Origin of the sequence: Micromonospora sp. CCTCC AA 2012012, assembly GCF_040499845.1 — a bacterium.
GTDB classification, from domain to species: domain Bacteria; phylum Actinomycetota; class Actinomycetes; order Mycobacteriales; family Micromonosporaceae; genus Micromonospora; species Micromonospora mangrovi.
On record NZ_CP159342.1, the window covers coordinates 1 to 57447 of the forward strand.

General features: G+C 72.0%; 46 protein-coding genes and 3 rRNA genes (1 of these 49 only partly in view). 34 read left to right on the forward strand and 15 right to left on the reverse strand.

The genetic code is table 11. The features are described from left to right. Positions 1-186: 186 nt before the first annotated feature. From ABUL08_RS00005 to rrf, 3 genes are all read left to right on the forward strand, one after another. Positions 187-1700 (forward strand): 16S ribosomal RNA (locus ABUL08_RS00005). A gap of 378 nt (positions 1701-2078) precedes the next feature. After that, a 23S ribosomal RNA gene (locus ABUL08_RS00010) occupies positions 2079-5189 on the forward strand. Between the two features lie 82 nt (positions 5190-5271). Next, positions 5272-5388 (forward strand): 5S ribosomal RNA (gene rrf, locus ABUL08_RS00015). The 16S, 23S and 5S rRNA genes sit together here, the layout of an rRNA operon. Positions 5389-5483: 95 nt before the next feature. Here the strand turns inward: rrf and ABUL08_RS00020 are convergent. Next, positions 5484-6161: a hypothetical protein gene (locus tag ABUL08_RS00020; protein WP_350933532.1), complete on the reverse strand. Its 678-nt coding sequence runs from the start codon at positions 6159-6161 to the stop codon at positions 5484-5486. 69 nt (positions 6162-6230) lie between these two features. Between ABUL08_RS00020 and ABUL08_RS00025 the strand changes: the two genes are divergently transcribed. The 3 genes from ABUL08_RS00025 to ABUL08_RS00035 all read left to right on the forward strand — a co-directional run bounded on the left by ABUL08_RS00025 (position 6231) and on the right by ABUL08_RS00035 (position 10824). Then, positions 6231-8849: a valine--tRNA ligase gene (locus tag ABUL08_RS00025; RefSeq protein WP_350933533.1), complete on the forward strand. Its 2619-nt coding sequence runs from the start codon at positions 6231-6233 to the stop codon at positions 8847-8849. Between the two features lie 182 nt (positions 8850-9031). Beyond that, positions 9032-10366 carry a bifunctional folylpolyglutamate synthase/dihydrofolate synthase gene (locus ABUL08_RS00030; protein WP_350933534.1) on the forward strand — a complete coding sequence of 445 codons (1335 nt, stop codon included), beginning with the start codon at positions 9032-9034 and terminating at the stop codon, positions 10364-10366. Further along, positions 10363-10824: a DUF4233 domain-containing protein gene (locus ABUL08_RS00035; protein WP_377521733.1), complete on the forward strand. Its 462-nt coding sequence runs from the start codon at positions 10363-10365 to the stop codon at positions 10822-10824. Before ABUL08_RS00030 ends, ABUL08_RS00035 begins: the two co-directional genes overlap by 4 nt. Before the next feature lie 57 nt (positions 10825-10881). Here ABUL08_RS00035 and ABUL08_RS00040 read toward each other — a convergent pair whose 3' ends face one another. Beyond that, the gene (locus tag ABUL08_RS00040; RefSeq protein ID WP_350933536.1) at positions 10882-12126 is read right to left on the reverse strand and encodes a VOC family protein; all 1245 of its coding nucleotides are present in this window, start codon (positions 12124-12126) and stop codon (positions 10882-10884) included. A 143-nt stretch (positions 12127-12269) separates the two neighbouring features. Between ABUL08_RS00040 and ndk the strand changes: the two genes are divergently transcribed. Next, positions 12270-12695 (forward strand): nucleoside-diphosphate kinase, encoded by a 426-nt coding sequence (gene ndk / locus ABUL08_RS00045; RefSeq protein WP_350933537.1) that lies wholly within the window; start codon positions 12270-12272, stop codon positions 12693-12695. 56 nt (positions 12696-12751) lie between these two features. Here the strand turns inward: ndk and sigJ are convergent, their stop codons facing one another. Together sigJ and ABUL08_RS00055 are read right to left on the reverse strand one after the other, a co-directional pair. Continuing rightward, the gene (gene sigJ, locus ABUL08_RS00050; protein WP_350933538.1) at positions 12752-13636 is read right to left on the reverse strand and encodes an RNA polymerase sigma factor SigJ; all 885 of its coding nucleotides are present in this window, start codon (positions 13634-13636) and stop codon (positions 12752-12754) included. After that, positions 13633-14073, reverse strand: coding sequence for a carboxymuconolactone decarboxylase family protein (locus ABUL08_RS00055; protein ID WP_350933539.1), 441 nt, complete (start codon positions 14071-14073; stop codon positions 13633-13635). The genes sigJ and ABUL08_RS00055 overlap by 4 nt, the downstream gene beginning before the upstream one ends. A gap of 652 nt (positions 14074-14725) precedes the next feature. On the opposite strand from ABUL08_RS00055, the gene ileS reads away from it, so the two are divergent. Next, positions 14726-17872: an isoleucine--tRNA ligase gene (ileS, locus tag ABUL08_RS00060; RefSeq protein WP_350933540.1), complete on the forward strand. Its 3147-nt coding sequence runs from the start codon at positions 14726-14728 to the stop codon at positions 17870-17872. Between the two features lie 161 nt (positions 17873-18033). Next, on the forward strand, positions 18034-18726 hold the full coding sequence (locus ABUL08_RS00065; RefSeq protein ID WP_350933541.1) for a lysophospholipid acyltransferase family protein: 693 nt from the start codon (positions 18034-18036) through the stop codon (positions 18724-18726). A gap of 4 nt (positions 18727-18730) precedes the next feature. On the opposite strand, the gene ABUL08_RS00070 is transcribed toward ABUL08_RS00065, so the two are convergent. Together ABUL08_RS00070 and ABUL08_RS00075 are read right to left on the reverse strand one after the other, a co-directional pair. Continuing rightward, the gene (locus ABUL08_RS00070; RefSeq protein WP_350933542.1) at positions 18731-20200 is read right to left on the reverse strand and encodes a cryptochrome/photolyase family protein; all 1470 of its coding nucleotides are present in this window, start codon (positions 20198-20200) and stop codon (positions 18731-18733) included. A gap of 50 nt (positions 20201-20250) precedes the next feature. After that, entirely contained in the window at positions 20251-21360 is a 1110-nt protein-coding gene (locus ABUL08_RS00075; protein WP_350933543.1) for a hypothetical protein, read from the reverse strand. A gap of 426 nt (positions 21361-21786) precedes the next feature. Here ABUL08_RS00075 and ABUL08_RS00080 point away from each other — a divergent pair, with 426 nt between their 5' ends. From ABUL08_RS00080 to ABUL08_RS00110, 7 genes are all read left to right on the forward strand, one after another. Next, on the forward strand, positions 21787-23772 hold the full coding sequence (locus ABUL08_RS00080) for a TIGR03960 family B12-binding radical SAM protein (protein WP_350933544.1): 1986 nt from the start codon (positions 21787-21789) through the stop codon (positions 23770-23772). A gap of 197 nt (positions 23773-23969) precedes the next feature. After that, positions 23970-24689 (forward strand): TIGR03936 family radical SAM-associated protein, encoded by a 720-nt coding sequence (locus ABUL08_RS00085; protein WP_350938409.1) that lies wholly within the window; start codon positions 23970-23972, stop codon positions 24687-24689. A 131-nt stretch (positions 24690-24820) separates the two neighbouring features. Then, positions 24821-27871 (forward strand): Rne/Rng family ribonuclease, encoded by a 3051-nt coding sequence (locus ABUL08_RS00090; protein WP_350933545.1) that lies wholly within the window; start codon positions 24821-24823, stop codon positions 27869-27871. A gap of 365 nt (positions 27872-28236) precedes the next feature. Continuing rightward, positions 28237-28551: a 50S ribosomal protein L21 gene (rplU, locus tag ABUL08_RS00095; RefSeq protein ID WP_067312477.1), complete on the forward strand. Its 315-nt coding sequence runs from the start codon at positions 28237-28239 to the stop codon at positions 28549-28551. An 11-nt stretch (positions 28552-28562) separates the two neighbouring features. Beyond that, positions 28563-28817: a 50S ribosomal protein L27 gene (gene rpmA / locus ABUL08_RS00100; RefSeq protein ID WP_088960747.1), complete on the forward strand. Its 255-nt coding sequence runs from the start codon at positions 28563-28565 to the stop codon at positions 28815-28817. An 89-nt stretch (positions 28818-28906) separates the two neighbouring features. Beyond that, on the forward strand, positions 28907-30382 hold the full coding sequence (gene obgE, locus ABUL08_RS00105) for a GTPase ObgE (RefSeq protein WP_350933546.1): 1476 nt from the start codon (positions 28907-28909) through the stop codon (positions 30380-30382). A gap of 70 nt (positions 30383-30452) precedes the next feature. Continuing rightward, positions 30453-30902 carry a GNAT family N-acetyltransferase gene (locus ABUL08_RS00110; RefSeq protein WP_350933547.1) on the forward strand — a complete coding sequence of 150 codons (450 nt, stop codon included), beginning with the start codon at positions 30453-30455 and terminating at the stop codon, positions 30900-30902. A gap of 22 nt (positions 30903-30924) precedes the next feature. Here ABUL08_RS00110 and ABUL08_RS00115 read toward each other — a convergent pair whose 3' ends face one another. Both ABUL08_RS00115 and ABUL08_RS00120 read right to left on the reverse strand, forming a co-directional pair. Further along, on the reverse strand, positions 30925-31584 hold the full coding sequence (locus ABUL08_RS00115) for a DUF6766 family protein (protein WP_350933548.1): 660 nt from the start codon (positions 31582-31584) through the stop codon (positions 30925-30927). A gap of 121 nt (positions 31585-31705) precedes the next feature. Continuing rightward, entirely contained in the window at positions 31706-32188 is a 483-nt protein-coding gene (locus ABUL08_RS00120; protein WP_350933550.1) for a DUF4383 domain-containing protein, read from the reverse strand. A gap of 198 nt (positions 32189-32386) precedes the next feature. Here ABUL08_RS00120 and ABUL08_RS00125 point away from each other — a divergent pair, with 198 nt between their 5' ends. From ABUL08_RS00125 to ABUL08_RS00135, 3 genes are read left to right on the forward strand one after another with little or no spacing between them, the layout of a single operon-like run. Beyond that, positions 32387-33196, forward strand: a complete 810-nt coding sequence (locus ABUL08_RS00125; protein ID WP_350933551.1) for a hypothetical protein — start codon at positions 32387-32389, stop codon at positions 33194-33196. A gap of 31 nt (positions 33197-33227) precedes the next feature. Beyond that, a complete protein-coding gene (locus ABUL08_RS00130) occupies positions 33228-33731 on the forward strand; it encodes a phage holin family protein (protein ID WP_350933552.1) in 504 nt (167 codons plus the stop codon). Then, on the forward strand, positions 33728-34411 hold the full coding sequence (locus ABUL08_RS00135; RefSeq protein ID WP_350933553.1) for a DUF3618 domain-containing protein: 684 nt from the start codon (positions 33728-33730) through the stop codon (positions 34409-34411). The genes ABUL08_RS00130 and ABUL08_RS00135 overlap by 4 nt, the downstream gene beginning before the upstream one ends. Before the next feature lie 61 nt (positions 34412-34472). Here the strand turns inward: ABUL08_RS00135 and ABUL08_RS00140 are convergent, their stop codons facing one another. Further along, positions 34473-35606, reverse strand: coding sequence for a glycosyltransferase family 2 protein (locus ABUL08_RS00140; protein WP_350933554.1), 1134 nt, complete (start codon positions 35604-35606; stop codon positions 34473-34475). 244 nt (positions 35607-35850) lie between these two features. Here ABUL08_RS00140 and ABUL08_RS00145 point away from each other — a divergent pair, with 244 nt between their 5' ends. Genes ABUL08_RS00145 through ABUL08_RS00165 form a run of 5 tightly spaced genes read left to right on the forward strand, consistent with a single transcriptional unit; the run spans position 35851 to position 41162 of the window. After that, positions 35851-36489 (forward strand): SRPBCC family protein, encoded by a 639-nt coding sequence (locus ABUL08_RS00145; protein WP_350933555.1) that lies wholly within the window; start codon positions 35851-35853, stop codon positions 36487-36489. After that, on the forward strand, positions 36486-37664 hold the full coding sequence (locus ABUL08_RS00150; RefSeq protein WP_350933557.1) for a zinc-dependent alcohol dehydrogenase: 1179 nt from the start codon (positions 36486-36488) through the stop codon (positions 37662-37664). The genes ABUL08_RS00145 and ABUL08_RS00150 overlap by 4 nt, the downstream gene beginning before the upstream one ends. A 58-nt stretch (positions 37665-37722) precedes the next feature. Further along, a complete protein-coding gene (locus ABUL08_RS00155) occupies positions 37723-38250 on the forward strand; it encodes an HPP family protein (protein WP_350933558.1) in 528 nt (175 codons plus the stop codon). A gap of 4 nt (positions 38251-38254) precedes the next feature. Beyond that, on the forward strand, positions 38255-40702 hold the full coding sequence (locus ABUL08_RS00160) for a molybdopterin oxidoreductase family protein (RefSeq protein ID WP_350933559.1): 2448 nt from the start codon (positions 38255-38257) through the stop codon (positions 40700-40702). Between the two features lies 1 nt (position 40703). Then, positions 40704-41162 (forward strand): hypothetical protein, encoded by a 459-nt coding sequence (locus tag ABUL08_RS00165; protein ID WP_350933560.1) that lies wholly within the window; start codon positions 40704-40706, stop codon positions 41160-41162. A gap of 11 nt (positions 41163-41173) precedes the next feature. Here the strand turns inward: ABUL08_RS00165 and ABUL08_RS00170 are convergent, their stop codons facing one another. Continuing rightward, positions 41174-42421, reverse strand: coding sequence for a cytochrome P450 (locus ABUL08_RS00170; RefSeq protein WP_350933561.1), 1248 nt, complete (start codon positions 42419-42421; stop codon positions 41174-41176). 258 nt (positions 42422-42679) lie between these two features. On the opposite strand from ABUL08_RS00170, the gene ABUL08_RS00175 reads away from it, so the two are divergent. Beyond that, positions 42680-43087 carry a hypothetical protein gene (locus ABUL08_RS00175; RefSeq protein ID WP_350933562.1) on the forward strand — a complete coding sequence of 136 codons (408 nt, stop codon included), beginning with the start codon at positions 42680-42682 and terminating at the stop codon, positions 43085-43087. 14 nt (positions 43088-43101) lie between these two features. Here ABUL08_RS00175 and ABUL08_RS00180 read toward each other — a convergent pair whose 3' ends face one another. Next, a complete protein-coding gene (locus ABUL08_RS00180; protein WP_242793706.1) occupies positions 43102-43320 on the reverse strand; it encodes a DUF397 domain-containing protein in 219 nt (72 codons plus the stop codon). A 66-nt stretch (positions 43321-43386) separates the two neighbouring features. Here ABUL08_RS00180 and pepN point away from each other — a divergent pair, with 66 nt between their 5' ends. Beyond that, on the forward strand, positions 43387-45903 hold the full coding sequence (pepN, locus tag ABUL08_RS00185; RefSeq protein ID WP_350933563.1) for an aminopeptidase N: 2517 nt from the start codon (positions 43387-43389) through the stop codon (positions 45901-45903). Between the two features lie 133 nt (positions 45904-46036). Here the strand turns inward: pepN and ABUL08_RS00190 are convergent, their stop codons facing one another. Together ABUL08_RS00190 and ABUL08_RS00195 are read right to left on the reverse strand one after the other, a co-directional pair. Next, on the reverse strand, positions 46037-47242 hold the full coding sequence (locus tag ABUL08_RS00190; protein WP_350933564.1) for an FAD-dependent oxidoreductase: 1206 nt from the start codon (positions 47240-47242) through the stop codon (positions 46037-46039). Positions 47243-47400: 158 nt separating this feature from the next. Further along, positions 47401-48060 (reverse strand): PadR family transcriptional regulator, encoded by a 660-nt coding sequence (locus ABUL08_RS00195; RefSeq protein WP_350933565.1) that lies wholly within the window; start codon positions 48058-48060, stop codon positions 47401-47403. A 119-nt stretch (positions 48061-48179) separates the two neighbouring features. On the opposite strand from ABUL08_RS00195, the gene nadD reads away from it, so the two are divergent. From nadD to ABUL08_RS00235, 8 genes are all read left to right on the forward strand, one after another. Continuing rightward, positions 48180-48776, forward strand: coding sequence for a nicotinate-nucleotide adenylyltransferase (gene nadD, locus ABUL08_RS00200; protein WP_350933566.1), 597 nt, complete (start codon positions 48180-48182; stop codon positions 48774-48776). A 110-nt stretch (positions 48777-48886) separates the two neighbouring features. Continuing rightward, positions 48887-49294 (forward strand): ribosome silencing factor, encoded by a 408-nt coding sequence (gene rsfS / locus ABUL08_RS00205; protein ID WP_350933567.1) that lies wholly within the window; start codon positions 48887-48889, stop codon positions 49292-49294. Further along, entirely contained in the window at positions 49291-49920 is a 630-nt protein-coding gene (locus ABUL08_RS00210; protein WP_350933568.1) for a histidine phosphatase family protein, read from the forward strand. Before rsfS ends, ABUL08_RS00210 begins: the two co-directional genes overlap by 4 nt. Positions 49921-49967: 47 nt before the next feature. After that, a complete protein-coding gene (locus ABUL08_RS00215; protein ID WP_350933570.1) occupies positions 49968-50819 on the forward strand; it encodes a DegV family protein in 852 nt (283 codons plus the stop codon). Between the two features lie 127 nt (positions 50820-50946). Then, positions 50947-51801 carry a ComEA family DNA-binding protein gene (locus ABUL08_RS00220; protein ID WP_350933571.1) on the forward strand — a complete coding sequence of 285 codons (855 nt, stop codon included), beginning with the start codon at positions 50947-50949 and terminating at the stop codon, positions 51799-51801. A 176-nt stretch (positions 51802-51977) separates the two neighbouring features. Then, positions 51978-54359, forward strand: coding sequence for a ComEC/Rec2 family competence protein (locus ABUL08_RS00225; protein ID WP_350933572.1), 2382 nt, complete (start codon positions 51978-51980; stop codon positions 54357-54359). Between the two features lie 122 nt (positions 54360-54481). Further along, entirely contained in the window at positions 54482-55462 is a 981-nt protein-coding gene (gene holA, locus ABUL08_RS00230) for a DNA polymerase III subunit delta (protein WP_350933573.1), read from the forward strand. Then, positions 55459-55911 carry a hypothetical protein gene (locus tag ABUL08_RS00235; protein ID WP_350933574.1) on the forward strand — a complete coding sequence of 151 codons (453 nt, stop codon included), beginning with the start codon at positions 55459-55461 and terminating at the stop codon, positions 55909-55911. The genes holA and ABUL08_RS00235 overlap by 4 nt, the downstream gene beginning before the upstream one ends. 275 nt (positions 55912-56186) lie before the next feature. Here ABUL08_RS00235 and rpsT read toward each other — a convergent pair whose 3' ends face one another. Together rpsT and ABUL08_RS00245 are read right to left on the reverse strand one after the other, a co-directional pair. Beyond that, complete coding sequence (gene rpsT, locus ABUL08_RS00240) at positions 56187-56453, reverse strand: 30S ribosomal protein S20 (RefSeq protein WP_350933575.1); 267 nt, start codon at positions 56451-56453, stop codon at positions 56187-56189. A gap of 135 nt (positions 56454-56588) precedes the next feature. Further along, on the reverse strand, positions 56589-57447 hold the 3' portion of the coding sequence (locus ABUL08_RS00245; protein ID WP_350933576.1) for a phosphotransferase. Its footprint extends 128 nt past the window's final position; only the last 859 of its 987 coding nucleotides appear in the window; its start codon lies off the right edge, out of view — the gene reads right to left on this strand; the stop codon is at positions 56589-56591.

Here is a 57447-nt window from a genome sequence, read left to right on the forward strand (position 1 = left end):
TTGCCCCGGACGGGGTTCCGCGAATGTGGAGCTTCCGGCGGTGTGTGGTTGTTCTTTGAGAACTCAACAGGGTGCTTGATAAGCCAGTGCCAATTGTTTTATACCCCGCACTGGTCAGGCTTTTGTCTGGCTGGTGGGGATTCCTTTGGCAACATTTTGTTGCCGGGACAGTTTTTCAACAAGTTTTTGTTGGAGAGTTTGATCCTGGCTCAGGACGAACGCTGGCGGCGTGCTTAACACATGCAAGTCGAGCGGAAAGGCCCTTCGGGGTACTCGAGCGGCGAACGGGTGAGTAACACGTGAGTAACCTGCCCCAGGCTTTGGGATAACCCTCGGAAACGGGGGCTAATACCGGATATGACCTTATGCCGCATGGCGTTTGGTGGAAAGTTTTTCGGCCTGGGATGGGCTCGCGGCCTATCAGCTTGTTGGTGGGGTGATGGCCTACCAAGGCGACGACGGGTAGCCGGCCTGAGAGGGCGACCGGCCACACTGGGACTGAGACACGGCCCAGACTCCTACGGGAGGCAGCAGTGGGGAATATTGCACAATGGGCGGAAGCCTGATGCAGCGACGCCGCGTGAGGGATGACGGCCTTCGGGTTGTAAACCTCTTTCAGCAGGGACGAAGCGTAAGTGACGGTACCTGCAGAAGAAGCGCCGGCCAACTACGTGCCAGCAGCCGCGGTAAGACGTAGGGCGCGAGCGTTGTCCGGATTTATTGGGCGTAAAGAGCTCGTAGGCGGCTTGTCGCGTCGACCGTGAAAACTTGGGGCTCAACCCCAAGCCTGCGGTCGATACGGGCAGGCTAGAGTTCGGTAGGGGAGACTGGAATTCCTGGTGTAGCGGTGAAATGCGCAGATATCAGGAGGAACACCGGTGGCGAAGGCGGGTCTCTGGGCCGATACTGACGCTGAGGAGCGAAAGCGTGGGGAGCGAACAGGATTAGATACCCTGGTAGTCCACGCTGTAAACGTTGGGCGCTAGGTGTGGGGGCCTCTCCGGTTCCCTGTGCCGCAGCTAACGCATTAAGCGCCCCGCCTGGGGAGTACGGCCGCAAGGCTAAAACTCAAAGGAATTGACGGGGGCCCGCACAAGCGGCGGAGCATGCGGATTAATTCGATGCAACGCGAAGAACCTTACCTGGGTTTGACATGGCCGCAAAACCTCCAGAGATGGGGGGTCCTTCGGGGGCGGTCACAGGTGGTGCATGGCTGTCGTCAGCTCGTGTCGTGAGATGTTGGGTTAAGTCCCGCAACGAGCGCAACCCTCGTTCGATGTTGCCAGCGCGTTATGGCGGGGACTCATCGAAGACTGCCGGGGTCAACTCGGAGGAAGGTGGGGATGACGTCAAGTCATCATGCCCCTTATGTCCAGGGCTTCACGCATGCTACAATGGCCGGTACAATGGGCTGCGATACCGTGAGGTGGAGCGAATCCCAAAAAGCCGGTCTCAGTTCGGATCGGGGTCTGCAACTCGACCCCGTGAAGTCGGAGTCGCTAGTAATCGCAGATCAGCAACGCTGCGGTGAATACGTTCCCGGGCCTTGTACACACCGCCCGTCACGTCACGAAAGTCGGCAACACCCGAAGCCGGTGGCCCAACCCTTGTGGAGGGAGCCGTCGAAGGTGGGGCTGGCGATTGGGACGAAGTCGTAACAAGGTAGCCGTACCGGAAGGTGCGGCTGGATCACCTCCTTTCTAAGGAGCACCATCCGTCGAAAGACGGCATGGAGCCCGCGGCCCGCGAATGTCGGGTCGGGGTGCTCGAATGGCGGAGACACTGGCCAGTTTGTTCTCGGCAACGGTCGGGGGCGCCTAGTACAGCCACTTCGGTGGTGGGAACGGATGTCCTGGATGCGGCTGAGGAAAGGCGTAAAGCACCCTGTTGGGTCCTGAAAGAACAACCGAAGGTTGTCTTTCAGAGACTGCTGCGGAGCCCCTTTGCGGGTTTCGGGAGTCTGCCAGGCATGACCTGGTGTGGCATACCGCCGGCGGTTGTCGGGTCTGGTGTTGCACGGTGAGGGTTGTGGGTTGGTCGTTTGTTGAGAATTGCACAGTGGACGCGAGCATCTTTGTGGTCAAGTTGTCAAGGGCGAACGGTGGATGCCTTGGCACCAGGAGCCGATGAAGGACGTGGGAGGCCGCGATAGGCCTGGGGGAGCTGTCAACCAAGCTGTGATCCCAGGGTGTCCGAATGGGGGAACCCGGCACCAGTCATGTGGTGTCACCTGCACCTGAACACATAGGGTGTATGGGGGGAACGCGGGGAAGTGAAACATCTCAGTACCCGTAGGAAGAGAAAACAAATTTAGTGATTCCGTGAGTAGTGGCGAGCGAAAGCGGATTGAGGCTAAACCGGCTGCGTGTGATACCTGTCAGGGGTTGCGTGGTCGGGGTTGTGGGACCCCGCTGAGTGTACTGACATGCGCTCGAGGAGTTACAAAGTCAGTGGCTAGCCGAATGGTGTGGAAAAGCCAACCGTAGACGGTGATAGTCCGGCGTGAAAGTTGCTGACCTTCTGTGGGTGTTCCCGAGTAGCGGCGGACCCCTGAAATCTGCCGTGAATCTGCCAGGACCACCTGGTAAGCCTAAATACTTCCTGGTGACCGATAGCGGACGAGTACCGTGAGGGAATGGTGAAAAGTACCCCGGGAGGGGAGTGAAATAGTACCTGAAACCGTTCGCCTACAATCCGTCGGAGCCTTGCGGGGTGACGGCGTGCCTTTTGAAGAATGAGCCTGCGAGTTAGTGGCATGTGGCGAGGTTAACCCGTGTGGGGGAGCCGTAGCGAAAGCGAGTCTGAATAGGGCGTATTCAGTCGCATGCTCTAGACCCGAAGCGGAGTGATCTAGCCATGGGCAGGCTGAAGCGCGGGTAAGACCGCGTGGAGGGCCGAACCCACCAACGTTGAAAAGTTGGGGGATGACCTGTGGTTAGGGGTGAAAGGCCAATCAAACTCCGTGATAGCTGGTTCTCCCCGAAATGCATTTAGGTGCAGCGTCGCGTGTTTCTTGCCGGAGGTAGAGCACTGGATGGTCTAGGGGGCCCACAAGCTTACCGAAATCAGCCAAACTCCGAATGCCGGTAAGTGAGAGCGCGGCAGTGAGACTGCGGGGGATAAGCTTCGTAGTCGAGAGGGAAACAGCCCAGATCACCAGCTAAGGCCCCTAAGCGTGTGCTAAGTGGAAAAGGATGTGGGGTCGCATAGACAACCAGGAGGTTGGCTTAGAAGCAGCCACCCTTTAAAGAGTGCGTAATAGCTCACTGGTCAAGTGGTTCCGCGCCGACAATGTAGCGGGGCTCAAGCACACCGCCGAAGCTGTGGCATTCACATTTCAACCTCGCTTGGACTTGATTCCTTGTGCAGGTGTGTGGATGGGTAGGGGAGCGTCGTGCCGGGGGTGAAGCAACGGGGTGACCTAGTTGTGGACGCGGCACGAGTGAGAATGCAGGCATGAGTAGCGAAAGAAGGGTGAGAAACCCTTCCGCCGGATGACCAAGGGTTCCAGGGCCAGGCTAATCCGCCCTGGGTGAGTCGGGACCTAAGGCGAGGCCGAGAGGCGTAGTCGATGGACAACGGGTTGATATTCCCGTACCCGCGAAAGAGCGACCCTGACGAACCTCGTTGTGCTAACCACCCAAACCAGCGGCGACCTTCGGGTCAAGGTTGGGGAGCGTGGGAACCTGGCGGGTAGTAGTCAAGCGATGGGGTGACGCAGGAAGGTAGCTGAGCCCGGCCGGTGGTTGTGCCGGGGTAAGCGTGTAGGCCGTACCGTAGGCAAATCCGCGGTGCATGGAGGCTGAGACGTGATGCCGAGCCGATTCAGGTGAAGTCAGTGATCCTATGCTGCCGAGAAAAGCCTCTAGCGAGTTCTTAGCGGCCCGTACCCCAAACCGACACAGGTGGTCAGGTAGAGAATACCGAGGCGATCGGGCGAACTGTGGTTAAGGAACTCGGCAAATTGCCCCCGTAACTTAGGGAGAAGGGGGGCCGGAGACGTGAAGCCCCGCGCGGGTGGAGCGTTGTATGGCCGCAGAGAGCAGGGGGAAGCGACTGTTTACTAAAAACACAGGTCCATGCGAAGAAGTAATTCGATGTATATGGACTGACGCCTGCCCGGTGCTGGAACGTTAAGGGGACCTGTTAGCTCTTCGGGGCGAAGCGGAGAACTTAAGCGCCAGTAAACGGCGGTGGTAACTATAACCATCCTAAGGTAGCGAAATTCCTTGTCGGGTAAGTTCCGACCTGCACGAATGGCGTAACGACTTCCCCACTGTCTCAACCACAGGCCCGGCGAAATTGCATTACGAGTAAAGATGCTCGTTACGCGCGGCAGGACGGAAAGACCCCGGGACCTTTACTATAGCTTGACATTGGTATCCGAATTAGCTTGTGTAGGATAGGTGGGAGCCGGTGAAGTCCATACGCCAGTATGGGTGGAGGCAATCTTGAAATACCACTCTGGTTGATTTGGGTATCTAACTTCGGACCGTTATCCGGTTCAGGGACAGTGTCTGGTGGGTAGTTTAACTGGGGCGGTTGCCTCCTAAAGGGTAACGGAGGCGCCCAAAGGTTCCCTCAGCCTGGTTGGCAATCAGGTGTTGAGTGCAAGTACACAAGGGAGCTTGACTGTGAGACTGACAGGTCGAGCAGGGACGAAAGTCGGGACTAGTGATCCGGCACTTGCGAGTGGAAGCGGTGTCGCTCAACGGATAAAAGGTACCCCGGGGATAACAGGCTGATCTTCCCCAAGAGTCCATATCGACGGGATGGTTTGGCACCTCGATGTCGGCTCGTCGCATCCTGGGGCTGTAGCAGGTCCCAAGGGTTGGGCTGTTCGCCCATTAAAGCGGTACGCGAGCTGGGTTTAGAACGTCGTGAGACAGTTCGGTCCCTATCCGCCGTGCGCGTAGGATACTTGAGAAGGGCTGTCCCTAGTACGAGAGGACCGGGACGGACGAACCTCTGGTGTGCCAGTTGTCCCGCCAGGGGCACGGCTGGTTAGCTACGTTCGGAAGGGATAACCGCTGAAAGCATCTAAGCGGGAAGCTCGCTTCAAGATGAGGTATCCCACCCACCTTTGGTGGGGTAAGGCCCCCAGCTAGACGACTGGGTTGATAGGCCGGAAATGTAAGCCCGGTAACGGGTTCAGTTGACCGGTACTAATAGGCCGAGGACTTGACTACGAAGCTGCTACGCGTCCACTGTGCAACTCTGAACAAGCGAACACCCGTGTGTGTGCCGGTGTGTTTGACATGTTCATAGAGTTACGGCGGTCATGGCGGAGGGGAAACGCCCGGTAACATTCCGAACCCGGAAGCTAAGCCCTCCAGCGCCGATGGTACTGCACTCGGGAGGGTGTGGGAGAGTAGGACACCGCCGGACAAACATTCCAGTTGAGGCCACCCTTCGGGGTGGCCTCAACTGCGTTTCCGGGAACTTCAGAAGCCCGTTCGGTGGCACGCCATCGTCGCGCCGCGTCAGCGGGTCTGCATGCCCTCGCGGAGCCGGCGGAGCAGGACGGCGGAATCGCCGACGGAGCGGCCGGGGAACATCGCCATCACCACACTGCCGTGGTCGGCCCACCCGCAGACCGCGAAGTCGCCGCCGTCGCCCCCGGTGACTCCGCACTTCATCACGCCGTCCAACCGACCGGCGGCCACCTCACGCAGCCCGGTCACCTTCCCGGTCTCGTCGGTCATCAGGCCGAAGAGACTGTCCAGGTCCCGCTCGGGCTGCCAGAGCAGGGTGGTGCCACCGAAGATCAGGACCGACCGCTTCGGGTCCGCCGGGTCGCTGTAGACCGTACCGAAGCTGCGGTCGAGGTCGATGTCGGCGGCGAAGCCGTCCCGCAGGTAGTCGGCGGTGCTCCGGGCCCGGTCGCTGTCGTCCCGGGTCAGCCCGGCGAGCTGTGGCGGGGTGCTGAGCGTGGTGTCCTTCTGTTGGAGCATCCGCCAACCACCGGCGGCCAGGGCCCCGGCGCCGGCGAGCCCCGCGACGAGAGCGAAGGCCAGGACGATCCGTCCGCGGCGGGACCGCGGCTTCGACTCCGGGTCATGGTCGGGCCCCCGCCGGCTCAGCCGGATCGGCTCGTCGGTCAGCTCGACCGGCTCGGGCGTCTCCCCGACCGGGCGCTCGGTGAGGTGCGCGTCGGACATGTCCGCCACCGTACGCGAACTACCGGTGGCGCACGTCAGGTCCGCGGAAGCGCTCCGTAGACTTTCAGGGTGACCGAGAGACTGGATGCCCGACGCCCCGACGCCCCGACCCTTGCCGGCCAGTACCATCCCGGCGAGGTAGAGCAGCGACGGTACGAGCAGTGGGTAGCCGCCGGCCACTTCCGGGCGTCGGCGGAGAGCGACAAGCCCCCCTTCACCATCGTCATCCCGCCCCCGAACGTGACCGGCTCGCTGCACATGGGGCACGCGTTCGAGCACACGCTGATGGACGCCCTCAACCGGCGTAAGCGGATGCAGGGCTTCGAGGCGCTCTGGCTGCCCGGCATGGACCACGCCGGCATCGCCACCCAGAACCTGGTCGAGCGGCAGCTCGCCACCCAGGGCCTGTCCCGGCACGATCTGGGCCGGGAGAAGTTCGTCGAGCGGGTCTGGCAGTGGAAGGCAGAGTCCGGTGGCGCGATCCTCGGCCAGATGCGCCGGCTCGGCGACGCGGTCGACTGGGACCGTGAGCGCTTCACCATGGACGAGGGCCTCTCCCGGGCCGTGCAGACCATGTTCAAGAAGCTCTTCGACGACGGGCTGATCTACCGGGCCAACCGGATCATCAACTGGTGCCCGCGCTGCCTGACGGCGCTGTCGGACATCGAGGTGGAGCACACCGAGGACGACGGCGAACTCGTCTCGATCCGCTACAGCGACGACGTCGTGGTGGCCACCACCCGGGCGGAGACGATGCTCGGCGACACGGCGGTGGCCGTGCACCCGGACGACGAGCGGTACCGGCACCTGATCGGCACCGAGGTGGCCGTCCCGCTCACCGACCGGCGGATCCCGATCGTGGCCGACGAGCACGTCGACCCGAGCTTCGGCACCGGCATGGTCAAGGTGACCCCGGCGCACGACCCGAACGACTTCGAGATCGGCCAGCGGCACGACCTGCCCTCCCTCACGATCATGGACGAGCGGGGCGTCATCACCGCCCACGGCCCGTTCCAGGGCCTGGACCGCTACGAGGCCCGCCCGGCGATCGTCGCCGCGCTGCGCGAGCAGGGCCGGATCGTGGCCGAGAAGCGGCCGTACAAGCACTCGGTCGGGCACTGCTCGCGGTGCAAGACCACCGTCGAGCCGCGGTTGTCGTTGCAGTGGTTCGTCAACACCGCCCCGCTGGCGAAGGCCGCCGGTGACGCCGTGCGCGACGGCCGGGTGACGATCGAGCCGGCCGAGCTGGCCAAGCGGTACTTCGCCTGGGTCGACAACATGCACGACTGGTGCATCTCCCGGCAGCTCTGGTGGGGCCACCGCATCCCGGTCTGGTACGGCCCGGACGGCGAGATCGTCTGCGTCGGCCCCGACGAGCAGCCGCCGACCGGCGAGGGCTGGCGGCAGGACGAGGACGTGCTGGACACCTGGTTCTCCAGCGGACTGTGGCCGTTCTCCACCCTCGGCTGGCCGGAGCGCACCCCCGACCTGGCGAAGTTCTATCCGACCAGCGTGCTGGTCACCGGCTACGACATCCTCTTCTTCTGGGTCGCCCGGATGATGATGTTCGGCCTGTACGCGATGGACGGCGTCCAGCCGTTCGACGTGGTGGCCCTGCACGGCATGGTCCGCGACGAGCACGGCAAGAAGATGTCGAAGTCGTTCGGCAACGTGGTCGACCCGCTGGACTGGATCGACCGCTTCGGCGCCGACGCCACCCGGTTCACCCTCGCCCGGGGCGCCAACCCCGGCCAGGACGTGCCGGTCAGCGAGGAGTGGTGCCAGGGCTCCCGGAACTTCTGCAACAAGCTCTGGAACGCCACCCGGTTCGCGCTGATGAACGGCGCCCACACCGGGGGCCAGCTGCCGGCGGCCGACACCCTGTCGACCGTGGACCGGTGGATCCTGTCCCGGCTGGCGCATGTCACCGCCGAGGTGGACGAGCAGTTCGAGGCGTACGAGTTCGCGAAGGTCTGCGACCTGCTGTACCACTTCGCCTGGGACGACGTCTGCGACTGGTACGTGGAGCTGAGCAAGCCGGTGCTCGCCGAGGGCGGACCGGCCGCCGACGCCACCCGCCGGGTGCTCGGGCACGTGCTGGACCAGCTGCTGCGGCTGCTGCACCCGGTGATCCCGTTCGTCACCGACGAGCTGTGGACGGCGCTGACCGGCGGCGAGAGCGTGATGACGGCCGACTGGCCGGTGGCCGACCGTACCCTGGTCGACGACGCCGCGGAGGGCGAGGTCGGCACCCTCCAGCGGGTGGTGACCGAGATCCGGCGGTTCCGGTCGGACCAGGGGCTGCGCCCCACCCAGCGGGTCGCGGCCCGGCTCGACGGGCTGGCCCCGGCGGGCATCGCGGCGCACGAGCCGCTGATCCGCTCGCTGGTCCGCCTCGACGCCCCCGCGGACGACTTCCAGGCGAGCGCCACCCTCGCCATGCCGGGGGAGGTCAGCGTCGCGCTGGACACCCGCGGCTCGATCGACGTGGCGGCCGAGCGGGCCCGGCTCACCAAGGACCGGGCGGCGGCCGAGAAGGAGGTCGCGCAGGCCCGGGGCAAGCTCGACAACCCGGCGTTCGTCGGCAAGGCACCGGAGCCGGTGGTCGCCAAGATCCGGGATCGGCTCGCGGTGGCCGAGGCGGACCTGGTCCGCATCGACGCCGCGCTGGAGGCGCTTTCCTCGTGAGCGCGAGGAGTGAGCCGGGGTTGCGAGCCCCGCAGTCGCGAACGAAAGTTGGCTCCTCGTGAGCGCGAGGAGTGAGCCGGGGTTGCGAGCCCCGCAGTCGCGAACGAAAGTTGGCTCCTCGTGAGCGCGAGGAGTGAGCCGGGGTTGCGAGCCCCGCAGTCGCGAACGAAAGTTGGCTCCGCATGACCGACCGTACCGAGTTCGCTGCCGTCGACGCCGCCCTGGGGGCGCGCGGCTTCACCCGGGTGCACTTCGAGCTGGAGCGGATCGAGACGCTGCTCGACCTGCTCGGCAGCCCGCAGCGGGCGTACCCGTCGATCCACCTCACCGGGACCAACGGCAAGACCTCGACCGCCCGGATGATCGACTCGCTGCTGCGGGCCTTCGGGCTGCACACCGGCCGCTACACCAGCCCGCACCTGGAGACCGTCCGGGAGCGGATCAGCCTGGACGGTGAGCCGGTCGGCGAGGAGCGCTTCGTAACCCTGTACCGGGAGGTGGAGCCGCTGGCCGCGCTGGTCGACGAGCGTTCCGCCGAGCCGCTGACGTACTTCGAGATGACCACCGCGCTCGCGTTCGCCACCTTCGCCGACGCGCCGGTCGACGTCGCCGTGGTCGAGGTCGGGCTGGGCGGCGCGGAGGACGCCACCAACGTGCTCCAGGCCGGGGTGGCCGTGCTGACCCCGATCGGGCTGGACCACACCGAGTGGCTCGGCGACACGATCGAGGACATCGCGCTGCACAAGGCCGGCATCATCCACCCGGGCGCCACGGTCGTCTGCGCCGCCCAGGAGGAGGAGGCCGCCCGGCCGATCCTGGAACGCTGCGCCGAGGTCGGTGCGACGATCGCCCGGGAGGGTACCGAGTTCGGGGTGCTGCGCCGGGAGATCGCCGTCGGCGGTCAGGTGCTCAGCATCCAGGGGCTCGGCGGGGTGTACGACGAGCTGTTCATCCCGCTGCACGGCGCGCACCAGGCGCAGAACGCGGCCGTGGCGCTCGCCGCGGTCGAGGCGTTCCTCGGTGCCGGCGCGAAGCGGCAGCTCGACATCGAGGCGGTCCGGGAGGGCTTCGCCGCGACCAGCTCACCGGGGCGGTTGGAGAAGGTCCGCACCGCCCCGACGGTGCTGCTGGACGGCGCCCACAACCCGCACGGGATGACCGCCACGGTGACCGCGCTCCAGGAGGAGTTCGCGTTCAGCAAGCTGGTCGGCGTGCTCGCCGTGCTGGGTGACAAGGACGCCGCCGGCCTGCTGGAGCTGCTGGAGCCGGTGCTCGACTCGCTGGTGGTCACCCGTAACAGCTCGCCGCGGGCGATGCCGGCCGACGAGCTGGCCGAGCTGGCCCGGGAGGTCTTCGGGCCGGAACGGGTGCAGGTCGCCGAGGAGATGCCGGACGCCATCGAGGTGGCGATCGCCGAGGCCGAGTACGACGTGCCGGGCGAGCTGGCCGGGGTGGGCGTGCTGATCACCGGTTCGGTGGTGACCGTGGCCGACGCCCGCCGGCTGCTGAAGCGATGACCGGGCCGGTGTCAGAGCGCCCGGGCGGCGGTGACCCGCAGGGCCCGGAGGCCGGGACCCCGGACGCCGGGAACTCGCCGGCGGGGAACTCGGAGGCCGGTGGACCGGCGTCGGGACAGCGGCGGTCCGGGCTGCGGAACCCGGAGAAGGCGGTTCGCGGTCTCGGGGCCGGCACGCTCGCCCTGGAGGCGTTGGTGCTGCTGCTGGCCATCCAGCCGATCCGGGTCGTCGGCGGCCACCTGAGCGGTGCGGCGATCGGCGCGATCGTGGCGTTGGCCGTCGCCTGCGTGGTGCTCGCCGGGCTGATGGGCCGGGCCTGGGCGTGGCACGCGGGCACCGTGCTCCAGGGGCTGCTGCTGCTCTCCGGCCTGCTGCACTGGTCGCTCTTCGTGCTGGGGGTCATCTTCGCGCTGGTCTGGGCCTACGCCGTGCACGTCCGGCGGGTCATCCTCGGCTGAGCCGGTCACCGCGCGACGAAGGGGCCCTGCCATGCCGGCAGGGCCCCTTCGCGCAGCTCAGGCGTCGGTGAGGGTGCGCCACTGGGTGAGGGCGATGCCGTGGCCGTCCGGGTCGCGGAAGGCCGCCGCCCACACCTCCAGCTTGCTGCCCCGGTTCACCACCCGGGGGGCGTACGTGAAGCGGACGCCGGTGCCACGCAGTCGCTCGTACGCGGCCTGGATGTCGTCGACCTCCAGGTTGACGTGCACCAGGCGGCGGCTGATCGGGGCGGCACCGGTCACCTCCCGCAGCACCAGCCGGGTCGCGCCGGAGGCGAGGACGGCGTTGCCGGAGCCCCGGTCCACCTCGTCGAAGCCCAGGTCCCGATAGAAGTCGAGGGACCGGTCCAGGTCGGTCACCAGCAGGGTGATGCCGACGCCGCTGATCGGGCTGGCCACCTCGACGGGCTCGTCGCCGGCGTACCCGAAGATGGCCTCGTCCAGCTCCTCCGGGGTGGGGGGCGCCTCCGCGGCCGGCTCGTCCAGCGGCACGTCGATCGGGTCGACCGGTACGGTGTCGAACCGCTCCTCGACGGGCGGCCGGGGGGACGGCGCGGCGCGGCGCGGCAGTGGACCGGGGACCTGCTGCTCGACGAGCTGACCCTCCAGCACCACCCGGCCGCCGGGGCTCTGGTGCAGCACCACCGGCTCCCGCTCCTCCGTCAGGACGGTGACCTCCTCGGCCAGCGGGTCGCCGAGGGGTGGGTAGTCGTCGCGGAGGTCGTCCTCCGGCCGGTCCGCCCACGGCGGGGCCTCCTGCGCGATGAGCACCTCCTCGACCGGATCGGGGCCACCGAACTCCGGCGGGAGGTCGGCCATGGCGGCGGCCGTCTCGGCGTGCGTGGGCACCTCCTCCCAGAGGACCCGGACGTGCCGCTGGTCGTCGAGGGCGACCCGGATCGGCAGGGTCTGGCCGAGCGACGGCCACTTGGCGACCGGCACCCGCGGCTCGATGATCTTCTTGGAGCGGGGCGGCAGCCCGGGCGCGTCGATCACCAGTTGCAGCTCGCAGCGGCCGAAGGCGTACTGGGTGGGCGGCTCGGAGGCGCTGTGCACGTGCCCCACCCCGACCACCCAGGTGCGTCCGCCGCCGCGCACGGTGGCCAGGGCCACCGCCAGCACCAGCAGCGCGACGCCGAGCGCCACGATCGCCCAGCTCGTCATCCCCAGCCCGAACAGCACGACGAAGGTCGCCACGGTGCCGAGCACCGCGGCGACCAGCTTGCGTACCGGCGCGATGGGGCGGTTCCCGCCATTCGCCACAGTGGACCTCCCAGGGGTCAAGGGCCAGGCTAGGCCGGATCAGCGACCCAGGGAAAGAGCAGCCGCCGCGCCGACGCCGGGACCGGGTCGCTAGGCTGACCGTACCCAGCCCGACCGCCATGTGCGCACAGGAGGAACCCAGCGTGTCCAGCAGCAGCCCGGACGAGCGCTCGCTCGTACTGATCAAGCCCGACGCGGTCCGCCGTGGCCTGGTCGGCGAGATCCTCGCCCGCTTCGAGCGGAAGGGGCTGCGGATCGACGCGCTGGTGACCCGGACCATGGACGGCGACTTCGCCGACCAGCACTACGCCGAGCACGTGGACAAGCCGTTCTATCCGCCGCTGAAGGCCTTCATGACCGGCGGCCCGCTGGTCGCCCTGGTGCTCTCCGGCGACCAGGTGATCGAGGTGGTCCGGGGCATGATCGGCAGCACCGACGGTCGGAAGGCCGCCGCCGGCACCATCCGCGGCGACTTCTCCCTGTCGAACCGGGAGAACCTGGTGCACGCCTCCGACTCGACTGACAGCGCCAAGCGCGAGATCGCCCTCTGGTTCCCCGAGCTGGGCTGAACCTCCTCGTCGGCCGACGGCCCCGACCCCCCGTGGGTCGGGGCCGTCCTGCGTCGTCACTCCGCCAGCCCGGTCAGCTTCTCCGGGTTGCCGACCAGCCAGAGGCCGGTGATCCGGCCCCGTGCGGCGGCGACGGTGAGGGTGTGGCGGGGGCCGTCGGGCCAGCTCAGCAGGAGCGCGGGAGCGCCGTTGAGCTCCAGCGGGGTGGCGCGCACGCCGGGTCGGCGGTGGCCGTACACCCCGGCGAAGAAGCGGGCGATCCGGTCCGCGCCGGAGACCGGGTTGCGCGCCGCGCGGACCCGGCCGCCGCCGTCGGACCAGGCGGTCGCGTCGGCCGCGAGCAGGCCGGTCAGCCGCACCAGGTCGCCGTCGCGCGCCGCGGCCACGAAGGCGTCGAGCAGCCGCCGCTGCTCGTCCGGCCCGGCCGTGAAGCGCCGCCGGTCCTCGGCGATCCGGGCCGCCGCCCGGTGGTGCAGTTGGCGGCAGTCGGGCGCGGACCGGTCGAGCAGGTCGGCGATCTCGGCGTACGGCAGGGCGAAGGCGGTGTGCAGCACCCAGACCGCCCGCTCCGGCGGGGTGAGCCGTTCCAGCAGGTGCAGCAGCGCGGTGGAGACCGTCTCGCGCAGCTCGACGGTGTCCAGCGGACCGAACGGCGACGACCCGGTGGGCACCGGCTCGGGCAGCCACGGGCCGACGTACGTCTCCCGGGCCGCCTGCCGGGCGCGCAGCCGGTCCAGGGCCAGCCGGGTCACCACCCGGGACAGGTAGCGGCGCGGCTCGGCGACCGCGTCCCGGTCGACGTCGAGCCAGCGCAGGTACGCCTCCTGGAGCACGTCCTCGGCGTCGTGCCGGCTCCCCAGCAGCCGGTACGCCAACCCGAGCAGCATTGGCCGGTGCGCGGTGAGCGCACCGGCCGCCTGCATCGCCCCGGCCCGGCTCACGCCTCGGTCGGCGGCTCGGTCCGGCTGGTGATCGCGATCCGGTTCCACACGTTGATTGTCGCGATGGCGACGACCAGGTCGGCGAGTTCCTTCTCCGACCAGACCTTCGCCGCGGCGTCCCACACCTCGTCGGGCACGCCGTGCTCGCCGAGCCGGGTCACCGCGTCGGTGAGCGCCAGCGCGGCGCGTTCCCGCTCGTCGAAGAAGGGCGCCTCCCGCCAGGCGGCGACCGCGAAGAGCCGTCGGCTCGACTCGCCGGCCGTCAGCGCGTCCCGACTGTGCATGTCCACGCAGAACGCGCACCCGTTGAGCATCGACGCGCGCAGCTTCACCAGTTCCAGCACGGTGTGGTCCAGGTTCGCCCGGACGTACCGTTCCAGCCCCAGCACCGCCTGGTACGCCTGCGGCGCGACCGCCGCCATGTCGATCCGACTCATCGCCGTCTCCTTCGTGTCGTTGGTTCGTGGACACGACGGATCGGGTCGGCCGGGCGTGACAGTCGACGGTGTGACGGTCGTCATGGCGACCCGCCCGGTACGGGTCGGGAGCGGGCCGGCAGCTCCCCGTGTCGACCCGGTCGACGCTGCGGACCGCTCCCGCCCCGGGCACCGGGCGGCTGACCCGGCCGACCACCGGCCGGGCGGTGCCACGCGGAGACCGTGCTCGCGGCGGGCCCGAGGGCACCGGTCAGGCCGGCGGTGGTGGCCGGGCGGACCGGTGCCCGCAGTCCGGCAGGTCCGCCCCGGCGTCGAGACGGACCCGGATCGGCGCCGAGGCCGGCCGCCCCGACCAGCCGCGCCGGACGATACTCGGCGGCGGCGCGGCCGCCGGGTCGAGTACGCTTGACCGCACAGGCGACGACCCGGCCATCACCGGTGAGCCTCCGGAAGAACAGCCGGGTGACCGGCCCAGTAGAACCGGACGGGACGGCCCGTCACAGCCGACCAACGAGCGGGCGGTCGCACCTCGACCGCCAAGCGGGGTGGTACCGCGGGCCTGGCCCCGGGAACGCCGGAGACGGCGTACCGGAAAAGGGCTCGTCCTCGCAGACCACGACACGAGTGAGCTGCGCGAGGAGAGCGACCCCCGATGGCCTATCCGTTGCACGACCCGACCGCCGCCGGTGTCCCGGCGAGCCCGGACCTGCCCGCGGTCGAGCGCCGGGTGCTGGAGCACTGGACGGCCGACAAGACCTTCGAGGCGTCCGTCGAGGCCCGCCCGGCCGGCGACGACGGCAAGAACGAGTACGTCTTCTACGACGGCCCGCCCTTCGCCAACGGCCTGCCGCACTACGGCCACCTCTTCACCGGTTACGTGAAGGACGTCGTCCCCCGCTACCAGACGATGCGCGGCCGGCACGTCGAGCGGCGCTTCGGCTGGGACTGCCACGGCCTGCCCGCCGAGGTGGTGGCCGAGAAGCAGCTCGGCATCACCAGCAAGGCGGAGATCCTCGACCTCGGCGTGGCCCGGTTCAACGACGCCTGCCGCGCCTCGGTGCTGGAGTTCACCCAGGACTGGGAGCGGTACGTCACCCGGCAGGCGCGCTGGGTCGACTTCACCAACGACTACAAGACCCTCGACCTGGACTACATGGAAAGCGTCATGTGGGCCTTCCGGACCCTGCACGACAAGGGCCTGGTCTATGAGGGCTTCCGGGTGCTGGCGTACTGCTGGCGGTGCGAGACGCCGCTGTCGAACACCGAGACCCGGATGGACGACGTCTACCGGGACCGGCACGACCCCACCCTGTCGGTGTGGTTCGGGCTGACCGCCGACGAGAGCGCCCCGGAGCTGGTGCGCGGGCCGGTGAGGCTGGGCGTCTGGACCACCACCCCGTGGACCCTGCCGTCCAACCTGGCGCTCGCCGTCGGCCCCGACATCGAGTACGCGGTGCTGGAGCGCGACGGCGACCGCTACGTGGTCGGCGCGGCGCGGCTGGCCGCGTACGCCAAGGAGCTGGAGGGGTACGAGCAGGTCGGCAGCGTGTACGGCCGGGACCTGGTCGGGCGCCGCTACACCCCGCTCTACGACTTCCTGGTGGAGCAGGCCGGCGAGAACGCCTACCAGGTGCTCGGCGCGGACTTCGTGACCACCGAGGACGGCACCGGGATCGTGCACCTGGCTCCCGCCTTCGGCGAGGACGACCAGAACGTCTGCAACGCCGCCGGCATCCCCACCATCGTGACCGTGGACGACCACACCCGGTTCACCGCGCTGGTCCCGCCCTATCAGGGCGAGCAGGTCTTCGACGTCAACAAGCCGGTGATCCGGGAGCTCAAGGAGCGGGGGGTGGTGCTCAAGCAGGACACCTACACCCACTCGTACCCGCACTGCTGGCGCTGCGACACCCCGCTGGTCTACAAGGCGGTGTCGTCGTGGTTCGTCGCGGTGACGAAGTTCCGGGACCGGATGGTCGAGCTGAACCAGCAGATCAACTGGACGCCGGGGCACATCAAGGACGGCTCGTTCGGCAAGTGGCTGGCCAACGCCCGGGACTGGTCGATCAGCCGGAACCGGTTCTGGGGCTCGCCGATCCCGGTGTGGAAGTCCGACGACCCGACCTACCCCCGGGTCGACGTGTACGGCTCGCTGGAGCAGATCGAGCAGGACTTCGGCGTACGCCTGACCGACCTGCACCGGCCGGCGGTGGACGACCTGGTCCGCCCCAACCCGGACGACCCGACCGGGCGCTCCATGATGCGCCGGGTGCCGGAGGTGCTGGACTGCTGGTTCGAGTCCGGCTCGATGCCGTTCGCCCAGGTGCACTACCCGTTCGAGAACCGGGACTGGTTCGAGCACCACTACCCGGGCGACTTCATCGTCGAATACATCGGACAGACCCGCGGCTGGTTCTACACCATGCACGTGCTGGCCACCGCGCTGTTCGACCGGCCGGCGTTCCGCAACTGCCTCAGCCACGGCATCCTGCTCGGCTCGGACGGGCGCAAGATGTCCAAGAGCCTGCGCAACTACCCGGACGTCTACCACGTCTTCGACGCGTACGGGTCGGACGCGATGCGCTGGATGCTGATGTCGTCGCCGGTGCTGCGCGGCGGTGACATGGCGGTCACCGAGGCGGGCATCCGGGACGCGGTGCGTCAGATGCTGCTGCCGCTGTGGAACGTCTGGTACTTCTTCTCCCTCTACGCCAACGCCGACGGCCACACCGCCCGTCGCCGCACCGACTCCACCCACCTGCTCGACCGGTACGTGCTGGCGAAGACGAACGAGCTGGTGGCGACGGTCGGCGCGCAGATGGACGCGTACGACATCTCCGGTGCCTGCGTCACCGTCCGGTCCTACCTGGACGCGCTGACCAACTGGTACGTGCGTCGCTCCCGGGACCGGTTCTGGTCCGGGGACGCGGAGGCGTTCGACACCCTGTGGACGGTGCTGGAGACCCTCTGCCGGGTGGTGGCGCCGCTGGTGCCACTGACCGCGGAGGAGATCTGGCGCGGTCTCACCGGCGAGCGGTCGGTGCACCTGACCGACTGGCCGTCCGCCGAGGAGTTCCCCGCCGACCACGACCTGGTCGCGGCGATGGACGCCACCCGGGACGTCTGCTCGGCGGCGCTGTCGCTGCGCAAGGCGAAGGGCCTGCGGGTCCGGCTGCCGCTGTCGAAGCTGACCGTGGCCTCCCCGGTCGCGGACCAGCTCCGGCCCTTCGCGGACCTGGTCGCCGACGAGGTCAACGTGAAGACGGTGGAGTTCTCGCCGGAGGTGGCGAACTACTGCCAGCAGGTGCTGACCGTCGTGCCCCGGGCGCTCGGCCCGCGGGTCGGCAAGGCGGTCCAGCAGGTGATCAAGGCGGTCAAGGCGGGGGAGTGGGAGCTTCACGACGGCGCCCCGGTCGCCGCCGGCGTCACCCTCGCCGAGGGCGAGTACGAGCTGCGCCTGGTCGCCGCCGACGCCGAGCACTCCGCGCCGCTGCCCGGCGGTGAGGGTGTCGTCGTGCTCGACACCGAGGTCACCCCCGAGCTGGCCGCCGAGGGGCTGGCCCGGGACGTGGTCCGGGTGGTGCAGCAGGCCCGCCGGGACGCCGACCTGGACGTCTCGGACCGGATCGCGGTGGTCGTGTCGGCCCCCGCGGAGGTCCGGGCGGCGGTCTCCGCGTACGGCGACTTCGTGGCGCGGGAGGTGCTCGCCGACGCGGTGGACTTCGCCGACGACGTCGAGGGCTTCGCCGGCGAGGTCGGTGACGGCGAGCGGGTGACGGTGGCCGTCCGCCGGGTATGACCTGAGGGGCGCGGGAGGGGCCCCGACAGCGCGTTCCGCGACGTCGGGGCCCCTCTCCACCGCCGTCACCACGCAGCGGACGGTCGGCCACCCGATCCGTCGGGGATGGCACCGTCCGCTACGGTGACACCGCCTGTTCACGTACGACCGCCGGAGGACCAGTGCCGCTGCTCTACACCATCGGCAAGCTCACCGTGGCGCCCACGCTCCGGTTGGCCTTCCGTCCACGCGTGGAGGGGTTGGAGCACATTCCGGCGTCCGGCGGTGCCATCTTCGCGGGCAACCACCTCTCCGTCGCCGACGAGCTGCTCCTCGGCACCGTCGTCCCCCGGCACCTGGCCTTCTGGGCGAAGTCCGAGTACTTCAAGGGCACCGGCCTCAAGGGCGCCTTCTCCAAGTTCGTGCTGACCGGGCTGGGCGCCATCCCGGTCGAGCGGGCCGGTGGCCGGGCCGCGCTGTCGGCGTTCGACGCGGCCATCCCGGTGCTCCGGGCCGGTGACCTGGTCGCCGTCTACCCGGAGGGGACCCGTTCGCCCGACGGTCGGCTCTACCGGGGGCGCACCGGTGCGGCCCGGCTGGCCGTGGCGGCCGGCGTGCCGATCATCCCGGTCGGCGTCACCGGCACCGACAAGGCACAGCCGATCGGGACCCGGGTGCCTCGGCCCGGCCGCGCCGAGATCAGCATCCGGTTCGGCAAGCCGCTGGACTTCACCGGCCGGTCCGACGACCGCACCTCGCTGCGCGAGATGACCGACGAGCTGATGGCCGAGATCCAGCGGCTCACCGGCCAGGAGTACGTCCCCCGCTACGCCCCCCGGCGGGCCGAGGCCACCCCGGGCGAGCCGTCGGCCTGACCCGTCACGGCGGGTCGGCGCCCCGGAGCCTCTCCTGGTCGATCACCGCGTCGAGGTCGGCGAGACCCGACATCTGCTTCATCGTGCGGGCCATCCGGGCGTTGCCCGGGATGCGGTCGCGGTTGCCGGCCAGGAAGGCCCAGTAGCCGGCGGTGAACGGGCAGGCGTCCGGTCCGACCCGCTTCTTCGGGTCGTACCGGCAGCCGCCGCAGTAGTCGCTCATCCGGTTGATGTACGCGCCGCCGGAGACGTACGGCTTGGTGGTGATCCGGCCCAGGTCGGCGTACTGGCTCATGCCGACCACGTTCGCGGTCATCACCCACTCGTAGCCGTCCACGAACCGGGTGTGGAACCACTCGACCAGCTCGGACGGGCGGAAGCCGCGCTGGAGCGCGTAGTTGCCGAGCACCATCAGCCGGGGGATGTGGTGCACCCAGGACCGGTCCCGGACCCCGGCGAGCACGTCGGAGAGGCAGTGCGCGTCGACGGCGTCCGCGTCCAGGTCGTTCCACCAGGCCGGCAGGGACCGGCGGGCGCCCAGCTCGTTGCTGTTGCGCCAGCCCGGCTCGAAGTACCAGTAGGTGTGCCAGATGTAGTCCCGCCAGCCCATCACCTGCCGGACGAAGCCCTCCACGCTGGCCAGCGGCGCGCCCTGCTTCCGGTACGCCTGCTCCGCGCCGCGTACCGCCTCGACCGGGTCGAGCAGGCCCAGGTTGAACGAGGACGACAGCATGCTGTGCGCCAGCCACGGGTCGGTCGAGAGCATCGCGTCCTCGTACGGGCCGAAGGCGGCGAGCCGCTTGGTGAGGAAGTGCCGCAGCCGGGCCTTGGCCTCCTTGGCGGTGGCCGGGAACCGGCGCGGGCCGTCCCGCCCGACGAACCGGATGCCCTCCCGCTCCCAGCGGTCCATGTCGGCCCGGACCTCGGCGTCGATGTCGTCCTCCTTCGGCATCGGCGCCGCCGGCACGTCCAGCTTGCCGTCCTTCGGGGGCGGTTCACGGTTCTCGGTGTCCAGGCTCCACCGGCCGCCGACCGGTTCGCCGCCGTCCAGCAGCACCCCGTGGTGCTCGCGGGCGAACCGGTAGAACGCCTCCATCCGCAGTGCGCCCCGGCGCTGGTCCGCCCACTCGGCGAAGTCCGCCAGGCTGGTGACGTAGCCCCGGGCCGGCAGCACGGTGACCCGGTCCAGGCCGGTCACGAACTTCAGGGCGCGCCGGGAGGTGGGGTGGCACACCTCCAGCGGCTCGCGCACCTTCTTCAGCGCCTGCCGGTACGTCTCGGCGCGCAGAAAGATCGCCTGGTCGCCGAGTTCGGCGGCGCGGTGCCGCAGCGCGGAGAGGATCAGGTGGGCCTTCTGCCGGTGATAGACGCGCCGCCGGAAGACCGCCTTCGACTCGATCAGCAGGACCGGCTGTTTCCGGTCGTCGAGGAAGTGCGGCCCCAGCTGATCGGCGAAGAGCCAACGCCGCGACATGTCCCGATTCTGCCCGGCTGCGGCATCCCGTGCCGGATAACCCGAGAGGTCTACGCGTTTGGCGTGATGATCTGCTGGCGCAGCTCGTCGAGCAGCCGGCCGCTGTCGTCCAGCGAGAGCCGGGTGAAGACCCCGGTGGCGAGGCTGCCGTGGTCGACCGAGGTGCAGACCACCACGGCGTCGCCGTCGGCCCGGCCCACCGCGCAGCGCTCGTAGCGGCCCCGGACGCCGGTCTCCACCGGCACCGCGGGGTCGAGCTGGTAACGGTCCTGGAGTCGGGTCAGCTCGGCCTTCGCGTCCGAGTCCGGGCTGAGCCGTACGCCGGTGCTGCCGAAGACGGTGACCAGCTTGCCGTCCGAGCTGCCGTAGACGCCGGCGAAGGTGTCCTCGGCGAGCAGGTTCGCCTGGCGTACCTCGGCCTCCAGGTCACGGACGGTGGCCTGGCTGTCCGCGTCGTCGCGCAGCCGCAGGCCGGTGACCTCGTCGGGGAGCGCGGCGCTGGCCGGGTACTGGGTGGAGTACGGCTGCGCCCACCACAGCGGCACGCCGCAGCAGCAGGCCAGGGTGAGCAGCAGCACCCACGGCCACCGCCGTCGACGGCGGACGGGCACCGGGACGTACCCCCGGGGGGCCTGCCAGCCGGGCGGCGGGGCGACCGGCGGTGGCGTCGCGCGGCGCTGCTTCGGCGGCCGGACCGGCGCGGGCGGCACCGGACGCGGCGGCGACACCGGGCGCGCGGCCGTCGGGGGCGGCGACACCGGGCGCGCGGCCATCGGCGCCGGGCTCACCGGCGGTCCCGTCGGCCGGGCGGTGGGCGGCGGCGGGGCTGGCGCCGGATAGGGGAGCGTGTGCGGTGTCGCCGGGTAGGGCAGCGTCGGCGGCAGTGCCGGGAAGTTGGCCGAGTGCAGGTCCCAGTCGCCGGTGTCGGCGCCCGCCCACGGGTCCACCGGGGTCTGGTGCTCCGGCGCGGCCGCCGACACCGGCGGGACCGGGGTGGGCTCGGCCGACTCGCCCCAGCCACGCTTGCGGGGCGGCGGGGGTGGCACGGGCGCGGACCCGCTCCATCGGGGCGCCGGCGGCTCCGCCCGGGTCGGGTCGGGACGGTGCTCGACCCGGGTGGGATCCGGCTGGCCGGGGACCGGGGTGTCGGCGGCTTCCACGCGGGTGGGGACGGCAGCTGATCCCCGAGCCGGGGTCACCGGCGCTGCCGGCTCCGCGTCGGGCGCTGCCGGGTCCGCGTCGGGCGCTGCCGGATCGGGGCTGCCAAGATCGTCTGACGATCCCGGCACTTCCGCCCGGCGTGTCGATGCCGCGACGTGCAGATGATCAGACGGCGTCGGGGGATCGGTCGGCTCCGGCTCCGGCTCCGGGTCGGGGGTTGGGGGTACGGGGGGAGGGGTGGGCTCCTCGGCGACCGCCGAATCCCGCTCCTGGTCGGTGACCGGGGTGCTCCCGTCGGCCGGCCGGTCTGCTCCCGGCTGCGGCTCCGGCATCGCGGCAACTCCTCTCGCGCCGGTCCGAGGTTAGTACCGCCGCGCCACCGTCGCCGAACTCGCCCGTCGGGTGGGCGCGTACCCTTGGGCATCATGAGTGCCCCGTCCACGACGCCGCGCCCCGCCGCGGCCAATTCGATCTGGCCCCGGCTGGAGCCGCTGCTGCCCCAGGTCACCAAGCCCATCCAGTACGTCGGTGGCGAGCTGGGCGCGGTGGTCAAGGACTGGGACGCCGCGGTGGTCCGCTGGGCGCTGATGTATCCCGACGCGTACGAGGTGGGGCTGCCCAACCAGGGCGTCCAGATCCTCTACGAGGTGCTCAACGAGCTGCCCGACGTGCTCGCCGAGCGGACGTACGCGGTCTGGCCGGACCTGGAGGCGCTGATGCGCACCCACGGCGTGCCGCAGTTCACCGTCGACGCGCACCGCTCGGTCCGCGACTTCGACGTCTTCGGCGTCTCCTTCTCCACCGAGCTGGGCTACACCAACCTGCTCACCGCGATCGACCTGGCCGGCATCCCGCTGCTCGCCGCCGACCGGACCGAGGCCGACCCGGTGATCGTGGCCGGTGGGCACGCCGCGTTCAACCCGGAGCCGATCGCCGACTTCGTCGACGCCGCCGTGCTCGGTGACGGCGAGGAGGCGGTCCTGGAGATCACCACGATCGTCCGGGAGTGGAAGGCGGAGGGCTCCCCGGGTGGCCGGGACGAGCTGCTGCTGCGGCTGGCCCGCACCGAGAGCGTCTACGTCCCCCGCTTCTACGACGTGGACTACCTGCCCGACGGCCGGATCCAGCGGGTCGTGCCGAACCGCCCGGACGTGCCGTTCCGGGTGCACAAGCGCACGACGATGGACCTGGACGCCTGGCCGTACCCGAAGAAGCCCCTGGTCCCGCTCGCCGAGACGGTCCACGAGCGGTACGCGGTGGAGATCTTCCGGGGCTGCACCCGGGGCTGCCGGTTCTGCCAGGCGGGCATGATCACCCGCCCGGTGCGGGAGCGGTCGATCACCACGGTCGGGCAGATGGTCAAGGAGGGCCTGGAGTTCTCCGGCTTCCACGAGGTGGGTCTGCTCTCCCTGTCGTCGGCCGACCACTCGGAGATCGGCGACATGTGCTCCGGCCTCGCCGAGCAGTACGCGGGCACCAACGTCTCGCTGTCGCTGCCGTCGACCCGGGTGGACGCGTTCAACATCGACCTGGCGCAGGAGTTGTCCCGCAACGGGCGGCGGACCGGTCTGACCTTCGCCCCGGAGGGCGGGTCGGAGCGGATCCGCAAGGTGATCAACAAGATGGTGTCGAAGGACGACCTCATCCGCACCGTGGTCACCGCGTACACCAACGGCTGGCGGCAGGTGAAGCTCTACTTCATGTGCGGCCTGCCCACCGAGACCGACGAGGACGTCCTCGAGATCGCGGACATGGCGCACGAGGTCATCCGCGCCGGCCGCGCCGCGACCGGCTCGAAGGACATCCGCTGCACGGTCTCGATCGGTGGCTTCGTGCCGAAGCCGCACACCCCGTTCCAGTGGGCCTCGATGGCCGACCCGGAGACCATCGACCGCCGGTTGAAGCTGCTCAAGCAGGCCATCAACTCGGACCGCTCGCTGGGCCGGGCGATCGGCTACCGCTATCACGACGGCGAGCCGTCGCTGATCGAGGGCCTGCTCAGCCGGGGTGACCGGCGGGTCGGCGCGGTGATCCGCAAGGTCTGGGAGAACGGCGGCCGGTTCGACGGCTGGAGCGAGCACTTCTCCTACCAGCGCTGGGTGACCGCCGCCGCCGAGGTGCTGCCGACCTTCGGCGTGGATCTCGACTGGTACACCACCCGGGAGCGTGACGAGCTGGAGGTCCTGCCCTGGGACCACCTCGACTCGGGGCTGGACAAGGACTGGCTCTGGCAGGACTGGCAGGACTCGCTGTCGGAGTACGAGCAGGACGACTGCCGGTGGACCCCGTGCTTCGACTGCGGCGTCTGCCCCTCCATGGACACCGAGATCCAGATCGGCCCCACCGGGAAGAAGCTGCTCCCGCTCACCCCCGTCAACGGCCTGAAGGTCCCCACCGGCGCCCAGCAGTGACCGCACCGGAGCGGGCGCGCCGCGGGTCTCCCGCGCGCCGCCCGCTCCGCCCGGTGATCATGAAGTTATCGTCTGCGGCACGGCGTGTCGCCGACGGCAACTTCATGATCACCCGGTTCTGACCGACGAGGAGCACGACGATCAGCAAGAAACCACAGCCGGAGGGCGGGCAGGCGCCCGTCGTCCAGCGCGTCCGGATCCGGTACGCCAAGCGCGGACCGCTGCGGTTCACCTCGCACCGGGACTTCGCCCGGGCCTTCGAGCGCGCGCTGCGCCGGGCCGGCGTACCGATCGCCTTCTCCCAGGGCTTCACCCCGCACCCCAAGATCTCGTACGCCTCGGCGGCCCCCACCGGGGTGGCCAGCGAGGCGGAATACCTGGAGATCGGGCTCCGCGAACCGGTCGACCCGGCGCAGTTGCGGGCGGCGCTCGACGCGGCGCTCTCACCCGGCCTCGACGTGCTCGACGCGGTGGTGGCCGCCGGCGGCAACCTGCCCGACCGGATCGAGGCCTCGCACTGGCGCACCGAGCTGCCCGAGGTCGAGCCGGCCGTGCTGGAGCGCGCCGTCGCCGCCTTCACCGCCGCCGACGAGGTCCAGGTCGAGCGGATGACCAAGCAGGGGCGACGCACCTTCGACGCCCGGGCGGCCGTCATCCGCATCGATGTCCTGCCGTCGGCGCAGACGCCTTCCGGGGTCCCCGCCGCGCCGTGTGCGATACTCGAACTGGTCGTGCGGCAGGTCACCCCGTCCGTACGGCCCGATGACGTCCTTTCCGGCCTCCGCGTGGTGGCCGACCTGGAGCCGCCGGTCTCCCCGAAGGTGATCCGGCTGGCTCAGGGCACGTTGACCGCGCAGGGCGAGATCGTGGATCCGTTGGATGCGGACCGCGACGGGGCAGCCATCGGAGAGCACTGACCGACGGTCAGTGCTCTGGCAGGCAGACTTCGGCGGTCGCGCTTCCCGCGCGCCCGGCGGAAACACTTTTGCGGCGACCCTGCGTGGCAGCGCTCACCCGCGCCCGGGGCAGCCAGAACTGGAGAACGTCCATGCTCGAGAACGAGCCCGAGGGCGGCGAACGGACCGGTTCTCAGCCGGCCGCCGACACCGCCGAGACCAGCACCGCCGGCACGCCCGAGGCCGCGCCCCCGCCGCGTAAGCGGGCCAGCCGGCGCCGGGTGGCCCCGCTCAACCAGCCGGAGCAGACCGACGCCCCGGCCGAGGCGTCCACCGACGCCGGGTCGACCAGCGGCGAGGCCCCCCAGGCGGAGGTCTTCGCCCCGATCGCCGGTGAGCTGGAGTCCGCGCCCAAGACCACCCGGCGGCGCCGCAAGGCGACCACCGCCAATGCGGTCGAGGAGCCCGTGGTCGCCACCGGGGTCGAGGAGGCCTCCGCGGAGGTCCTTCCGCCGGTCAAGGTGACCCGTACCCGGCGGAAGAAGGCCGTCCCGCCGGCCGCCGAGACCCCGGCTGCGGAAATCCCCGCCGCGGAGACCCCGGCCGACGAGGCCGCCGCCCCCGCCGGTCCGGCCACCGAGCCGCACGCGGTCGCCGAGCCGCAGGCCGACACCGAGCCGGTCGAGGAGGCCGAGGAGGGCGAGGAGGGCGAGCCGACCCCGACCGGGCAGGTCGCCGGTGCGCCCACCCCGACCGCCGTCGGCACCGCCGAGGTGCCGCCGGCCGCCGCTCCGACCGGTGCGGTCGAGCCCGGCGCGGCAGTCCCCGGCGAGGTCGAGCAGCCGGAGCCGCGGACCCGGCGGCGCCGGCCCGCGCTCTCCGCGCCGACCGTGCTCTTCATGGCCCCGCAGCCGGACGAGGTGCCCGTCGTCCGGGCCGCCCCGCCCGCGCCGGTGGTCGAGGAGCCGGCCGCCGAGGAGCCGGTCGAGACCGGCCGGCGTCGCCGTCGGGGCCGCCGCGAGGCGGAACCGGTCGAGGTGGAGGCCGAGGAGGAACCCACCGCCGAGGCGGAGGAGACCGCCGAGACCGAGGACGAGGACGAGGACGAGACCGCCGCCGCCCGGCGTCGCCGGCGGCGGGGCCGCCGTGGGCGTGGCCGTGGCAAGGGTGGCGCGGACGACCTCGACGACGAGGACTCCGAGGAGGCCGTACCGGCCGGTGCCGCCGAGGCGGAGGCCGAAGCCGAGGAGGCCGAGGAAGACGAGGGCGAGGGCGACGGGATGACCCGCCGCCGTCGTCGCCGCCGTCGGCGCGGTGCCGGTGACGTCGAGGGGACCGCCGACGACGGCGTACCCACCGTGGTGAAGATCCGCGAGCCCCGTCGCGCGGTCGACGAGGTGCAGGGCGTCTCCGGCTCGACCCGGCTGGAGGCCAAGCGCCAGCGCCGCCGGGACGGCCGCGAGCAGCGGCGTACCCGGCCGCCGATCCTGAGCGAGTCGGAGTTCCTGGCCCGCCGGGAGGCGGTCGACCGGGTGATGGCGGTACGCCAGCGCGGTGACCGGACCCAGATCGCCGTCCTGGAGGACGGCGTGCTGGTCGAGCACTACGTCACCCGCAACTCCTCCGGCACCATGGCCGGCAACGTCTATCTCGGCAAGGTGCAGAACGTGCTGCCGAGCATGGAGGCGGCGTTCGTCGACATCGGGCGCGGCCGCAACGCCGTGCTCTACGCCGGCGAGGTGAACTGGGACACCAGCGGCCTGGAGGGCCGGGCCCGCTCGATCGAGCAGGCCCTCAAGTCCGGCGACTCGGTGCTGGTGCAGGTCACCAAGGACCCGATCGGGCACAAGGGCGCCCGGCTGACCAGCCACGTCGCGCTCTCCGGCCGGCACCTGGTCTACGTCCCCAACGGCAACGCCTCCGGCATCAGCCGGAAGCTGCCGGACAACGAGCGCAAGCGGCTGCGGGACGCGCTGAAGAAGCTGGTCCCGGACGGCGCGGGTGTGATCGTCCGGACCGCCGCCGAGGGGGCGAGCGAGGACGAGCTGGCCCGCGACGTCAAGCGGCTCCAGGCGCAGTGGGAGGACATCCAGGCCAAGGCGGCCGAGGGTGGCGCCCCGGTGCTGCTGTACGAGGAGCCCGACCTGGTCATCCGGGTGGTGCGGGACCTGTTCAACGAGGACTTCCGCGAGCTGGTGATCGAGGGCGACCAGTCGTACGACATGGTCGAGTCGTACCTGTCGCACGTCTCGCCCGACCTGGTGGAGCGGCTGCGCCGGTACGTCGGCACCGGCGACGTCTTCGCCGAGTACCGGATCGACGAGCAGATCCTCAAGGGGCTGGACCGCAAGGTCTTCCTCCCCTCGGGTGGTTCGCTGGTGATCGACCGGACCGAGGCGATGACGGTCATCGACGTCAACACCGGCAAGTACACCGGCTCCGGCGGCAACCTGGAGGAGACGGTCACCCGGAACAACCTGGAGGCGGCCGAGGAGATCGTGCGTCAGCTCCGGCTGCGCGACCTCGGCGGCATCGTGGTGATCGACTTCATCGACATGGTGCTGGAGTCGAACCGGGAGCTGGTGCTGCGCCGGCTCACCGAGTGCCTGGGCCGGGACCGCACCAAGCACCAGGTGACCGAGATCACCTCGCTGGGCCTGGTCCAGATGACCCGCAAGCGGGTCGGCGCGGGCCTGCTGGAGTCGTTCAGCGAGACCTGCGAGTGCTGCAAGGGTCGCGGCCTGATCATCCACACCGAGCCGGTGCCGGAGAAGCCGCGAACCGGCGGCAACGCGGGGGAGAAGGTCAAGGCGGTCGCCTCGGCCGTCACCACCACCCCGCCGGCCGAGTCGGGTTCCGCCTCCTCCCGGCGGCGGGCCCGCAAGACGGCGCAGACGCCCGAGCGGTCCGTGGTCGAGGTGGCCGAGGTGCCCGAGGCGGAGGCGCCCGGTGTCGAGGCGGCCCGGGTCGAGCCGCCGAGCGAGGCGGAGTACCACGACACCATGGGCTACGACCTCTCCCGGTACGAGACCGAGACGCCGGCCGCCCCGGCGGTCGCCGACAGCCAGGAGGGCGACTCCGCCCGGCTGGCCGCGGCGGACGACCCGGACGCGCTCGGCGACGGCGAGGACGACGGTGCCGAGGGCGGCGGTGGGCGGCGGCGCTCGCGCCGCGGGGGCGCCCGGCGGCGTACCCGGCCGTGAGGCACTGAGCCGCACGACGTTTCGACAGGGCCCCCGCCCCGGCTGTCCGGTGGCGGGGGCCCTGTCGTACCCGTGGGGACGGCTCAGGACGGCGCGGTGGGCCGCTGACCGGCCGCGCCCTTCCCGGGGCGGGCCGGCGCGCCGGCAGCGCCGCGCGGGGCGGGTGACCGGGCTGAACGGCGGGCCCGGTTTGGGGACGGGCCGGCTCATGGCGTACTCTTTCCTGCGGCGCACTTTGGTGTGCCGAGTTCCCGCGTGCCCGCGCCGCCGGTGTCACTGCTACCCGGCGAGTCGCCGTGGGAACGACCGACCGGAAACGGTGGGAAAAGACGCTAGCAGCCTCAACGACAGGGAGTCCGCCTCCGATGTACGCGATCGTCAAGACCGGCGGCAAGCAGTACAAGGTCGCCGAGGGCGACGTGATCGAGGTCGAGAAGCTCACCGGTGCCCCCGGTGACGCGGTGAAGCTCACCGCGGTGCTCCTCGTCGACGGTGACGACCTGGTGACCGACGCGGCGAAGCTTGCCAAGGTCGCGGTGTCCGGCGAGATCGCCGCGCACACCAAGGGCCCGAAGATCCGGATCCACAAGTTCAAGAACAAGACCGGCTACCACAAGCGCCAGGGTCACCGCCAGCCGCTGACCCAGGTCAAGGTGACCGGCATCTCCAGCGGGAAGTAGGTCGTCCTCCAATGGCTCACAAAAAGGGTGCGTCCAGCTCGCGTAACGGTCGTGACTCCGCGGCCCAGCGACTCGGCGTGAAGCGCTTCGGTGGTCAGGTCGTCAGCGCGGGTGAGATCCTCATCCGTCAGCGTGGCACCAAGTTCCACCCCGGTGACCTGGTCGGCCGTGGCGGCGACGACACGCTGTTCGCGCTGTCCGCCGGTGCGGTCCAGTTCGGCACCAAGCGTGGTCGCAAGACCGTCAGCATCGTGCCGCAGCAGTAGTTCTCTCGCGAAGCGGGCCGCGGACCTCGTGTCCCGGCCCGCTTCGCTTTTCCCCGTGCGGGGCGGACCCCGCTGGAAGGATTGGCGTCGTGACGACGTTCGTTGACCGGGTCGTCCTGCACATGCAGGCTGGCGACGGCGGGCACGGCTGTGTCTCCATCCACCGGGAGAAGTTCAAGCCCTTCGGCGGGCCGGACGGCGGTAACGGCGGGCACGGCGGCAGCGTCTCGCTGGTGGTCGACCCGCAGGTGACCACGCTGCTCGACTTCCACTTCCGGCCGCACCTGAAGGCCGAGAACGGCAAGGGCGGCGCGGGCTCGAACCGGGACGGGGCCAACGGCCACGACCTGATCATCAAGGTGCCGAACGGCACCGTGGTCCAGACCCTCGACGGCGAGGTGCTGGCCGACCTGGTCGGCGCCGGCACCACCTTCGAGGCGGCCCGGGGCGGTCGCGGCGGCCGCGGCAACGCCTCGCTGGCGAACTCCCGGCGCAAGGCCCCCGGCTTCGCCGAGCTGGGCGAGCCCGGGGACCGGCTCGACGTCGTGCTGGAGCTGAAGAGCGTCGCCGACGTCGGCCTGGTGGGCTTCCCGTCCGCCGGCAAGTCGTCGCTGATCTCGGTGATCTCCGCCGCCAAGCCGAAGATCGCCGACTACCCGTTCACCACCCTGGTGCCGAACCTCGGCGTGGTCCGGGTGGACAACCACACCTTCACCGTCGCCGACGTGCCCGGGCTGATCCCCGGCGCGGCCACCGGCAAGGGTCTCGGGCTGGAGTTCCTCCGCCACGTCGAGCGGTGCGCCGTGCTGGTGCACGTGGTCGACACCGCGACGCTGGAGCCCGGCCGGGACCCGCTCGCCGACATCGACACCATCGAGGCCGAGCTGGCCGAGTACGGCGGTCTCGCCGACCGGCCCCGCCTCGTCGCGCTCAACAAGGTCGACGTGCCGGACGGGCAGGACCTCGCCGACATCGTCCGGCCCGACCTGGAGGAGCGGGGCTTCCGTGTCTTCGACGTCTCCGCCGCCACCCGTGAGGGGCTCAAGGAGCTCATGTACGCGATGGCCGAGCTGGTCGAGCAGGCCCGCAGCGCCGCGCCGCCGGCCGAGCCGACCCGGATCGTGATCCGCCCCAAGGCGGTCGACGACGCCGGCTTCACCATCGAGGCGGAGCCGGACGGCTCGTACACCGTCAAGGGTGTCCGGCCGGAGCGCTGGGTGCGGCAGACGAACTTCGACAACGACGAGGCCGTCGGCTTCCTGGCCGACCGGCTGGCCCGGCTGGGCGTCGAGGAGAAGCTGGCCAAGGCGGGCGCGAACCCGGGCGACCTGGTGCGCATCGGCGAGCGGGAGTTCGACTGGCAGCCGACCCTCTACGCGGGCGCGGACTTCATCCCGGGCAACCGGGGCACCGACGTCCGGCTGGAGGAGAAGTCCAACCGGCTCTCCGCGGCCGAGCGGCTGGCCGCCCGCAAGGCGCGCCGGCAGCGGCCGGAGGACGAGGCGGAGGACGCCGCGCAGCACGACGGCTTCGACGCCGACATGGACGACGACGACTGGGAATAGCCCCGACGGGGTCGTGCCCGGGTCGTCGGCCGGAAACCTGCGCGAAATCCGCCGCACCTACCGTGACGGAATGCTGATCGAGTCCCGGCCCGCCACCGATCCGGAGATCGCCACCCTGGTCGCCGCCCAGCAGCGGGAGCTGCGCGCGGCGGACGGCGGGCTGGACGGCCAGGCGACGATCACCCACGACGACATCCGGTACCTGGTGGTGGTCGACGGCGGCCGGGCGGTCGCCTGCGGCGGCATCCAGGCGTTGGGCCGGGACACCGGCGAGCTGAAGCGGATGTACGTCCGCCCGGCGTACCGGGGGCGGGGGATCGCCCGGCAGCTGCTGACCGCCCTGGAGGAGTTGGCCTTCCAGCGGGGGCACAGCGTGGTCTGCCTGGAGACCGGGACCTACCTGCCGGCGGCGATCGGGCTGTACACCTCCGCCGGCTACCGGCCGATCCCGGTCTACGGCGAGTACGTCGACAACCCGTACAGCGTCTGCTTCGCCAAGCGCCTGCCGGTGGCGGCCTGAGCGACCGCCGGGCCGGCCGGGGTCACGCGCCGGTCTCGGCGTGGGCGGCGGTGACCGGCTTCGACTCGGGGCTGGCGTGTTGGCGCAGCACGATGCTCAGCAGGATCAGCACGCCGACGGCGAGGAACTCGCTCTGCCAGTTCTGCATCGACTGGAACCAGAAGTCGCTGGTGCCGAGGAACTGCACGGCGCTGATCGGGGCGGCGCCGCTCTGCAGCGCCTGCTCCTCGTTGTACGCCACCACGCCGCCGAGCAGGTGGCCGAGGAACGAGCCGGCGAAGATCATCAGCAGCGCGATCGACAGGCTGTTGCGGTAGACGGCGAGGGGGAGCCCGCCGACCCGGACCGGCCACGGCGAGTCCGGCTTGGCCCGGCGCGGGTCGTCGTCGGGTCGGTCCTTCTGGTCCTCGGGCTTGGACTCGGCCGAGCCCTTCTGCACCAGGTACGCGGTGAGCAGCACGTAGCCACCCATCTGCAGGAACTCCGACTCCCAGTTCTCGAAGACCGCCTCGGCGAAGTGCCCGGTGCCCAGGTACGCCCACCAGCTCAGCGGTGCGGCGCCGTACTGGGTGAGTTCCTCGTTGTGCACCTGCCAACCGAACACGCTCTGCAACAGCAGGAAGATCAGGAACGCGCCCAGCATGGCGACCGTCAGCGCGTTCTCCCGCAACCACCGTGGCATCGCAGGACCTCCTCGTCCGTCGGGTCACTCCCCGTGATCACCCATCGTTGCCCTGGGCAATGTTCCGGCAAACGCCCGTACGGCGTGTCGGGCGGGGCCACCCGCCGGGTGACGGCGCAGGTCAGGGGCGGTCGATCGGGGTGTCGAGCCGGCCGCCGGTGCCCGCGTCGTTGTCCAGCAGCAGGCCGAGGGCGAGCATGCCGAAGCCGAGGAAGAGGTGCAGCCAGTTGTCGGCGTCGTTGAGCGGCACGAAGTTGGCGGCGGACTCCCGGTCGATGGCGAAGCCGTAGAGCCAGAGGCCGAGATAGGCGGCACCACCTCCGGCCAGGAAGAGCCGTGCCCCGGCGAGCCGGCGGGACAGCACCAGCCCGACCAGCCCGAAGAGCAGATGCAGGACGTTGTGCAGGACCGACACCTGGAACAGCCCGATCAGCTTCGCCCCGGAGTGGTGACCGGCGAAGGCGAGGTCGCCGTAGTGCGTCGTGAAGCCGGGCACGAAGCCGAGCACGCCGATCACCACGAAGAGGGCGGCCACCACGGCGGCGATCGCCTGGATGCGGGGTCTCCGACCGGCCGGGGCGCGTTCGCGCGCGTGGCGTGCCATCGCTGTCACCTCCGTGGATCAGCCGCCGCCCGGGCGGGACGACCCTCCATTGTGTGATCACGAGGGGCCGGTTCCGCAGAGAAATGACGAATCAGGCATGGACCCGGCGACCGGGGGTAGGTCAATGGTCACGCCGGCACCGCGTCGGTGTGATCCCCCCAGCGCAACCGCGACGACTATCCGAGCGGAAGGGAAATCATGACTTACGATCTCTCACCCACGTCCTCCACGTACGGGCAGGAGTCGAACAACGGCGGTGTCCGTGACCAGGCCCGCCAGGTCGGCTCAGAAGCCGCCAACGCGGGTGGCGCGGTCGCACAGACCGCCAAGGACCAGGGCAAGGAGGTTGTCGGCGAGGCGAAGCGCCAGGCTCGCAACCTCTATGGCGAGGCCCGCAACCAGGTCACCGCGCAGACCAGCCAGCAGCAGCAGCGCGCCGCCGGTGGCCTGCGTTCGCTGGCCGAGGAGATGCGCTCGATGGCGCAGAACAGCGGCCAGAGCGGCCCCGTGAGCGAGCTGGCCCACCAGGCCGCCGACCGGGTGCACGGCGTGGCCGGCTGGCTGGAGCAGCGCGAGCCGGGCGACATCCTCAACGAGGTGAAGACCTACGCCCGCCGCAACCCGGGCACCTTCCTGGTCGGGGCCGCCGTCCTCGGTGTGCTCGCCGGTCGACTGACCAAGAACATCGCCGCCGCCGGTGACGACAACGGCACCGCGCAGCGGGCGTACGGCTACGACCCGGACCGGACCGCGGTCATCCCGAACTCGCGCACCGTCTCCGACGTCCCGCCGGGCGGCTACCTCGACCCGACGCCGGGCACCTACGCCGAGCCGGACCCGGGCTACGCCGCGCCGGGTGGCTACGCGCAGCCGGCCTCCGGTGGCTACGCCGACCCGACCCCGGGCAGCTACGCCGACCCGTACTCGGGCACCGGTCAGCCGCTGCCGCCGGTGAACCAGACCGACCCGCTGCCGGGCGTGCCGTCCAGCGGCACCACCCGCCCGTGAGCGGCCGACGCGACAGAAGGGAGGCGACGGCATGAGCATGCCGACGCAGGGATCCGGCGTGAACGCCGCGTACCCGGTCGACCCGGGGCACCACGCGAACGCGCCCTACGCCGGGGACCCGACCGCGCCGCACAGCGCGGACGAGGTTCGCGGCAGCTCGATCGGTGAGCTGATGCGCTCGGTCACCACCGACCTCTCCACGCTGATGCGCCAGGAGGTCGAGCTGGCCAAGGCGGAGATCCGCCAGGAGGGCAAGAAGGCGGGCAAGGCCGCCGGGTTCTACGGTGGCGCCGGCTTCGGCGGCTACATGGTGGCGCTCTTCGTCTCCATCGCCATCTGGCAGTTCCTGGACAACGTGATGGACGAGGGACTCGCCGCGCTGATCGTGGCCGTCGTCTGGGCCGTCGTCGCCGCCGTCCTCTACTCCAAGGCCAAGAAGAACGCCGAGAACATCCGCGGCCTCAAGCAGACCAACGACAGCGTGCAGCGCATCCCCGACGCGCTCAAGCCGCACCCGGAGGGAGTCACCCGATGAGCACCGATCCCGACCAGATCCGCCGGGAGATCGAGGCGACGCGCAACAGCCTCAGCACCGACGTGGACGCGCTGGCGTACAAGGTCAGCCCGAGCCGCATCGTCGACGACCGCAAGCAGCGGGCGCGCAACGCGCTCCAGAACGTTAAGGACAAGGTGATGGGCAGCGCTTCCGACCTGGGTCACAGCACCGGCTACGCCGCGCACTCGGCCGGCGGCCACGTCTCCTCGGCGGCCTCCACCGTCGGTGACAAGGCGCACGCCGCCGCGTCCACCGTGGGTGACAAGGCGCACGCCGCCGCCTCGACGGTCGGCGACGCCGCCCACCGGACTCCGCAGGTGATCCGCGAGAAGTCCCAGGGCAACCCGCTGGCCGCCGGCCTGATCGCCTTCGGCGTCGGCATGCTGGTCTCCTCGCTGATCCCGACCACGCGCCGCGAGCAGGAGCTGGCGTCGCAGGTCAAGGAGAAGGCGACCGAGCACAGCGGGGTGGTGAAGGAGAAGCTGGGCGAGGTCGCCAGCGAGATCAAGGAGGAGCTGCGCGAGCCGGCGCAGCACGCCACCGAGTCGCTGAAGTCGACCGCGCAAGACGCCGTGCACGCGGTGAAGGACGACTCGAAGTCCGCCGCGTACGACGTCAAGGACACCGCGCAGCAGGCCCGCGAACAGGCCCGGTACTGATCGGGTTCCACGCAGCAGGGCCCCCTGTCGACGCCAGCCGTCGACCGGGGGCCCTTGGCGTTCAGTCCGGCCGGCGGTCGTCCGCCTGCACCCAGAGCGTCAGGTCGCCGGGCCCGGGGTCGCCCAGCCTTCGGCGCAGGGCGCGCCGGGAGTGCGCGGCGGTGCGCAGCCGGGCACCCGCGTAGGGGACCCCGCCGCGCAGCCGGGCAGCCAGCGCCAGCCAGGAGCAGACCCCGCGTTCCAGCGCCCAGAGCGGCGCCGCGAGCGCGGTGTGCGCCGGGAAGACCCGGCGGCCACCGGCCCGCCGACGCCCCAGCTCGGCCACCGCCACGGTCACCGCGGCGGCCCGCAGCAGCAGTCCCGGACGCCGGGCCACCAACGCGGCCACCACGCCGGGCAGCACCGCCAGCGAGGCCAGCAGCCGGACCGGTTGGGCCAGCTCGTCGTACGCCTGCCGGACCCGCTGCCCGTGGAAGTGCGCGGCGGTCGGCGGGAGCCGGCGTACGTGCAGCCAGGCGGGGGTCGCCGTGCTGCCGCCGTACGCCCGCACGGTGCGCACCAGCTCCAGGTTCTCGAAGAGCACGTCCGGGTCGTAGCCGCCCATCGCGCGGAAGGTGCTGCGGCGCACCGCCAGGGTGCCCGGCCAGTCCCCGCCGAACGCCCGGTTGAGCAGGACCCGGCCGGTGTCCCACCAGGCATGCCAGGGCAACGGGTCGAAGTGGTTCTGCGGCCGGACCAGGTCCACCCGGTCCAGCAGGGCGTGCACCGCCCGCAGCGCCGTCTCGTCGTACCGGACGTCGTCGTCGCCGATCACCACGTGCTCGTGCCGGGCCAGCGCCACCCCGGTGAGCACGCCACGCACCTTGCCGTTGGCGCCGCGCAGCGCGGGGTCGGGGCGGACGTGCCGGACCAGGTACCGCCAGGCGGCGGCGTGCCGGGCGAAGAGGTCGGGCGGGGAGCCGTCGACCACGGTCACGTCCACCCAGCGGGCGAGGACGCGCAGGTGGTCGGTGAGTTCGGTCAGGCCGGTGTCGTCGGACCAGCGCAGCGGCAGGACGTACTCGACCGGCAGGAGCGCGGGCCGTGGCCTGGGGCCCGCCGGGTCGGCCGGCCCACCGCGGACCGGGGTGGGTGCGGGGAGCCGGTCGGCGACCGTGGCGGCGCGGGCGTCGGGGTCGCGGGCCGGGGCGCTCACGTCGCCTCCCCGAGCCGGTGGGCGGGGACGTGCCCACGGCTGTCCTGGACGTCGGCCGGGCCGTGCCGGCCGTGCTCGCCGGGGTCGAACGCCACGGCCGCCTCCCGAGGGTCGTGCGAACGGTCACCGCCGGGTGCCCGGTTTTTCGCTTATGAAACCGCTGCGCCGTTTCGGCGCCTCCCTGCCGGGTAGCGCTGCGGGATGCGGGCGGTCCAGTCCCGGACGCCCGGGTGGAGGAGACGTGATGACCAGCAACGGAACGAGGTGGGCCGTGGCCGGCGTCGCCACGGCGACCGCGGTCGGCGTCGGTCGGGTGGTCGCCCGGCGACGACACCGGCACCAGCCGGATCGGACGGGCGGCTGGTACGTCGTCCACCGCGCCATCACCGTGGACCGTCCGGTGGACGCCGTCATCGGCTTCTGGACCGACCGGGAACGGCTCGACCGGGCGCTGGCCGAGTGGGCGACCCTGGAACAGCTCGACGACAACCGGTGGCGCTGCGTGGCCAGCGACCCGGCCGGCGGCGGCACCGAGTGGCGCGCCGAGCTGACCGTGGACGGCCCCGGCCGGTTCAGTTGGCGGGTGACCGACGGGCCGGTGGCCCAGCAGGGGCGGGTCGAGCTGGTCCCGGCGCCGCAGGACCGGGGCACCGAGATCCGCGCCGAGCTGCGCTGGCGCTCCGGCCCGGTACGCCGGACGTTGGGGCTGACCACCGGCCGCGATCCCGACCTGGGCCTGCGGACCGCGCTGCGCCGGATCAAGTCGCTGATCGAGACCGGTCAGGTGATCGACACCCGGCACGACCCGTCGGGGCGCAGCCCCGCGCAGGAGAAGGCCACCGACAAGGTCCGGGAGAAGCTGATGACCGGAGGCCGGCCGTGAGGGCACTCTGCTGGGAGGGCGTCGACAAGCTCGCCGTCCGCGACGTGCCGGAGCCGCGGATCCGCGCCGAGGGCGACATCGTCGTGAAGGTCCGCGCCAGCAGCGTCTGCGGCTCCGACCTGCACCTGATCAACGGCTACCTGCCGGCGATGCGGGAGGGCGACATCCTCGGCCACGAGTTCATGGGCGAGGTGGTGGAGACCGGCCCGGCCGTCCAGCGGCTGAAGGTCGGTGACCGGGTGGTGGTCGGCTCGGTGGTGGCCTGCGGCGGCTGCTGGTACTGCCGCACCGAGCAGTACTCCCTCTGCGACAACTCCAACCCGCAGCCGGTCATCCCGGAGAAGCTGTGGGGGCACTCGCCGGCCGGCATCCTCGGCTATTCGCACGCGGCCGGCGGCTACTCCGGCAGCCACGCCGAGTACATCCGGGTGCCCTTCGGCGACGTCGGCGCGTTCCGGGTGCCCGACGGGGTGCCGGACGACTCGGTGGTCTTCGCCTCCGACGCGATGCCGACCGGCTGGATGGCCGCCGACTTCTGCAACCTTTCCGGTGGAGAGGTGGTGGCGGTCTGGGGTGCCGGCGGGGTCGGTCAGATGGCCGCCCGGTCGGCCCAGCTCCTCGGCGCCGAGCGGGTCATCGTGATCGACCGGCTGCCGGAGCGGCTCGGTGCCGCCGCCGACCGGCTCGGCGTGGAGACCGTCAACTACGCCGAGACGGACGTGCTGGAGGCGCTGCGGGAGATGACCGGCGGCCGGGGCCCGGACGCCTGCATCGAGGCGGTCGGCATGGAGTCGCACGACGTCGGCCCGATCTACGCGTACGACAAGGCCAAGCAGTCGGCGCGGTTGGCCAGCGACCGGCCGACCTCCGTCCGGCAGGCGATCATGGCCTGCCGCAAGGGCGGCACGGTCAGCATCGTCGGCGTCTACGGCGGCCTGGTCGACAAGTTCCCGCTCGGTGCGGCGATGAACAAGGCCCTGACGCTGCGGATGGGGCAGATGCACGCCCAGCGCTACATCCCGATGCTGCTGGACCGCCTCGCCGCCGGCGAGATCGACCCCGGTTACCTCGCCACCCACCCGATGTCGCTGGAGGAGGGGGCCCGGGGGTACGAGATGTTCGAGAAGAAGCAGGACGGCTGCCTGCGTACCGTCCTGCACCCGCAGCTGAACTGAACCGGCCCGCCGGGGCGTGCGTCGATTCGACGGCCCAGGGCAGGGTAGAGAGCTTCACATGCCTGCCGAGATCGATGAGACGCCGTCCCGGCCCGCCGTGCGGGCGTTCGGCGGCAGCGCCCTCGCCGTGGTGATCGCCGGCACGGTGGCCCTGCTGACCCGCCAGCCCTGGCTCTTCCCCAGCCTGGGACCGGCGATCATGCTGCACGTCGAACAGCCGGAGAAGCCGGAGTCGTCGCCCCGCAACACCGTCATCGGACACCTGGTGGCGCTGCTCGCCGGCTACGCCCTGCTGACCGTCACCGGCCTGGCCGACCACCCGTCCGTGCTCCAGGAGGGGGTCAGCTGGCCCCGGATCGTCGCCGCCGCCGGCTCCCTGGCGATCACCGCCGCGGTGCTGGTGCTGCTGAAAGCCGCGCACCCGCCGGCCGGCGCGACCACACTGATCGTGAGCCTGGGCCTGCTGCGCACCCCCACCCAGTTGGTGATCGCGTTCGCCGCCGTGCTCCTGGTGACCCTGGTGGACCTGCTGTTCAACCGGGCCACCGGCCGTCGGATGCCGGTCTGGGCATCGAAGGAAGGTTGAGAAGATGGTGGACCGGATCGCGGACCCTTGGGGGCCGCGCACGCCGTACGGGCCGGGTGAACGGTGGCCGGTGCGGGTGGACAGTTTCCTCGCCGACGGCCACACCGAGGCCGACGTGCAGCGCTGGGTGCCGAGCGCGTCGATCCTGCACTCGAATGGCGACGCGATGGACATCGCGGTGGTGGACGACCGGATCGTCGGCGTCCGGGGCCGGCCGGGTGACCGGATCAACAACGGCCGGGTCGACCCCAAGGACCTGTACGGCTGGCAGGCCAACCACAGCCCCGACCGGCTGCGCCGCCCCCTGGTACGCGAGGGCGGCCGGCTGGTGGAGACCGACTGGGACACCGCGATGGGCCGGATCGTGGCCCGCTCGAAGGAGTTGCGGGACGGCCCGGGCGGCTGGGGCCACTTCGGCTTCTACACCAGCGGCCAGCTCTTCCTGGAGGAGTACTACACCCTCGGGGTGATCGGGAAGGCCGGCCTGGGCACCCCGCACATGGACGGCAACACCCGGCTCTGCACCGCGACCGCCGCCGCCGCGCTGAAGGCGTCCTTCGGCACCGACGGGCAGCCCGGGTCGTACACCGACGTGGACCACTGCGACGCGATCGCGCTCTGGGGGCACAACGTCGCGGAGACCCAGACGGTGCTCTGGATGCGGATGCTGGACCGGCGGCGCGGGCCGAACCCGCCGGCGATGCTGGCGGTCGACCCGCGCGCCACTCCGGTGGCCCGGGAGGCCGACGTCCACCTCGCGCTGCGCAACGGCACCAACATGGCGCTGCTCAACGGCCTGCTCCGCGAGCTGATCCACCGCGGCTGGTACGACGAGGAGTACGTCCGCGCCCACACCCTCGGCTTCGAGAAGCTGTGCGAGGTGGTCGAGGACTATCCGGTGGCGAAGGTCGCCGAGATCTGCGACCTGCCGGCCCGCGACATCGAACGCGCCGCCGAGCTGCTGGGCGGGTCCGAGCGGCTGCTCTCCACCGTGCTCCAGGGCTTCTACCAGTCCAACCAGGCGACGGCGGCCTCCTGCCAGGTGAACAACATCCACCTGATCCGGGGCATGCTCGGCCGGCCCGGCGCCGGGCTCTATCAGATGAACGGCCAGCCGACCGCGCAGAACAACCGGGAGTGCGGCGCCGACGGCGACCTGCCCGGCCTGCGCAACTGGGAGAACGAGGAGCACGTCGCCGAGCTGGCGAAGCTGTGGAACGTCGAGGTCGACACCATCCCGCACTGGTCGCCGCCGACGCACGCCATGCAGATCTTCCGCTACGCCGAGCAGGGCTCGATCAAGCTGCTCTGGATCTCGGCCACCAACCCGGCGGTCTCCCTGCCCGACCTGGCCCGGATCCGGCGCATCCTGGCGCAGCCGGAGCTGTTCGTGGTGGTGCAGGACCTCTTCCTCACCGAGACCGCCGAGCTGGCCGACGTGGTGCTGCCGGCGGCCACCTGGGGCGAGAAGACCGGCACCTTCACCAGCGTGGACCGGACCGTGCACATCTCCGACAAGGCGGTCGAGCCGCCCGGCGAGGCCCGCCCCGACCTGGACATCTTCCTCGACTACGCGCGCCGGATGGACTTCCGCGACTCCGACGGGAACCCGCTGATCACCTGGACCGGGCCGGAGGAGGTGTTCGAGGCGTGGAAGGAGTGCTCGCGGGGCCGGCCCTGCGACTACACCGCGATCACCTACGAGCGGCTGCGCTCCGGCGGCATCCAGTGGCCCTGCACCGACGAGCAGCCGGACGGCACCGAACGGCTCTACACCGACGCGGTGTTCAACACCGACCCGGACTACTGCGAGTCGTACGGGCACGACCTGGCGACCGGGGCGGAGAACCTGCCGGAGGAATACAAGGCGAAGCAGCCGGGCGGCCGGGCGTTCCTGCACGCGGTGGCGTACCAGCCGTCGCCGGAGGTGCCGAGCGACGACTACCCGCTGCTGCTCACCACCGGCCGGACCGTCTACCAGTTCCACACCCGCACCAAGACCGGCCGGGCCACCCAGCTGGTGCACGCCGCGCCGGAGTCCTGGGTGGAGCTGAACCCGGCCGACGCCGACAAGCTCGGCGTCGGCGAGGGGGACCTGGTCCGGGTCGAGTCGCCGCGCGGCGCCGTCCGCGGTCGCGCCCGGATCTGCGGGGTACGCCCCGGCGTGGTCTTCGTCCCCTTCCACTACGGCTACTGGGACGCCGCCGACGGGGCGGCTCCCGGCCAGGGGCGGCACGACCGGGCGGCCAACGAGCTGACCATCACCGCCTGGGACCCGGTCTCCAAGCAGCCGATCTTCAAGGTGGCCGCGGTCCGGGTGGTGAAGGAGGCCGACTCGGGTGGCCGGCCCTCGCCCGCGCCCACCGTCGGCGGCTCCGCGCCACTGGCCGGGGCGGACATCCCGGCCACCGTCGGCGGCCCGGCCGCCGAGGCACCGTCGAGAGGGGAGTGAGATGCACCTCGCGCACTATCTGGGACTGCTGCACAAGGCCCAGGAACGCCTGGGTGACGCCTTCACCGAGGTGGGCGAGGCGCACCGGGAGGAGCCCGACGTCTTCCACACCTGCCAGAAGCTCGCCACCCAGTGCCGCGGGCACGCGGAGAAGCTCGCCCCCTTCGCCCGCCGGTACGCCGAGGACGCCCCGGCCGAGCCGGACCGGCTGCACTCGGAGCTCTTCTCCGGCACCCGTAGCGGCGGGCTCGGGCTGCTCCGCGACCTCCAGGACCTCTATCTGATGGCCGCCGAGTGCGACATCTCCTGGACGGTGATCGGCCAGGCCGCGTACGGGGCCCGGGACGAGGAACTGCTGGCGGTGGTGAAGTCCTGCGAACAGGAGACCGCGATCCAGCTCAAGTGGCTGCGTACCCGGATGAAGCAGGCCGCGCCGCAGGCCCTCGTCGTCGCGGAGTAGGACGGCCGGCGTCAGGCGGTGCGGCGGACGCCGTCGAGGACGAAGCCGCTGGGCGGGAGGGTGGGCATCCGGTTCAGGCTCACCGCCAGGTCCTGCGGCGGCACCTCGTAGCGCATGGCGGTGGTGAGCAGGCCGACGGCCCGCTTGATCAGCTCGATGGTCAGCCACTCGCCGGCGCAGCGGTGCCCGGCCAGGTGCTCACCGCCGCCCTGCGGCACCAGGCCGTACGGGTCGTCCCGCCAGCCGGCGAAGCGCTCCGGGTTGAACCGCTCCGGATCCGGCCACAGCTGCGGGTGGTGGTTGGTGCCGTACAGGTCCAGCAGCACCCGACGGCCGGTCGGGAAGTGGTGCCCCTGCCAGTCGAAGGACCGGCGCACCCGGGCCGCCGCGAACGGGAAGAACGGATAGTGGCGGCGGACCTCCTGGACGAACCACTCGGTGGCGTCCGGGTCGTCGCGGACCCGCTCCCGCCACGCCGGGTGGTCGTGCAGGGCGAGGGCGGCGAAGACCACGTACCGGTCGACGGCGACCGTCGGGCGCAGCACGTTGAGCAGCTCCACGGCGGCGATCCGGCGGGGCAGCGGCCGACCCCGCTCGTCCCGGTGCTCGGCGATCACCCGGAGCGCACTGCCCTCCGGCGCGGGGAGCGTGCCGGCCCGGACCCGGTCCACCACGTCGGCGAGCCAGCGTTCGGCCCGGCGACGGGCGAGCAGGCCACGCCAGTGCCGGAGGCCGAGCACGGCCGGCCCCTCGATCATCGCGTGCAGCTGGGCCGTACGCCGGGCCACCTCGCCGGTGTCGAGCGGGACGCCGGCCCAGGCGCAGACCGCCCGGGTCAGCATCCGGCCGACCTCGTCGTAGAGGACCACCGACCCGGACCGTTCCCAGTCGGGGATGCGGGCCCGCCACTCGTCGTCGAAGAGCTGACCGAGCTGCCGCAGCGCGCTCGGCGTCATCAGCGACAGGAACATCGCCTTGCGGGCCCCGTGCGCGCCGCCGTCGAGCCCCTGCACACCGCCGACGCCGGTGAGGGTGCGTTGTCCCCGTCTGGGCATCGCGCCCGCGCGGACGAACCGCTCCGGGTCGTAGAAGAGCACCGCCGCCGGCCGGCCGCGCAGGCAGATGGTCCGCTCCAGCAGGAGCCGGGTCTGGAAGATGTCACTTCCGTACCGCTCGTAGCGGGAGCTGCCGAACCGGTACCCCTCACGGAGGAACGCCCACGTGCTCTCCGGACTGCGGTCGGCGGGGGTGGTGGCCATCGGGTCTCTCCTGACACGGGTGAACCTGCCGGCCGATCCGGTCGGCCAGTCGCGTCTACCCGGGTCGCGGCGGCTGAATCCCGCTCGGCGCGAACCGGTTCCGGTGCGGGCCGCCGGCAGGGTACCGGTCGACGCGCCCCGGGGGAGGGGCCAGCCGACGAGCCGACTGCTGGCCCCTCCCACCGGGCCGGAAAGCTGCTTGGCTCGGTCTCGCGTCGGCGGCTGCGGTCCGGCGCAGGTCGACGACGGGGAGGTCCGATGCGGGAGAACATGCCGCCGTGGTGGCGGGAACGGCGAGTGGTCCGGGCGATCGAGCGGGCCGGTGCGGTGGGCCCCGACCCGGGGGACCGACCGCTCCTCGCCGCGCCCCGTCCGGCGCCGCGCCCGCCGCGCTGGTTCACCGCCCACCTCGGCTTCACCGCCGCCGGTCCGGAGCAGGCCCGCGACCTCGCCGTCGCGTACGCCGAGGCACTGAACCTGCTCCGCCCGGAGCTGGCGCTCGGTGCCGCGGCCTGGTCCCCGGCGGACGCCTGGCACCGGGCCGAGCGGCTCTTCTGCGGCGCCGAGGGGCCGGACGGCGAACGCTGCGCGGACGTCGCCGGCCACCCCGGCTTCCACCACGCCCCCGGCCTCGGCGGGCTGAGCTGGGGCGAGGGTGACCGGTGAGCCCGGTGCGCCGCTCAGTCGAGGTCGAACTCGCCGTCCTGTGCGCCCGCCACGAACGCGTCCCACTCGGCCTGGGTGAAGACCAGCACCGGGCCTTCGGGCTCCGCGGAGTTGCGCATGCCGATCAGATCGTCGACGAAGGCCACCTCGACGGCGCTGTCGGAGGTGTCGCCCTCGGCCCGCTGCCAGACCGCCCGGGAGAGATCGAAGTCACCCTTGGGGTGCTGACCCATCGTTGTTCCTCCATCGCCACGCGTGACGGGGAGTCCGTCCGGATCCCCATCGGGCAGGATAAGCGGATGCCGAGCCTGACCCGTGTAGAGGCGACCGCGCGTGGCGCGTTGATTACCGTCGAGTCCTACCAGGTGGACCTCGACCTGACCGGTGGCGGCGAGCGGTTCCGCTCGACCGTCACGATCCGGTTCCGGGCCACCCCCGGGGCCGCGACCTTCGCCGAGGTCAGGCCAGCGACCCTGACCGGCGTACGCCTCAACGACCGGGACCTCGACCCCGGCACCCTGACCGACAACCGGCTGCCGCTGGCCGGGCTGGAAGCGCAGAACACGCTCACCGTCACCGCCGAGATGGCCTACTCGAACACCGGCGAGGGGATCCACCGCTTCGTCGACCCCGCCGACGGCGAGACCTACCTCTATGCCATGTCCTTCCTGGACGAGGTGCAGCGCATCTTCGCGGCGTTCGACCAGCCCGACCTGAAGGCCCCGATCACCCTCGCCGTCAGCGCCCCGGCGGAGTGGACCGTCGCGGCCAACGGCCGGCTCCTCGCCCAGCCGCGCCCCGGTCGCTGGGAGTTCGCGCCCACCGAGCCCCTGCCGCCATACCTTTTCTCCCTGATCGCCGGCCCGTGGCACGTCCGGCGCGCCGAGCACGACGGCATTCCGCTGGGCATCTGGTGCCGGCGCTCGCTCGCCCCCCACCTCGACGCCGACGCCGACGAGATCTTCACCGTGACCCGGCAGTGCTTCGACCGCTTCCACCAGCTCTTCGCCGAGCGCTACCCGTTCGGCAAGTACGACCAGGCGTTCGTGCCGGAGTTCAACGCCGGCGCGATGGAGAACCCGGGCCTGGTCACCTTCCGGGACGACTACGTCTTCCGCTCGGCAGTCACGGACAGCCAGCGGGAGCTGCGGGCCACCACCATCGCGCACGAGATGGCGCACATGTGGTTCGGTGACCTGGTCACCATGCGCTGGTGGGACGACCTCTGGCTGAACGAGTCCTTCGCGGAGCACCTCGGCACCCGGGTCACCGCCGAGGCGACCCGCTTCCGCTCCGCGTGGACCACCTTCGCCCTGCGCCGCAAGGCCTGGGGGTACGCCGTCGACCAGCGCCCCTCCACCCATCCGGTGGCCCCCGAGGAGGTCGCCGACACCGCCGAGGCGCTGCTCAACTTCGACGGCATCTCGTACGCCAAGGGCGCCGCCGTGCTGCGCCAGCTCGTCGCCTGGCTCGGTGACGACGCCTTCCTCGCCGGCCTCAACGCGCACTTCGCCAAGCACCGGTTCGGCAACGCCTCGCTGGCCGACCTGCTCGACAGCCTCAGCGCCGCCGGTGGGCGTGACCTGTCGGCCTGGGCGGAACGCTGGCTGCGCCGCTCGCAGGTCAACACGCTGCGGATGGAGACGGCGGTCGACGCCGACGGCCGGTGGACCGACGTGGCCGTGGTGCAGACCGCGCCGGAGGCGTACCCGGTGCTGCGCCCGCACCGCATCGGCATCGGCCGGTACGCCCCGGACGGCACGACGAGCCGGTTCGAGGTGGACCTCGACCCGGACGCCGACCAGGGCCGGACCACCCTCACCGAGCTGGTGGGTCTTCCCGCCACCGGGCTGCTGCTGCCGAACGACGGCGACCTGACCTACGCCAAGATCCGCCTGGACCCGGCATCGGCCGACGCCGTGCCGATGGTCCTGCCGACGCTGGCCGACCCGCTGGCCCGGGCGCTGCTCTGGGGCGAGGCCCTGGACGCGGCGACCGACGGGGAACGCCCGGTCACCTCGCTGGTCTCGCTGATCGCGGCGGCGCTGCCCGCCGAGACCGAGGTGATCATCGCCGAGGACGTGCTCACCCTCAGCCGCAACCTGATCGACCGCTACCTCGACCCGCTCACCCGTGACGCCGCCCTGCTCCGGGTCGCCGGGGCCTGCACCGCGCTGCTCGCCGGGGCACCGGCGGGCGGATCGTTGCAGCTCGCCGCCGCCCGGGAGCTGATCGGGGCCACCACCGACACCGCCCTGCTCGCCGGCTGGCTGGCCGGCGACGGGGTCCCGGAGGGGCTGGCGGTCGACGCCGACCTGCGCTGGGCGCTGCTGCTGCGACTGGTGGTGCTCGGTGCGGCCGGCGAGGCCGAGATCGCCGCGGAGGCCGCCGCCGACCGTAGCGCCACCGGGGCGGAGCGCGCCGCCGCCTGCCGCGCCGCGCTGCCCGACGCCGCCGCCAAGGCCACCGCCTGGGAGATCATCACCAGCAGCACCGAGTCGTCCAACCGGCTCGTCGAGGCCACCGCGGAGGGCTTCTGGCAGCCCGAGCAGGCCGAGCTGACCGCGCCGTACGTGGCCAGGTACTTCGCCGACATGCCGGCGGCTGCGCGGTTGCGTACCGCCTGGGTGGCCGACCGGGTCGCCGGCCTGGCCTTCCCCCGTTACGCCGTGGCGCAGCCGACCCGGGAGTTGGCCGCGGCGCTGCTGGCCCGCGACGACCTCACGCCCGGCCTGCGTCGCAGGGTGGTCGACCTCGACGACGACCTGCGCCGCGCCCTGGTGGCCCGCACGGCGGTGGCCGCCGCCGGCGCTTGACTGGGCGGGTCGCGACCGGTCCAGGGCCTGACCGGCCGCGACCTGTGCCGGGACCTGACCAGCCGGGAGCTGGCCGATCGCGGCCGGCGCGACGCGGGCGGCGCACCCGACGAGGGGCGCCGCCCGCAGCCGGTCAACCGTCGGTCGACGCCGACGCCACCGGGGCGTCCCAATCGATCAGGTAGCGCTGCTCGGCGCCGATCGTCTTCTCCGGGTCCATCGCGGTCCGCACCAGCAACGGCATCAACAGCGGCAGCAGCGCCCGGCCCACCGGACCGGGCGCCTTGGTCCGGTTGATCCGGGCCGCCCGGGCGGCCACCTTCTCCACCCGGGCGCGCCGCAGCTGCTCGAAGGCGGTGAACGCCGACCGGACGTCCGGCAGGTCACGCAGGCAGCGGGCCAGCTGCACCGCGCTCTCGATCGCCAGCGACGCCCCCTGCCCGGAACTGTTGGAGGGCGCGTGCGCCGCGTCGCCGACCAGCACCATCCGACCCCGGTGCCAGCGCGGCACGCTCGGCATGATGTGCAGGGAGCCCACCGCCTGCACGTCGTCGGCGTCGGTGCTCGCCAGCAGATCGCGGCCCGGGTCGTCGTCGCCGTACGCGGTGCGCAGCGTCCGCATCCACTCGGCCGGGGGCACCGCGCGGGCCTCGGCGAGGCTCATCGGCCGCTCCTGGGGGAGGTTGACGCCCCACCGGGTGCCGCCACCCGGCTCCGGCCAGTACAGGTAGTAGCCGCGCCGGCCGAAGGCGAAGGTCATGGTGCCCGGGGCGGCGTCGACCTCGTGCCGGGCCACCCCCTCGAAGCCGAGCAGCCCGGTGAAGCGCGGGCCGGGGGCGTCCCGGTCGATCAGGGTGCGGACGGTCGACCGGACGCCGTCGGCCCCGATCAGGACGTCCGCCGTGGCGGTGCCGCCGTCGGCGAAGCGGGCGGTGACGCCGGTGTCGGTCTCCCGCGCGTCGACCAGGCGCCGGCCGTGCTCGACGACGATGCCCTCGGCCCGGGCGTGCTCGTGCAGCGCCTGGTGGAGGGCGTTGCGGTGCACCACGTGCAGCGGTGGCACACCGCTCAGGCCGGGCAGGTCGATGCGCCTGCGACCGACGGCCATCCTGGTCCGGTGGATGGGGGTGCCGATCGCGGTGACGGCCCGGTCCGCGCCGACGACGCGCAGGGCCGCGACGCCGTTGGGGGCGAGGGCGAGGGTGCCGCCGATGCCGTCGGCGGTACTCGGGTACGCCTCGTGGACGGTGGCGGTGATGCCGGCGCGGCGCAGGGCCAGCGCGGTCACCGGGCCGGCGATGCCGCCGCCGATGACGATCGCTGTCTTCACGGTGGTCATGGTGCTTCCCTCCAGGGTTTCGTCGGTGGTGCGCAGGGACCGACCTGGAGAGAGCCCGACTATCCTCGTGGTTGCCGCTTCGGGCCGGGCGCCTCTCCAGGTGTCGGTTCGGGGTACAGGCCCCGGCACGGTGTTGGCGCACCGTGTCGGGGCCGCAATCACGGGGTGGGGCCGCTCCCTTCCGGACCGTCGGTCGGCTCCGCCGGCCGGTCGCCGGCGTCGTGGAAGGCCCGCCATTCGGCCAGGCCCGGATAGCTGCCCGAGGTGAGTTCGGCCAGCAGGGACCGGACCCAGGCCGCTTCCGCCGCACGCATGGCGAGATCGTGGTCGGACTCGATCAGGAAGAGCCGTGGCACGCTCCGCAGTTGCTCGGCGAGCGCCGCCCGACCGGCCCTGATGTCGTCCTCCAGCCGCGCCAGCCGCTGTCCCAGGAGAGCTGTCGCCTCGTCGGGGTGCAGGGCGGCGAGCACCGAGAGGCCGGCCCGGAACCGGGGCTGCTCCGGCTCGGGGGTGGAGATCAACTCGCGGGCCCAGTCGACCAACTCGGCCCGACCGGCGTCGGTGATCCGGTAGACGGTGCGTTCCGGGCGCCGGCCCTCCCGGACGCTCTCCACGGCCTCGATCAGGCCGTGTCGCTCCATGTTGCGGACGACCGTGTAGAAGGACCCCCACTTGATCTCCATGTCCTGGTCCTTGCCCCAGGTGCGCAGGGTGGTGGCGATCTCGTAGGGGTGTCGGGGTCGCTCGACGAGGACGGAGAGCACGGCGAGGGCCACCAGGTTGCCCACCTTGCGCTGCCGGGCCACGTCGTCCTCCACTGCTCGCAGACGATTACTCGTTGACGAGCATAAGGCGTACCCGCCCGCGCCGGAACCCCTCGGCCCCACCCGTGGACGCCGGACGGGTCCGCGCCGGCCGATCGGCCTAGGATCGCGGGGTGGAGGAAGACATCCGGCGGATCGGCATCATGGGCGGGACCTTCGACCCGATCCACCACGGGCACCTCGTCGCGGCCAGCGAGGTGGCGGACCGGTTCGGGCTGGACGAGGTGGTCTTCGTCCCGACCGGCCAGCCCTGGCAGAAGGCGGACGAGCCGGTCACCCCCGCCGAGGACCGCTACCTGATGACGGTCATCGCCACCGCGTCCAACCCGCGCTTCCAGGTCAGCCGGGTCGACATCGACCGGGCCGGCCCCACCTACACCGTCGACACCCTGCGCGACCTGCACGCCGAGTACGGCCCGAAGGTGCAGCTCTTCTTCATCACCGGCGCGGACGCGCTGGAGCGGATCCTGTCGTGGAAGGACCTGGACGAGGTCCTCGAGCTGGCCCACTTCATCGGGGTGACCCGACCCGGCTTCGAGCTTTCCGACAAGCACCTCCCCGCCGACACGGTGAGCCTGGTGCAGGTGCCGGCGATGGCCATCTCCTCCACCGACTGCCGCGCCCGGGTCGCCCGCGGCGAGCCGGTCTGGTACCTGGTGCCGGACGGTGTGGTGCAGTACATCGCCAAACGACGCCTCTACCAGCGGTAATTCCGCCCGTTCTGTGGGGCTTTCACCCCGTAAGCGGCCAGAACCGACAAGTCGTCGCGCCGCCGGGTGTGAGACGCTTGGAGGGTCGCACGGTTGATCGAAGGAGAACGGTGACAGTTTCCGAACGCGCTCACGAGCTGGCGATGGCCGCCGCCCAGGCCGCGGCCGACAAGAAGGCACAGGACATCGTCATCATCGACGTGGGCGACCAACTCGCCATCACCGACGCGTTCCTGGTCGCCTCGGCCCCCAACGAGCGTCAGGTGCTGGCCATCGTCGACGCCATCGAGGAGCGGCTGCTCGAACTGCCGGAGAAGGCCAAGCCGCTGCGGCGCGAGGGCGAGCGCGGTGGTCGCTGGGTGCTGCTCGACTACGTCGACATCGTGGTGCACGTCCAGCACACCGAGGAGCGCGAGTTCTACGCCCTCGACCGGCTCTGGAAGGACTGCCCGCAGATCCCGTTCGTGGACCGGGACCTGGTCGAGGCCGACTCCGCCGCCGGCTCCACCGCCGAATGACCCGACTGATCATCTGGCGGCACGGCAACACCGACTGGAACGCCGCCAGCCGGGTCCAGGGGCAGACCGACGTACCCCTCAACGACCTCGGCCGGGAGCAGGCCCGGGCCGCCGCGCCGGTGCTGGCCGGGCTCCGGCCCGACGCCATCGTCGCCAGCGACCTGCGCCGCGCCGCCGACACGGCCGCCGCGCTCGCGGCGCTGACCGGCCTTCCGGTCCGCACCGACGTCCGGCTGCGGGAGCGGCACTTCGGCCGCTGGCAGGGCCTGGCCCTCACCGAGGTCGCCGAGCGCTTCCCCGACGAGTACGCCCGCTGGCGGGCCGGCGACCCCGACCCGGGCGCCGACATCGAGAGCCTCGACGACCTGGGCGAGCGGATCGGGGCCGGGTTCCGGGCCGCGGCCGACCTCGCCGTCGGCGGCACCGTCGTGGTGACCACCCACGGCGGCGGCGCCCGGCAGGGCGTCGGGCACCTGCTCGGCTGGGACCACGCCGTGCTGCGCGGCGTCGGATCGCTCTCCAACTGCCACTGGACGGAACTGCGGCACGACGACGTCCGGGGCTGGCACCTGCGGGCCCACAATGTCGGCCTGATCACCCAACCGGCGCTCACCGAGGCGGTCTGACCGGACGGTCCCGGCGCGCGGGGTCGGGATCGGCTAGCGTGCCGGGCATGCCCGTCGCGGTCGTCACCGACTCCACCGCCTACCTTCCGCCCGAGCTGGTGCGGGAGCACCGGCTCACCGTCGTCCCGCTGACCGTCGTGCTCAACGGTGCGGAAGGGCTGGAGGGCGTCGAGACGTTCCCCGCCGACGCCACCCGCGCGCTGGGCGGCCGCCGGGTCTCGGTGAGCACGTCCCGGCCGGCACCCGAGCAGTTCGCGCAGGTCTATCGCGCGCTGCTCGCCGAGGGCGCCGACGGCGTCGTGTCGGTGCACCTCTCCGCCGAACTCTCCGGCACGGTGGAGGCCGCCCGGCTGGCCGCCGCCGAGGTCGGCGACCGGGTCGAGGTGGTCGACAGCCGGTCCACCGGGATGGGCCTCGGCTTTCCGGTCCTCGCCGCCGCGACGGCCGCCGAGCACGGCACCGACCTGCCCGGGGTACGCCAGGCCGCGCTGGACGCCATCGAGCGCACCACCATCTGGTTCTATGTCGACACGCTGGAGTTCCTCCGCCGGGGCGGCCGGATCAACGCCGCCGAGGCGCTGCTCGGCACCGCCCTCTCGGTGAAGCCGATCATGCACATGCCGGACGGCGCGATCGTGCTCAAGGACAAGGTGCGTACCGCCAGCCGGGGCATCGCCCGCCTGGTGGACCTGGCCGTCGAGGCGGCCGGCGAGGCCGAGGTGGATCTCGCCGTGCACCACCTGGCCGCGCCGCAGCGCGCCGAGCAGCTCCTGGAGGCGTTGCGCGCCCGGTTCGGCGACCGGCTGCACGACACGTACGTCTCCGAGGCCGGGGCCGTCGTCGCCGCGCACGCCGGGCCGGGCCTGGCCTGCGTGGTGATCCACCGCCGCCCGTCCTGACCGATCCTTCCGGTGGTCGCTAGCACACCAGGGGCATGATCAGGGCGTTGTCCACAGGGCATCCGTCCGTCCACAGCCACCGGTCCGCGTCCTGATGGCGGCCGGTCGCCCGCCCTAACCTCGCGCCGTGCCCGACGACGAGGAAACCACCGTGCGGCAGCGGCTGTCCCGCCTGTTCGCCCCCGGGCGGGACGATGCGTCCCATCCCGGTGCCGCCACCTTTCCCGCGCTGCCGGATCGACCCGGACCCGCACCCGTGGACTCCCCGCTCGCCGTGGCGGAGGGCGGGGTTGGCTGCGGTGGTGGGGCCGACGGGGAACCGGTGGCGTCACCGCCGATCGCGCCGTCCCGGCTGCCCGGGCCGGGCGCGTTCGATCCCGGCCGGCGGGGCGTACGCGCACTCGCCGTGGTCGCCGCCGTCGTGGTGCTCGGGGCCGGAGCGTGGGCGTGGCGCTCCCGGCCGCACACCGAGCCCGTCCGCCCGGTGGGCACGGCTGCCGCCGCCCTCCCGGAGCCCGCCCCGGCCGGTTCGGCGAGCGCCGGTCCGAGCCAGCTCGTGGTCGCCGTCGCCGGCAAGGTACGCCGCCCCGGACTGGTCCGGCTGCCGGCCGGTGCCCGGGTCGCCGACGCCATCGACGCGGCCGGCGGCGCCCTGCCCGGAGTCGACACCGCCCTGCTCAACCCCGCCCGCAAGGTCACCGACGGCGAGCTGGTGGTGGTCGGCGCGACCGCCCCGGCCGCCTTGCCGGGAGTGCCGCCCGCAGCGGCGGGGGACGGCTCCGCACCCGGCGGTCCGGTGAACCTGAACACCGCCACCCTGGCCCAGCTCGACGCGCTGCCCGGCGTGGGGCCGGTGCTCGCCCAGCGCATCCTCACCCACCGGGAGCAGCACGGCGCCTTCCGGTCGGTGGCCGACCTGCGCCAGGTCGAGGGCATCGGCGACGCCCGGTACGAGCAGCTCAAGGAACTGGTGACGGTGTGAGCCGACGACCCACCCCACCAGCCCCCGCCCACGACCGGCACCCGTCCGAGCCGTCCCCGCCCGCCTCCGCCGACGGGCGCCGGCCGGAGTCGTCCCCGCCCGCCTCCGCCGACGGGTGTCGGTCCGAGCCATCCTCGCGCGCTCGCGGCGAGGAGCGCCGGTGGTCCGGATCCTCCGTGTCGGTCGGCGATACGACGTCGGCGGCCGTGCCGGACCTGCGGTTGGCCGGTCTGGCGGTGGCCGCCTGGCTGGCCGCCCTCGCCGGGCTGCACCTGAGCCCGGTGGCGGCAGCCACGCTGGCCGGGGTGGCCGCCGTGCTGGCCGTGCTGGCCACCGTGCACCTGACCGGCCTGCTCGGCCGTCCTACCACCCTCGTGCGCCGGTACGGCTGGGTCGCCGTCGCGGTGCTGCTCGGCGTGGTCTGCGGCGCGACCGCCACCGCCGCCCGGCTGGCCGGCCGGGACGCCGCCCCGCTCCGGTCCCTGGTCGACGACCGGGCGGTGGTCACCGCCGATCTCGTCGTCCGGGACGACCCCCGTCCGCTGCGCGGTGCCGCCGGTCGACCGGTGATGGTCGTCGTCTCCGCCGACCTGGTCGGCCTGACGCCACGGGACGGCCCCCGGGTGAGCGGGCCGGCCCGGGTGCTGCTGTTGACCAAGGATCCGGGCTGGCGTGGCCTGCTGCCCGGCCAGCGGGTACGCGCCGACGGCCGGCTCGCCGCACCGCGCGGCGGAGACCTGACCGCCGCCGTGCTGACCGTGACCGGTCCACCCGTCCGGTCAGGGCCGCCGCCCTGGCTCCAGCGCGCCGCCGGCTCGCTGCGTACCGGCCTGCAACGGGCCTGTGCGCCGCTGCCCGAGGACCGGGGCGGGCTGCTGCCGGGCCTGGTGGTCGGGGACACCAGCCGGCTCACGCCCGCCGTGGAGGAGGAGTTCCGGGCCACCGGGATGACCCACCTGAACGCCGTGTCGGGCTCGAACGTGGCGATCGTGGTCGGCGCGGTGCTGCTGGCCGCCCGCTGGGCCCGGGCCGGTCCCCGGCTGGCCGCCGTCTGCTGCGGACTGGCGCTGATCGGCTTCGTCGTCCTGGTCCGCCCCTCGCCCAGCGTGGTCCGGGCGGCCACCATGGGGGCGATCGGACTGGCCGCGCTCGCCGCCGGCCGCCCCCGGGCCGCGTTGCCCGCCCTCTGCGCCGCGGTGGCCGTGCTGGTGCTGGTCGACCCGGAGCTGGCCGGGGACGCCGGTTTCGCACTCTCCGTGCTGGCCACCGCCGGGCTCCTGCTGATCGCCCCGGCGTGGCGCGACGGGCTGCGGCGGCGGGGCGTACCGGCCGGGTTGGCCGAGGCGCTGGCGGTGCCGGCGGCCGCGCAGCTCACCTGCGGCCCGGTGGTCGCCGGGATCTCCGGGACGGTGAGCCTCGTCGCCGTGCCGGCGAACCTGCTGGTGGTGCCGGCCATCGCACCCGCCACCGTGCTGGGGGTCGCCGCCGCCGTGGTGTCACCCGTCTGGCCGGCCGGTGCGGAGTTCGCCGCCTGGCTGGCGAGCTGGCCGGCCTGGTGGCTGGTGACGGTGGCCCGGCAGGGAGCCCAACTGCCGGCGGGGACGCTGCCCTGGCCGGGTGGCGTGCCGGGGGCCCTGCTGCTCGCCGCGCTCACCGTGGCGCTGCTGATCGCCACCCGCCGCCCGGTGGTCCGGCGACTGGTTGCCGTCTGCGCGGTCGCCGTGGTGCTGGGCACGTTGCCCGTCCGGCTGCTCGCGGGCGGCTGGCCGCCGCCGGGTTGGCTCGTGGTGGCCTGCGCGGTGGGCCAGGGCGACGCGCTGGTGCTGCCCGTGGGCGGTGGCCGGGCGGTGGTGGTGGACGCCGGACCCGAGCCGGCCGCGGTGGACGGCTGCCTGCGGCGGCTGGGAGTACGGGAGGTGGCCCTGCTGGTGGTCAGTCATTTCCACGCCGACCACGTCGGCGGGATCGCCGGGGTCTTCCGGGGCCGGCGGGTGGCCGGGGTGCTCACCCCCGGGTGGGGCGAGCCGGCCGCCGGGGTCGCTCTGGTCCGGTCCACGGCCCGGGCCGGCTCCGCCCCGGTCGGGACGGCGCCGGTGGGCTGGCGGTGGCGGGCCGGGGGAGTGGAGCTGCTGCTGCTCGGGCCGCCGTACCCGCTGCGGGGCAGCCGGTCGGACCCGAACAACAACTCGCTGGTGCTGGCCGCGACGGTGGCCGGGGTGCGGATCCTGCTGGCCGGGGACGCCGAGACGGAGGAGCAGCGGGCGCTGCTGGAGTCCGTGCCGTCCGGGGCGTTCCGGGCCGACGTGCTGAAGGTCGCCCATCACGGTTCGGCCTATCAGGATCCGGCGTTCCTCGACGCGGTCCGCCCCGCCGTGGCGCTGGTCTCGGTCGGCGTCCGCAACGACTACGGGCACCCCAACCCCGCACTGCTGGCCCGCCTGACCCGCAACGGGGTCCGGGTGCTGCGTACCGACACCCAGGGGGACGTGGCGGCCGTACGGGACCGGGGCGGGCTCGCGGTGGTGGTGCGCGGCACCCGCCCGGGTCGACAGCCCTGACCGCTGACGGTATTGATGGCATAGGGGAGAACCGAGTTAAATGTCTGGATTTGCGCTGAGTGCGGGCTGAGCCGTCACAGTCGCCGATGAGCAGGCACGACAGCGCCGCGGGCCGTGCGAATATGGGCGGCGTGACCCCCGCCAGCCTGCCGCCCATTCTGCTCGTCCTCGGCGACGAGGAGCTGCTCGCCACGCGCGCGGTGGCCGACGCCGTCGCCCGGGTGCGGGCCGTCGACCCGGACGTGGACGTGCGGGAATACCAGGCCGGGGCGGTGGCGGTGGGGGAGATCGCCGAGATGCTCAGCCCGTCGCTCTTCGGCGGGCGTCGGGTGCTCGTGCTCCGGGCCGGCCAGGACGCCCGCAAGGACCTGGTCACCGCCCTGCTGGCGTACGCGAAGAACCCCGACCCGGAGGTGCAGCTCGTCGTGCTGCACGTTGGCGGGGCCAAGGGAAAGGCCTTCGCGGACGGGCTGAAGGCGGCCGGTGCGACGGTGGTGCCGGCGGCGAAGCTCAAGGGTCACCGGGAGCGGGTCACCTTCGTCCGGGACGAGATCCGCCGCCTCGGCGGCACCTGCACCGAGGACGCCGCCGAGGCGCTGATCGCCGCGGTCGGCACCGAGCTGCGGGAACTCTCCGCGGCCTGCTCGCAGCTCGTCGCCGACACCGACGGCCGGATCGGGGCGGAGACCGTCTCCCGCTACTACCGGGGCCGGGTGGAGGTGACCGGCTTCACGGTCGCCGACGCCACCATGGTCGGCGACGTCCCGGCCGCGCTGGAGGCGCTGCGCTGGGCGCTGCACGTCGGCGTCGACCCGGTCCCGATCGCCGACGCGCTCGCCGACGGGGTCCGTACGGTGGCCCGGGTCGCCTCCGCCGGGAGAGGCAGCCCGTATCAGCTCGCCAGCAGCCTCGGCATGCCGGCGTGGAAGATCGAGCGGGCCCAGCGGCAGAGCCGGGGCTGGACGCCGGAGGGTCTGGTGGCGGCGATGCGGGCCGCCGCCGAGTGCAACGCGGCCGTCAAGGGCGGCGCGGACGACCGGGCGTACGCGTTGGAGCGGGCGGTCTTCTCGGTGGCCGCCGCCCGGGCCGGTGGCGCCCGGTGACCGGAACGCCCCGCGCGGCCTGGGCCACCGTCGCCGCCGACGAGGAGCGGCACCGTCCGCTCTACGCCCGACTGCTCGGGCTGCGCTTCGTCAACCCGGGCGGTGTGCTCTGCTTCCTCTTCTTCGAGGGAGCGGTCGCCCTGGCCGTGCTGCTCGCCCTCGCCGAGCTGGTGAGCTGGTGGGCGGTGCTGGTGCTGCCGGTCGCGGTGGCGACGATGGTGAAGCTCAACGACATGGTCGCGGAGGTGGTCGTCCGCACCGCGGCGCTGGTGCCGGAGCAGGAACGCGACCGGTTCCGCCGGCAGGTCGAACCCGTGGTCGGCCGGGCCCGGGTGCCGTCGCGGGAGCTGCTCGGCAGCGTGCGGGGAGCCGAGCCGGCGCTGCGCTCCGCCCGGCCCGACGGTCGACCTGCCCGCCCCGGCGACTGGCACCCCCACCATGACTCGTAGCCCTGACCGGACGGCGTGCCGCCGGCCGCCACGTCGCTGAACACCCGGCCGGGTGGCGGTCATGTCGCTGACCCGGACGAGCGGCCGTCATGTCGCCGGCCTGACGGTCTCCGCGCCCGGCCGACACTCCCAGGTCGCCGTCCCGGAGATGATCACCGGACCGGGACCCGCAGGCGCCGGACGCGGAGACGCCGGCAGCCGGGCCGAGCGAAACGTGGACAGCCGGAAGCCCCGGGGGTCCACCCCCGGGGCTTCCGGTCAGGTCTGTGGGCCGGTCAGGCCGAGAGGGAAGCGATGCGCTTGGCGATCGCCGACTTCCGGTTCGCCGCCTGGTTGCCGTGGATGACGCCCTTGCTGGCAGCCTTGTCCAGCTTGCGGGCGGCGTCCCGCATGAGCACGGTGGCCTTCTCGGCGTCGCCGGCCTCGGCAGCCTCGTTGAACTTGCGGATGGCGGTCTTCAGCGACGACTTGACCGACTTGTTACGCAGCCGGCGCTTCTCGTTCTGCCGGTTGCGCTTGATCTGGGACTTGATGTTCGCCACGCGACAGCCTCGTCTTGATAGCTCGGTTTGGTCTGCTTCCGCACGGCGAGCATGGTCCATCGCCGCGCGAAGAGCCAGGTTACCAGGTCCGTCGGGACGAGCCAAAACGGCTCCGCGCGGGCGGGCCCGGAACGCTCAGCGCCAACCCTGCCGGACGGCCAGCCAGTCCAGTGCCCGCTCGCCGCTCCACCGCTGGTGCGGGCGCAGGTGCGCCGACGCGTCGGAGGGTCCGGCGGCGGCAGCGGTGAGGTAGTAGCCGGCCAGGGCGGCCAGGGTCACGTCGAGGGCGTCCGGGGGCGCGCCGACGGCCGCCGGGTGGGCGGCGAAGGCGGCGTCCGCGTCGAGGCCGCTGGCGTACGCGGTGATCAGCAGGCCGGCCAGGTCGAACCAGGCCGGACCGTGGCAGAGCCAGTTCCAGTCGCAGACCCAGGCCCGACCGCCCGCGTCGACGAGGACGTTGTCCACCCGCAGGTCGCAGTGGATCAGCCCGGTGGCGGGCGCGGCGTACCCGGGGAGGCGGGACTCCAGGGCGGCCAGCTCGGGGAGCCGGGTGGTGGCCCAGTGCGGCAGCTCCGGCGCCGGTTCCCGGGCGGCGGCGACCTCGCCCCACCAGAGGATGTCGTCGCGGGCCAGGTCGGCGAGGTGGGGGAGGCCGAGGGCGACCAGCTCCGCGGGCGGTGCGGCGAGGGCGGCGGCGAGTTCGGCGTACGCGGCGAGGGTGGCGGTGAGCGCCGCCGGCTCCCAGGGCAGCGCCGGCGTCCGGCCGTCGACGGCGTCGAGGCAGACCGCGTACCAGCCGGCCTCGGTGAGCGCCCAGCGGGGCCGGGGCACGGGCAGGCCCACCGGGAGCCGGCCGAGGATCTCCGCCTCCCGGAAGTACCAGTCGGCGAGGTGCCGCTGGTCGGTCAGGGAGGCCGCCTTCAGGAACACCCGGCTGCCGTCGGCGCTCTCCAGCACGGCGGCGAAGCCGCGGGTGAACCCGGCACCGGCGACC

What these genes read in the sequence shown, in the direction of transcription:
- ABUL08_RS00020 (WP_350933532.1), bottom strand. Translation starts at nt 6,161, where the DNA reads ATGTCCGACGCGCACCTCACCGAGCGCCCGGTCGGGGAGACGCCCGAG.
- ABUL08_RS00030 (WP_350933534.1), top strand. Translation starts at nt 9,032, where the DNA reads ATGACCGACCGTACCGAGTTCGCTGCCGTCGACGCCGCCCTGGGGGCG.
- ABUL08_RS00035 (WP_377521733.1), top strand. Translation starts at nt 10,363, where the DNA reads ATGACCGGGCCGGTGTCAGAGCGCCCGGGCGGCGGTGACCCGCAGGGC.
- ABUL08_RS00055 (WP_350933539.1), bottom strand. Translation starts at nt 14,073, where the DNA reads ATGAGTCGGATCGACATGGCGGCGGTCGCGCCGCAGGCGTACCAGGCG.
- ileS (WP_350933540.1), top strand. Translation starts at nt 14,726, where the DNA reads ATGGCCTATCCGTTGCACGACCCGACCGCCGCCGGTGTCCCGGCGAGC.
- ABUL08_RS00070 (WP_350933542.1), bottom strand. Translation starts at nt 20,200, where the DNA reads ATGTCGCGGCGTTGGCTCTTCGCCGATCAGCTGGGGCCGCACTTCCTC.
- ABUL08_RS00080 (WP_350933544.1), top strand. Translation starts at nt 21,787, where the DNA reads ATGAGTGCCCCGTCCACGACGCCGCGCCCCGCCGCGGCCAATTCGATC.
- ABUL08_RS00090 (WP_350933545.1), top strand. Translation starts at nt 24,821, where the DNA reads ATGCTCGAGAACGAGCCCGAGGGCGGCGAACGGACCGGTTCTCAGCCG.
- rplU (WP_067312477.1), top strand. Translation starts at nt 28,237, where the DNA reads ATGTACGCGATCGTCAAGACCGGCGGCAAGCAGTACAAGGTCGCCGAG.
- rpmA (WP_088960747.1), top strand. Translation starts at nt 28,563, where the DNA reads ATGGCTCACAAAAAGGGTGCGTCCAGCTCGCGTAACGGTCGTGACTCC.
- ABUL08_RS00110 (WP_350933547.1), top strand. Translation starts at nt 30,453, where the DNA reads ATGCTGATCGAGTCCCGGCCCGCCACCGATCCGGAGATCGCCACCCTG.
- ABUL08_RS00115 (WP_350933548.1), bottom strand. Translation starts at nt 31,584, where the DNA reads ATGCCACGGTGGTTGCGGGAGAACGCGCTGACGGTCGCCATGCTGGGC.
- ABUL08_RS00120 (WP_350933550.1), bottom strand. Translation starts at nt 32,188, where the DNA reads ATGGCACGCCACGCGCGCGAACGCGCCCCGGCCGGTCGGAGACCCCGC.
- ABUL08_RS00125 (WP_350933551.1), top strand. Translation starts at nt 32,387, where the DNA reads ATGACTTACGATCTCTCACCCACGTCCTCCACGTACGGGCAGGAGTCG.
- ABUL08_RS00130 (WP_350933552.1), top strand. Translation starts at nt 33,228, where the DNA reads ATGAGCATGCCGACGCAGGGATCCGGCGTGAACGCCGCGTACCCGGTC.
- ABUL08_RS00135 (WP_350933553.1), top strand. Translation starts at nt 33,728, where the DNA reads ATGAGCACCGATCCCGACCAGATCCGCCGGGAGATCGAGGCGACGCGC.
- ABUL08_RS00145 (WP_350933555.1), top strand. Translation starts at nt 35,851, where the DNA reads ATGACCAGCAACGGAACGAGGTGGGCCGTGGCCGGCGTCGCCACGGCG.
- ABUL08_RS00155 (WP_350933558.1), top strand. Translation starts at nt 37,723, where the DNA reads ATGCCTGCCGAGATCGATGAGACGCCGTCCCGGCCCGCCGTGCGGGCG.
- ABUL08_RS00160 (WP_350933559.1), top strand. Translation starts at nt 38,255, where the DNA reads ATGGTGGACCGGATCGCGGACCCTTGGGGGCCGCGCACGCCGTACGGG.
- ABUL08_RS00165 (WP_350933560.1), top strand. Translation starts at nt 40,704, where the DNA reads ATGCACCTCGCGCACTATCTGGGACTGCTGCACAAGGCCCAGGAACGC.
- ABUL08_RS00170 (WP_350933561.1), bottom strand. Translation starts at nt 42,421, where the DNA reads ATGGCCACCACCCCCGCCGACCGCAGTCCGGAGAGCACGTGGGCGTTC.
- ABUL08_RS00175 (WP_350933562.1), top strand. Translation starts at nt 42,680, where the DNA reads ATGCGGGAGAACATGCCGCCGTGGTGGCGGGAACGGCGAGTGGTCCGG.
- ABUL08_RS00180 (WP_242793706.1), bottom strand. Translation starts at nt 43,320, where the DNA reads ATGGGTCAGCACCCCAAGGGTGACTTCGATCTCTCCCGGGCGGTCTGG.
- pepN (WP_350933563.1), top strand. Translation starts at nt 43,387, where the DNA reads ATGCCGAGCCTGACCCGTGTAGAGGCGACCGCGCGTGGCGCGTTGATT.
- ABUL08_RS00190 (WP_350933564.1), bottom strand. Translation starts at nt 47,242, where the DNA reads ATGACCACCGTGAAGACAGCGATCGTCATCGGCGGCGGCATCGCCGGC.
- ABUL08_RS00210 (WP_350933568.1), top strand. Translation starts at nt 49,291, where the DNA reads ATGACCCGACTGATCATCTGGCGGCACGGCAACACCGACTGGAACGCC.
- ABUL08_RS00215 (WP_350933570.1), top strand. Translation starts at nt 49,968, where the DNA reads ATGCCCGTCGCGGTCGTCACCGACTCCACCGCCTACCTTCCGCCCGAG.
- holA (WP_350933573.1), top strand. Translation starts at nt 54,482, where the DNA reads ATGGGCGGCGTGACCCCCGCCAGCCTGCCGCCCATTCTGCTCGTCCTC.